This is a genomic window from Candidatus Manganitrophaceae bacterium, from assembly GCA_016200325.1.
Taxonomy (GTDB): Bacteria; Nitrospirota; Nitrospiria; order SBBL01; family Manganitrophaceae; genus Manganitrophus.
The window spans coordinates 631,261-682,868 of the sequence record JACQEZ010000011.1 but is presented as its reverse complement, the minus strand read 5'-3'; the positions used below and the strand labels follow the sequence as shown (position 1 = coordinate 682,868).

Below are 51,608 nucleotides of genomic sequence, written 5' to 3'. Positions count from 1 at the left end.
GAGCAAGATCGGCGGGAAGACTCATATCCCCATCGAATCGATCCGCCTGAAGCTGCTCAGAGAAGGGATGGAAGATTACGAATATATGAACCTGCTCAAAAACCTCGGCGATGCCTCCTTCGCACAGGCACAGGTGGCGCGCCTGGTAACGAATACCTACACCTGGAACCGTGAACCGCTCGACCTTTATGATGCCCGGGAGAAGATGGCCGGCCAGATCCTCTCCCATGGACCCGGTATCGTCGGATCCCCTTCTCCCACACCCGGAGGCACGCCGGGGCCCGTTCCCGGTCCGACGCCGGGAAACACACCGCCGAAGGCGGCACTCACCGCCTCCCCTTCAACCGCCGACCCGCTGCTCTTTGGCTTTGACGGAAGCAAGAGCAGCGATGCGGAGGGGGCGATCGCTACCTATGCCTGGGATTTCGGCGATAACGCAACCGACAGCGGTTCGGCAGCCTCCCACCGATACAGCGCGCCGGGGAGCTACACCGTGTCGCTGACCGTCAGCGATGCCGCCGGTCTCTCACAAACAGCCTCGGTGACGATCTCGGTGACCGGAGAGGTCGGTGCGCCGGTGGCACAGTTGTCTTCTACCGCCGCAGACCCTTCCGCTTCCGCCCTCCAATTTGCGTTTGATGGAAGTGCGAGCGTCGGGGGAGACGGCTCTCTGACCCATTATGAGTGGGACCTCGGAGACCAGACGGTGAAAGAAGGAGCCCAAATCGAACATCAATACACTAAATCTGGAGATTACCAGGTCAAGCTAAAGGTGACCAACGATAAGAACAAAACCGCCACGGCGACCTATACGCTGAAAGTGGGCGAGCCGGTCCCACCCCCCTTGGGTGGAGGCGGAGGGGGTGGGGGAGGCTGTAGCCTGGCATCCGGAAGCGGGCCAACCGACTTCCGACAGGCAATTCCGTTCCTTTTCTTTCTCTTCCTTCCCGTGTGGAGATCGATCTGGAAAAGGGTCCGGGTCAAATAACGACCGGGAGCACTCCTCCCTGAATAAAGAGCCGATGTTCACCATGGAATTGATCGTCGTGCCCTTCCACCTCATCTTCGGTGGAAGGGCACGACGAGAGAAGCCTTCTCATTTAGGATTTAAAATGCCATTTTGCTTAAATATTAAATTAATACAACATCAGACCGTTAAACTTTGCTCAATCATTCTCTTTATGGTCCTGCTCCTCACGGCCGGATGCGGCGGGAGCGGGGGCGGCGCAACAGGAGAGGGGACGAGCCCATCGGCCCTCCCATCGACGCTGCCGGCCGAACAACTGCCGACCGGGGCCCCGCCCGCTGAGAATCCGGCCGTATCGGTTCAATTATTTTCGATTGACCCAACCGGCGTTCGTGTTCCGGTCGGCGGAGAGCAGCAATTTTCGGTCGCCACGGAGGTTCCTCCCGATTCGGAGGTCAGCTGGAACGTTCAAGAAGGAGAGACCGGCGGCTCGATCACCAGTGAAGGGAGTTACACCGCCCCCGCCCGGCCCGGCGTCTATCATGTTGTCGCCACCTTACATACAGACAAAGAGGTGCAGGTGACGACGGAGGTCACGGTCATTTCACAAGGATTGATCCGGGTTCAGCCGGCCACCCGCTTTCTCGGCCCCGGCGGGACAGAGCACTTCTCCTCCGAGGTGACAGCGTCGCCTGACAAGGCGGTGATTTGGCAGCTCGCAGAACCGGGGGGAGGGGTCCTTTCGGAGGAGGGAAACTACACCGCCTCCCTGGCGGCGGGAAGCTATCACATCTTGGCGACCGGCCGATCCGATTCCTCTCTGACCGGCCAGGCGACGGTGACGGTGACACCGCTTCTGCCAAAAGAGATCGTATGCAGTTCTTCTCCCCGGCTCCCCTATCTCGGGTGGGTCTCTTCCAATACGGCGGTGATCGCGTGGCGATGCAACCCGAACGGGTCGGTCCATTGGGGAGCAGGGCAGGGGCGCAGCCAAACGCTCGTCAACAATACCGGAAAAGATCAGCACTTCGCACTGCTCAACAACCTCAAGCCGGGAACGACTTACTCCTATGAGGTTGAGATCAACGGCAAGCGGCTCGGCGCCGCCTCGACCTTTACGACGGCACCCGACCAGGGCAGTGAGGCCTCTTTTATCGCCTTTGCAGACAGCGGATCAGGAACGATCCATCAGACGCGCCTGGCAGAGGTCATGAAGCAGGTTCCATTCGATTTCGCGGTGGTTGCAGGGGACCTTATTTATGAAAAGGGGGCCGATTCCGAATACGACCCGCACTACTTCAGTCCCTATGGTGAGCTGATTAACCACCTCCCGTTCTTTCCGGCCGCCGGCAACCACGACATCGTAACCGAGGCAGGAGGTCCCTTCCGAAGGAACTTCTACCTCCCCAAAGGAACTTTTTACTATGACTTCTACTGGGGCGATATCCACCTGATCAGTCTCGACAGCAATAAGGTGTTCGATCAGAAGCAGCGGGCGTGGCTGGAGACGGCTCTGCAGGCGCCGGCGCAGTGGAAGATCGTCTACTTTCATCACCCTGCATACAGCAGCGCGGAGTATGGAGACACCCCTTCGGTCCAATCACAGTGGGTGCCGCTCTTTGAGAAATATGGCGTCCACTTGGTGATAAACGGCCATGCCCATGGCTATGAACGGACGGTGCCGATCAATGGGATCACCTACATTGTGACCGGCGGCGGCGGGGCTTCCCTCTACCCGGTCGGAAAGAATGAGCGGACCGCTTTTTCGCTCTCGACGTATGAGTTCGTCTCGGTCAATATCACCGCCGACGCGATGATATTGAAAGCGATCGACGAGAACGGCGCGGTCGTGGATACTGTCCAGATTGACAAATTCGTTCCACCGACCGACCCGCCGCCTGCTCCCTCACCCACGCCCCCGCCGAGCGGGGCCTCTCCTCCTCCACCACCGCCGCCCTCGCCGGGTGAGACCCCTCCCACGCCGTCACCGCTACCTCCGCCAGGTGAGACCCCTCTTCCAGGCGCACCTCCCCCTCAGACGGGAGGGGAAGCGCCCCTCCCGGGTCTGAGTAACATTAAGATGTAGGCGCCGGTGATCTGAAGCCCTCCCAGGAGGGCAAGGTAAATTCCAGGTCCGATCGGATAGCGATTTTGGTAGAAGGTATACAAATCGAGGATGGTGACCAGGAGAATCAAAAAGCCGACCACGCCATATAGCCAATAGAATCGTCCCCGTTTTTGAATCAGCTGATAGGAGGCCACGAGGAATCCGATCAAGGCGAAAAGGAGGATCACTTTCCCATCGATCATATCAATGCCCCGAAGCCCCACCACAAATAAGCCGGGGTGCAACCAGGGCAGAAACGCGCCGAGCGCAACCAAAAATGTATTGAATAAGATATAATAAACCACTTCTACCCCTCCAATAAACCCGCAACATTATAATGAAATTGCAATAAAATGCAAAATAAATGCAATTGGGGGTCGTTCTCTGTCGATAAATCATTCCTTCATTGTTAAAAAATCGTTGAAAACCTGTAAAGGGCTAAGGTACACTCCTTGCACATTACCAGGGCCATTCAGAAACAGAAGTAAAAGCCCGCCGGTGAACGCGTACCGGATTCCCTGTTGATCCGTGAGGTAGAGTGATGATTCAGAGTGCGTTAAAGCAAGACCCCCCCCCGCAGCAGGCTCTCAGGCGAAGTGGACAATATTCCACAGTGGCATGCCCTCAATGCGAGGAGCCGCTTTCACAAGAAGGAGCGCTTTCCTGCGCCGTCTGTAGAAATACATGGAAAACGGTCGACGGCATTCCCTGCTTCGCCGCCAGCGACTATTATTGGGGGGAGATTCCCGAAACAGAGATGATTCAGGTGAATGATCTCGCGAAAGAGATCGGGTGGAGAAATGCGATTGATCAAAAGGTCGCCCCAGCCTATCCCGCAATTCACGACTATATGATCAATGAGGCCCGTGCCGATTTTCGTTTCGTCCTCCCGCTGAATTCTCACTCGAAAGTGCTCGATGTCGGCGCCGGTTTCGGCACCATCTCTTTTGGTCTTCAGCCCCACTGCGGCTGGATCACGGCGGTCGAATTGATTGCGGAGCGGGCGAAGTTTATCGAAACCCGCCGCGCTCAGGAGAAGCTCGACAATATGGAGGTCGTCATCGCCAGCGCCCTGAAACTCCCCTTTGCGCCGGAGACGTTCGATTTCATCGTTGTAAACGGTTATTTAGAGTGGGTCGGGTTGGCCGATCCCACCGTCAATCCCCGCACCCTTCAGATTCAATTCTTGTCCCAGCTGCATCGACTCCTCAAGCCTGGCGGCACCATCTATATCGGAATTGAAAATCGATTCGGTTATGACAACTTCCTCGGGGCCAAGGATCACAGCGGGTTGAGGTATACCAGCCTGATGCCGCGATGGATGGCCGACCTCGCCTGCCGTTTCTACCTCAAGCAGCCATACCGCGTGAGTCGCGTTTATCACAACTACCGAACATATACCTATGGAAAAGGAGGATATCGACATCTCCTTCAAGAATCGGGGTTCGGCGACTGCCAATTTTTTATGCCGGTGCCGGGCTACAATCGCCCTGTGGAATTGATCTCGCTCGACCATCCCGCCCCGCTTCGTTTCTACCTCAACCATGCAATCTCCCCGATATCGCGATTGGGAAAGATTAAAAAGAAGCTGGCCCTTTGGGGAGCCTCCCTCGGTCTGACCGCTTGCCTCTCACCTCATTTCAGTATCGTTGCCCGGAAGGAAGGCCCTTATGCTTAGAGAGATCGAGAAGGTCATTATTGAAAACGGCCCCCGATGGGAAGTCCCCTTTTTCCCCCCGCGGAACCTTTTTTTCACCAAGACGGGCGGCTCGAAGCGGAATCCGACCGCGCAGCCGGTCGTTTTTCTGCTCTTCGACGAAGCCGGATCGGCCCCACGGTGGGTGGCCAAGGTCTCCCGCGACCGATCGACGGTCGATCTTCTCCAGAGAGAATATGAGAACCTTCTCTATTTCTACCATCGTCTCTCCCCAACGCTCCGTGCGACGATCCCCAAGCCGCTCGTCAGCCAGGAAGATCCGGGCCGCTTCCTCTTCATTGAGGGGGGACTCAAGGGGAACGGTCTCCCGGCGTTCGTTCATCCGGAGGGAGGGAGCGCACATCGCAAAGAGATCAATGCGATGTTGGAGCAGGCGATTGCCTGGCTGATTCAGTTCCAAAAAGAGACGCGGGAAGAGTCTCTTCAACTCTCCGAAAAGTGGATCAAAGAGGAGGCCCAAAAATCGGTCGACCTCTACCGCTCAACCTATCAACCGGATCCATTGGAAGAAACCTTCCTCCAAGAACATCTCAAAAGGTGGGAGGAGTGGATCGGGACAGAGATCCCCCTGACCGGACAACATGGCGACTTTTGGCTTGGGAACATGCTCTCCGACGGAAATTCCATTTCACTCTGCGACTGGAGCTTTTCCAAGAAGAAAGAAATTCCATCGGATGACCTCTTCTTTTTCCTCTGTGCCCTTCCGGTCGGCGCCGAGGCGGCCGACCCGCTTCGGTCGTTCGAAAATCTCTTTTTTAAGGATCACTGGTTCCGTCAGCGCGCCGAGGAAACAGTTACACGGTTCTTTGCCGAATGGAAACTCCCCCTGCGTCTCTTCAATCAGCTGTTTCCGTACTTTTTGATTAAGATGTCGATCCGCGAGGCGGGACAGTATCAGCTTCATGCCCTTCGTAATCACATTTGGCGCGATCGGGTCGTCTCCCTGATCCAAAACCGATCCCGTCTAATTAACGTGGGGGCCGGGCCTGCCTAAACGATCCGCGGGGTGGCGGCAGGGGGCGAAGGTCGATCAGTCGGTCGAGACGAAGCGTTCGGTCCGATCCTTCCCAAGTCTTTTGGCTTGGTAGAGGGCCCGGTCTGCCGCCCGGATCAGGTGGTCGGCGGTCTCGATCGTTTTCTCCGGGAAGGTTGCCACGCCAAGGCTTAAGGTTACCCGTTTGGCGCGGGTCAGATCGCCATAAGAGTGCTCCCGGACCGCGCGCCGGATCCGCTCCCCCTCTTGATACCCTCCTCCCAAATCGGTTTGGGGAAGCAATATCACAAACTCCTCCCCCCCATAGCGGGCAAGGAAATCGGTCTTTCTGATCGTCCCTTTGATCATCGAGGCGACCTCGCGCAAAATCATGTCTCCGTTTCGATGGCCGTATGTGTCATTGATCCACTTGAAATCATCGACATCGAGGAGGATGCAGGCCAGCGAGAGGTTATAGCGAATGGCGCGGTTGAACTCTTCTTCTAAGCGGGTGCTGAAGTAGCGATGGTTGAAGGTGTCGGTGAGAAAGTCGATCGTGGCGAGCCGCTCGAGATGATTTCTCTCCTCGATGAGCATCTCATAATAATGGGCGTTCCGAATCGCGCTGCCGGCCAATCGGCCAATCCAGGCGGAAAACTGAATCTCTTGAGGAGTTATGAACCGTGCGCTCGAAATTCTCAGAATGAGATTCCCGAGCACCTTTTCGTCCTGAATAAGAGGATGAACGACGATCGACCGAAGCGAGATCGCCTGCAGCTCCTCTCGGAAAGGAGCCAAAGGAGGGTATTGCAACGCATTCGGGATGAAAACGGTCTCTTTGGTCTCGATGGCCTGCACGAACTCCGGATATTTTTTCAGGTCCAGCGGGATCCGGTTTGCTTCCGATGCCTCGTGCGTCGCCACCACATACGCGGTCTCCCGCCGCTCATCGACAAAAACGATCGAGCAGCGGAGAATCTCCATCCGGGCGGCAATCTCCCGGACCACCTGGTAGAGAACATCGTTGAAACGTCGTGCCGAGAAGAGATGATTGGCAATGTCCAACAAAGGCTGCCAATCATCGGAGGGTGGCACATTGATGAGGTCGCTCATGGGATCAATTTGGCGAGAGAATCTTTGATAAGACGAGCATAACCCACCCGTGAAACGGCAGGCTGTTCATCCTTGATTAAGATTACGGAAGAGGCTGCGCCGCTTACCGTGGCGAGATCGATCCATCTTCCCTTAAATCGGTCGCTGCAGGAAGGCCCGGCGGCAAGGTTCGCTCCTTCAGCGCGAAGATGGCGGCCTGAACCCTATTGTTCAAATGGAGTTTTTTGAGTATGTGACGGAGATGGATCTTCACCGTGTGCTCCGAGATGCCCAAAATCGATCCAATCTCCTTGTTGCTGGCCCCTTCGCCAAGACAATTGAGAATCTCCCGCTCCCTGGGGGTCAACGGCCCATGATTGGCCGCCGGAGGGTTGGAGGTAATGTAGGGCGAGGTAAAGAGTTTCGATGCCATCTGTCGGGGCAGGACGATTTCTCCCCGGTGAACCAGCGAAATACACTTGTACAGCTTCTCAGGCTCAATGTTTTTGTAAACAAAACCCTTGGCTCCCGATCGCAATGCGGCAAAAATATTCGACTCCTCATCGGAGAGGGCGAGGAGAATGATGTTGGCCGCCGGATAGGCCTCTTTAATGAAGCCGATCCCCTTTAAACCATCACAGACCGGCATTTGCGAATCCATGAGGATGACATCCGGCTTCAGGGCTTTGGCCTTCTCAGCCGCCTCAATGCCGTTCTGAGCCTCACCGATGACCTTCATTCCTTTTTGGAGATGGAAAAGAGAGATGAGACCCTTCCGGGTCAGCGCCTCATCATCAACGATAAGAAGACGGATTTCATGTCGCACGAGGGGAAGGTGGGACTTCTTAATTGCTGCGGACTCTCTCATATCGACCTTCTTCCATATTATAGAGTTCGTTTACTCCTTACGATATATGAAATCACTTTATAGAGTCAAGCAATCGGTCCGAAACGCGTTTGACCCCATCTCCTCGGTCATGTTATTATTTTTCCTGTTTTACGCCCCTTCCCCATGACGATGAAAGGATCACCGATGCCAACGCTCCCTTTACAGGCCCTGCACCAACAGCGAGGTGCCCGCCTTTTAATTCATGAAGAATGGGAACTCCCCGCAGATTATGGAGATTCCCTTGCAGAATACCGCTCCATCCGCGAAGGGGTCGGTATCGCCGATTTATCCTTTCAGGGTCTCTTTCTGATCAGCGGGCGCGATCAGATTTCCTTCCTTCAAAACCTGGTCAGCAATGATCTAACGAATCTTCCCCCGCAGCGGGGGCTGTATGCCACCCTGCTCACCGCCAAAGGAAGGGTTCTCTCCGATTTTTATCTCTATCCCCTTTCAGACGCAATCGTGATGGAGGTGGAGGGTACCAATGCAAAGAAAACCTTCGAGCAACTGATGCGGTTTAAGCTCCGCTCTCAAGTGAAGATAGAGACCCCCGCCTGGGGACATCTGCTGGTTTCAGGTCCCCAGGCGCGCCCGCTCCTCGCGCTGCTGCTCGGCTCGCTTCCGGAGATGGAGGAGAAGTCTTTTTTCCAAACGGAAGCCGGGGGATCGCCGCTGCTCTGCATCAAACGCTCCATCACCGGCGGAGAGGACTATCACCTCTACCTTCCGATTGAGGGGCTCGAGACATTTTGGGGGCGCCTTTTTACAGAGGGTGCGGCCTTTCACCCGGTGCCAGTCGGCCAAGCGGCTCTGGAGATCGCGCGCGTCGAAGCGGGGAAACCCCGTTACGGGATAGATATGGATGAGCATATCATCCCGATCGAAGCGGGAATCGGCCCCGAGGCGATCAGCTATACCAAAGGGTGTTATCCCGGTCAGGAGGTCATGGCGCGCATTCAGACCTACGGCCATGTCAACAAACAGTTGACCGGTTTGGTTCTCGAGGGAGCGTCGCTTCCCAAAAAAAACGACAAGGTCTTTCAAGGGGAGAAGGAGCTCGGGTGGATCACAAGCAGCACCTGGTCTCCCTTTTTGAAGAAGGTGATCGCCATGGGCTACCTGCGCCCTCAAATCGCGGCTCCGGAAACCGCCGTCGAGGTGGAGAGCGATCAGATCAGGAGGCCGGCGAAAATCACCCCCCTTCCGTTTTATCATCGGGACTGAACGCGTCTATAATAAACTAAAGATAACGCCGGAGAAACCATGCTATTCGTGATGATCGGTCTTGACGGGCCGGAGGGAATGGCGCTGAGGAAACGTCTGCGTCCCGCCCATTTGGAGCGGCTGGAAGAATTAAGCGGATTAAAGAAGTTAATTCTGGCCGGTCCCTTCGCCGACAAAACAGGCACTCTGATTGTTTTTGAGGCCGATTCGTTGGATGCGGCGGTCTCGTGGGTGGAATCGGACCCTTACGTGGCGGAGGGGGTCTTCTCGCGCTATGAAGTCAAACCGTTTACCCAGGTGTTCCCGAAGACATAGCAGGCGCGTCTGAGCTTTAGTTTTAGCAAAGGAGGTAACGTGGCAAGCGAGAAAGAAAAGGACGAGGTCATCTTACTGGAATTCTCCATGTCTCCACTGACCCAAGGGGAGAGTGTGAGCGAGTACGTCTCCAGATCCCTTGAGATCGTCGATAAGAGCGGCCTGGAATACCGACTGAATCCGATGGGAACCGTGATTGAAGGGCCCTGGGATGAGGTCTTGGGGGTCGTGAAGGCGTGCTGGGAGCGGATGAAGGAAGATTGTGACCGGGTTTCGACGGTCATCAAGATTGACTATCGAAAGGGGAAAACAGGCCGCCTCACCGGCAAGATCGCCAGCGTCGAGAAGACCCTCGGCCGAAAGTTGCAGACCTAAGCTCAGGGATCGGAACAGTCGCGCTTGAAGCCGCACTGTCGGCAGATCAGTTTACAGTGCAGATCGAGCATCGACGTCCCGCAAATATCGCACCGCTCGCTTTTTGATCGACCTTCAGAGCCTTCATTGAGAGACCGCATTGACTTTGCTTCGAGATCGATCGGCTCGCTGCTCATTGCTTCCCCTCGCCCTCCCCTTTGGATTGAACGGCTTCCGGGGGAAGGTCTCCTCCCCGTTCGGTATGGAGGATAATCCCTTTGACCCCCACCACCCATCCTACCTGGGGATTGACAAAGAAGACGTTGATTAAAAAATCAATCGTTTTCGAAGTCTGCTGCTGCCAGGTGGCGCCCCCATCTTTGGTATGGATGATCGTTCCTGCAGCGCCGACGGCCCAGCCGACCTGATCATTCGCGAAGAAGAGGCCCAAGAGAAAGGTGGGAACCGCGCTCTCTTGCGCCGCCCAGTGCTTTCCACCGTCGGTGGTGTGGATGATCATTCCGGCGGAACCGACCGCCCAACCGATCTCGGGCTTGGTGAAGAAGACCCGATGGAGATCTTTATCGGTCCCCGTCTCTTGCCGAACCCAATGGGCGCCGGCATCCTCCGTATAAAACATATTTCCTGCGTCTCCGGAGATCCATCCCTGTTTCTGGTTGACAAAATAGATCGAGTTGAACGCCACCGCCGGCCGGACCTCGGTGGAGATCCAATGTTGGCCGCCATCAGTCGTTGAGAGAAGCAATCCCTTCTCACCGGCAACCCACCCATGCTCCGGGTCGGTGAAAAAGACATGCATCAAGCTCTTCTTTACCTGTCCGCTCTCCTGAGCGGTCCACTTCTGTCCCCCGTCGGTCGTATAGAGGATCGCTCCCTTCTCTCCGACCACCCAACCTCTTTCAGGAGTAATGAAGAAAATGGAGGCGAGCAAGATCTCCGTACCTGTCTCCTGGAGCGCCCAATGTTGTCCCCCATCCGTGGTATGAAGGACCGTTCCTTTGTTTCCGCTGAGCCATCCTTGTTGAGCATTGAGAAAGAAAATCCCCCCTAACGCGGTTTGGACCCCACTCTTTTGAATCTCCCATCCGCTCGGCACATTAGGCACAGCCGCAGGCGGGACGGAAGGAGAAGGGGTGCATCCGACTAGATATAAGGCAATCAAAATCCACTTCCAGGATCGATTATTTAAAAATGTCGTCAATCGGACTCCTTCATCGGTTAAGCTGAAAGTCTCTTCCGGCTTAAGCTTCATGCGCTTAAGGTTCACAATTGATATCAACGGAGCTTTACAATGCTCCAACGCGCTCCTTCATCGGCACTTCGGTACAGGCCGGCTGTCGTCCCGGCAAAGAGGATCTGATGCGAACGGGAATGAACCGCCAAAACGGTCACGCCGTGCGGGGCCGACGGAAGCGGCTCCCATGATTCTGCGCCGTCGATGCTTTTATAAACGCCGTTGTTATTGCCGATATAGAGGGTATGGGGTTTTGCCGGATGGATTGCAATTGTGGAGACAAACCGGGTTGAGTGATCTTTATCTTGCAGCTGCCAGGTTGCCCCTTCGTCGGTGGACTTAAAAAAGCCTCGATTGGTTCCGGCGTAGAGGGTCCCGGAAGTGGTTTTATCAAAAGCAACCGTATTCACCGCCCATTTTTTTGTTTCCGGATGGACCAACCGCCAGGTCTTGGCCGCATCGTCCGTCTTAAAAATCCCCTCATTTGTGCCGGCCAAGAGCACGCTGTGATTGGAAGGGTCCATCGCCAGGGTGATGACAAACCGATTTGCCATCCCCATATTTGCCGATTGCCACTCTCCCCCGCCATCGCCGCTTTTGTAAACACCATGGTTCGTGCCAACATAGAGAATCTCCGCAATGAAGGGATCGGAGACCACCGCATTGACCGCCTGGGTACCGACATTGTCGTCCAAACCTTTATTAATGATGATCCAGCTCCGGCCGCCGTCCACGCTTCGGTAAATGCTGTCGCCGAACGAGCCGGCATAAAGGACGGCTGAGAGGGAAGGGTTCACCGCAATGGAGGTGATGTTGTACCGGGTCAGCCCGCCGGTCAACCGCTGGAAGGTGACGCCGCTGTCGATACTTTTATAGAATCCTCCCCCGGCTGTTCCAACATATACCGCATCCGGGTTGAGGGTGCTGAAGGTAATCGAGAGGATCGTCTCCCCTTGGCTGCATCCCAAGAGAAAAAAGAGCCAACCCCAACGGATCAAACCGGTCAAAAGGAACAGGAGCTTCATATTCAGACTCAGGTCAAACGCCCAACATGTTAGCATATCTCTTTCTTGAAAAACAATGTCGAACCGGTGGGGGAACGGCCTCTCTCAAAACCGGTTTCCTTGACAATCGCCGATTATTTGTTATCTTTCTCCCAAACGAATAATGGGAGATGCGATGATCCTCAAACAGATGGCTTTCAAAACAGCGCTGATGTCAATGACATTGCTTTACTTGGGCACCACCCAGGCAACGGCGGAGGAGTTCCCTTCAAACACCTCCTCCCCGGCGATGGCTGAGGAGCCGGCCTCCCTCCTTCCCCCTCCTTCCGAGGAGAGCGCCTCTGATTCTGTTTCGAAGAGAAGTGACTTTTGGTCGTCCCTCTCCTATGGAATGGTCGCTCGAGAGCTGAAAGCGGATGGAAAAATCGTGGGGTCCAAGGATCGGAAGTTGATGCTCTCGGAGGGGGATACCGTTTATCTCGTTCTCTCTCAAGAACTCCCCCCCTCTCAAAAGGAGTGGGTTGTCTTTAAAAAGACGAAATCGGTCTATCACCCCAAGACGGGAAAGTTTGTGGGGGACCTTATCGAGATCAACGGGATTGTCCGGATCACCGGAAAGCAAGACCAAACCGTCATCGCCCGGGTGACCCATTCCAAGGGGCCGATTGAAATTAACGACGAGATCGTCTCCTTCGAGACCCTTCGTTCGCCTTCGCCCTCACCCGAGGGAACCTCCTCCGGCAAGAACGAGGCGCTCATTGTCGAGGTCACTGAAGATCAGCTCAATAATGCCGAGCACAGTATCGTCTATATCGATCGGGGCCGAAGAGATGGACTTCTCCCCGGCGATCAATTTCAGGTGATCCACGGAGGCCAGGAAAGCGGCTTTCCGCTCCCGGGTGAGCGGGCCCGCCTTCCAAAACGAACTGCGGGACGGCTGCTGATCCTCTCCACCCAGGAGCAGACGGCCACCGCGCGCATTATCGAAAGTTCCGAGACCCTCTCCAAAGGAGACCCCCTTTTATACCTCCCCACGGAATGAATCAACTTCCAATCCGCATTGATTTCCCACAATATTTCCGGTTGACTCCCCCTCCGGCCTATGGTAATAATATACAACTTATGCTAGGATCGACTTCTTTTTCCGTTTATCTATCGAACTGAGTTCGGCCACCGACCTCAGTCGAGAGAGCGACGCCAAGGATAAATGCGCTTTCGGACAGTCCATCCCAGGGCCGGAAACAGGCTTAAGGGGAACGCCGAATTGATACCGTTTTGTTATTTAGATGAGGGTCAGGCTCGCGGCCACACCGGCAGGGTCCCCAAGGAGAAATCACAATGAAGTTATCGGGTTCGCAAATTCTGATTGAGTGCCTCAAGAGAGAAGGGGTCAAGGTTGTCTTTGGATATCCGGGAGGGGTCAATCTTTCTATTTTTGACGTCCTTTATGATGAAAAGGACATCCAGTTCATTCTCTGCCGGCATGAACAGGGTGGAACCCATATGGCCGAAGGATATGCCCGGGCCACCGGAAAGCCGGGCGTTGTGCTCGTGACTTCCGGTCCCGGCGCCACGAATACCGTCACCGGCATTGTCGATGCTTATATGGACTCCACCCCCTTGGTGGTCCTCACCGGCCAGGTTCCAACCCATCTGATCGGAAATGACGCTTTCCAAGAGGCCGACGTCGTCGGCATTACCCGGCCCTGTACGAAGTACAATATCCTGGTGAAAGATGTCAACGATCTGGGACAGGCGATCAAGGAAGCCTTCTATATCGCGACCTCGGGCAGGCCCGGACCGGTCCTGGTTGACCTTCCGAAGGACGTCGTCAACGCCAAAACCGAATTAAAATACCCTGATAAGGTTTCCCTGCGCAGCTACTCTCCTGTTTACAAGGGCAATAAATGGCAGATCAAACAGGCGGCTCAGGAAATCCTGAAGGCAAAGCGGCCGATCATCTATGCCGGGGGAGGCGTCCTCGCTTCCGACGCCCACCAAGAGCTCCGGGAACTGGCGGAGATCACGCAGATCCCGGTGACGCTGACGTTGATGGGACTGGGCGCTTTTCCGGGAACCCATCCGCTCTTTTTGGGGATGCTCGGAATGCACGGGACCTACTGGGCCAACATGTCGATCCACAATTCCGATCTCATCCTGGCCATCGGCTCCCGTTTCGATGACCGTGTAACCGGCAAGGTGGAACGGTTCGCCCCCAATGCCCGAATCGTACACATCGATATCGATCCGACCTCGATACACAAGAACATTCCGGTCCATGTTCCGATCGTCGGTGATGCAAAGACGGTCCTTCGGGAGCTGAATCAAATTCTGAGAACCTGCGGCAACGGGAGCTTGGGACAGCACAAACCGTGGATGACGCAGATCGAGGATTGGAAGAAAGAGCATCCGTTGGCTTATGAACAAGGGGAGCAGATCATTAAACCGCAGTATGTGATCGATAAAATCTTTGAGACCACCCAGGGCAAAGCGATCATCAGTACCGACGTCGGACAGCATCAGATGTGGGCGGCTCAATTTTATAAGTTCGACCGACCTCGAACTTTCCTCAACTCGGGGGGCCTCGGCACCATGGGCTATGGCCTCCCCGCCGCCATCGGCGCGCAAGCGGCCTATCCGAACGATCTGGTTGTCTGTATTGCGGGAGACGGCGGCATTGTGATGAACATTCAGGAGCTGGCAACCGCCGTCCAGTATAAACTCCCCGTGAAGATCGCCATTATCAATAATAAATACCTTGGGATGGTCCGCCAATGGCAACAGCTTTTCTATAATGGCCGCTACTCTCACAGTTTTATGGGTGACTCTCCCGATTTCGTCAAGCTCGCCGAGGCGTTTGGAGCGGTCGGCCTTCGTGCCACGGAAGTCGGTGAGGTCGAAAATATTTTGAAAGAGGGGCTGGCCACCGACGGGCCGGTCCTGATGGATTTCCACGTCGATCAGGAAGAGAACTGCTATCCGATGATCCCGGCCGGAGCGGCCATCAATGAGATGGTCTTCTCAGATCCCGATCAATCGAAGAAAGCAAAGGGACAGAGGCAAGAGGAAAAAACGGACGGCGTTCTCACCGCTTAGTCTTTACTTTGTTCGGTTTGATCTACCACTGAGGGTTCATGCAACATATTATTTCTGTTTTGGTCGAAAATAAATTCGGCGTCCTCTCACGCGTGGCCGGTCTTTTCTCCGGCCGGGGCTTTAATATCGAGAGTCTCTCGGTAGGACCGACGCTCGATCCGACGGTATCGATGATGACGATCGTCACGGAAGGAGATGACCGGATTATCGAGCAGATTACCAAACAACTCAATAAGCTGGTCGATATCATCAAGGTCGTCGATCTGACCGAAAAAGAATACCTCGAGCGGGAAACGGCATTGATCAAAATTCATACCCGTCCCGAAGACCGGGCGGAAGCGCTCCGTATCGCCGATATTTTCCGGGCGAAGATCGTCGACTCCACAGCCAACACCTACACCATCGAAATCACCGGGGATGTCAAAAAAATGGATGCGATTATCAACCTCCTCCGGCCGCTTGGGATCAAGGAGCTCGTCCGGACCGGCCGCATCGCCATCGCCCGTGAAGAGATTAAAGTGGTTTCCGTCAAAGAAGACCGCGACCGAAAGGTCCTATCAAAATAATTTGCTTTCCGTTTATTCCATGCCTATCAATAAAGGGGATTCTATGAAAATCTATTATGACCAAGACGCCGACACTTCTCTCTTAAGGGAGAAACAACTCGCGATCATCGGTTATGGCAGCCAAGGCCATGCCCATGCCTTGAACCTCCTCGACAGCGGGCTCAAGGTCGTCATCGGCCTGCGCGAGGGACAGTCGTGGGACAAGGCCACCCGGTCCGGCTTGAAGGTCATGCCGGTCGCCGATGCGGTGAAGGCTTCCGACATCATCATGATTCTCACCCCGGATGAGCTGACCGGCGACCTCTATGCCGCCGACATCGCTTCCAACCTCAAGACCGGCGCCTTTTTGGCGTTTGCCCACGGATTTAATATTCACTTCGGGCAGGTCGTTCCGCGTAAAGATATCAATGTATTCATGGTGGCTCCGAAGGGCCCGGGCCATCTGGTTCGGTCCGAGTTCACCAAGGGAAGTGGTGTTCCGGCGTTGATTGCCATCCATCAAGACCCCTCCGGCCAGACCAAAGCGATCGCCCTCGCTTATGCCAAAGGAATCGGGGGAACTCGCGCCGGTGTGTTGGAGACCAACTTCCGGGAAGAGACGGAGACCGATCTTTTTGGAGAGCAGACGGTGCTCTGCGGCGGCCTGACCTCGCTAATTGCAGCCGGGTATGAGACGCTGGTCGAGGCGGGTTACTCTCCGGAGATGGCTTACTTTGAATGTCTCCATGAGGTCAAGCTCATCGTTGATCTGATTTACGAAGGGGGCATTTCCAACATGCGGTATTCGATCTCGAATACGGCACGTTACGGCGATCTGACGCGCGGACCCCGAATTGTCACCGAGGAAACAAAAAAAGAGATGAAAAAGATCTTAAACGAGATCCAAAGCGGTCAGTTCGCCAAAGAGTGGATCTTGGAGAATCGCGCCAGGCGGCCGGTTTTCAACGCACTCGCCCGCCGAGGTGAAGCTCATCCGATCGAGCAGGTCGGTGAACGTCTTCGCGCCATGATGCCGTGGCTGAAGAAGGACCGCCTCGTCGATCGGAATAAGAACTAACGGTTCAGTCGTCGGTGTACGGCGGCCTGCGCGACGGCTATATTTTTCTTTTCTGAAATGGTAGAATCAAGCTGAGTAAAGCCCATACAAGCATAAAATAAGGGCGAGAGAAACCCAGGGAAACATCGTAAGGTTAAACTGAATACGGGTTAGATACTGAAGAATGAAAGAAACACAATTTATTATTGTAAAAGAAGGGTTTATTTTTATCCTCATCGGCGCGGCTCTGACGCTGCTCGGCGCTCTTTTTCTCGGAACGGCCGGCGGTGTGCTCTTCGGTGCGGTAACCCTCTTTTGCATCTGGTTTTTTAGAGACCCTCATCGGGATATCCCTCAGGATGAGGGGCTTTTGGTATCGCCGGCCGATGGGGAGATCGTCGATATTTCCAAGACCGACGAAGGCCGCTTTCTACAAAAACCGGCGATCAAGATCAGTATTTTTTTGAATATTTTTAATGTTCATGTAAACCGGGCCCCGATCGCCGGCAAGGTGATTGGAGTCTTCTACAACGCCGGCCGCTTCTTCGCCGCCAACGCTCCCAAGGCCTCCTTGGAGAACGAGCAAAATGCGGTCGTGTTGGAAACCGCTTCTGGAAAGCGGATCGTCTGCATCCAGATTGCCGGGCTGATTGCCCGACGGATCGTTTGCTGGATTAAAGAAGGGAGCGCGCTCAATCGCGGTGAGCGATTCGGACTGATCCGGTTCGGCTCCCGTGTCGATCTCTTCCTTCCGATTGAGACGGAAGTTCAGGTCTCCTTGGGACAACAGGTCCGGGGGGGAGAGACCATCATAGGAGTCTTAAGATGAATCCGAGAAAAAAGCCGGAGATAAAAGAGTTGAAACGAAAGGGAATTTACATCGTTCCCAACCTTTTCACCAGCGGAAATCTCTTCTGCGGCGTCTTCGCGATCATCTCCGTTTTCAACGCGGAATATGGCATGGCCGCCATTGCGATTCTGGCCGCCTCGATCTTTGACTCGCTCGACGGTAAAATGGCCCGCTGGACCAAAACGACCAGCCGATTTGGGGTCGAATACGATTCGCTCGCCGATCTGGTCTCTTTTGGCGTCGCGCCCGGCCTGCTCATCTACTCTTGGGCGCTCAGCGGATACGGTCGCCTCGGCTGGGTGGCGGTCTTTCTCTACATCGTTTGCGGCGCCTTGCGCTTGGCCCGCTTCAACGTCCAGGTCTCCGGACCGGAGGCAAAGGACTTCGTCGGCCTCCCCATTCCAGCGGCGGCGAGCCTCATCGCCACCTCGGTCATGCTCGACAGCTATATCCTTCATTTCGGGAAAGAGATCCGCCCTGCACTCATCCTGAGCCTCACCTATATTTTGGCTTTTTTGATGGTCAGCAGCATCCGTTATCGGAGCTTTAAGAAGCTGAATCTCCGCGATCGAAAACCGTTCAGCCTTTTGGTGAGCCTCGTCCTTGTCAGCCTGGTGCTCGTCACCGCCCCGCAGGTGATGCTCTTCTCCATCATTGCCCTCTACGTTCTCTCCGGAATCGCCGAGCGGCCGGTCGTCGCCCTCTACCGCCGCTTTTCAAAAAAATCGGCCGAGACAGGCGCGCCACCGGAAGAGATCGAGGATATCGAGGACAAGGAGATCATCCTTAAACATTAATAATGATCCCTGTCTACATAGGGATCTGATGCAAAGAGGCGGGCCTTCGTCTGAGGATGAAGGCCGTTTGCTTATTGACCATTCGTCGAGGGGAAACCAATGGCCAGGATGATTCAGATTTTCGACACAACCCTTCGCGACGGGGAACAATCCCCCGGCGCCAGCATGAACGTGGAAGAGAAGGTCTTGATCGCAAAACAGCTGGCGCGCCTCGGGGTCGACATCATCGAAGCCGGCTTCGCCTACAGCTCTCCGGGTGATTTTGAGGCAATCCGGAAGATCGCCGGCGAGATTGAAGGGCCGACCATCTGCAGCCTCGCCCGCGCCAAAGCGGCCGACATTGACAGCGCGTGGGAGGCGTTGAAGGGGGGGGCCAAGGTTCGGATACACACCTTCATCTCCACCTCCGACATTCACCTTCAGCATCAATTCCGCCTCACCCGGGACGAAGCGCTCAAGCGGGCGGTCGAGATGGTGTCACGGGCACGCGGCTATGTGGAAGATGTCGAATTCTCCCCGATGGATGCCACCCGGTCGGATGAGACCTACCTCTGCGAGGTCTTGGAAGCAGTCATTGCAGCGGGGGCCAAGACGGTGAACATCCCCGACACCGTCGGCTATACGGTCCCGCAAGAATTCGGACGGCTGATTGAGACGATTCGGAAACGGGTGCCTAATATTGATCAAGCGGTTATCTCGGTCCACTGTCACAACGATCTCGGGCTGGCCGTCTCGAACTCCTTGAGTGCGGTCTTGGCCGGGGCTGGTCAGGTGGAGTGTACCATCAACGGCATCGGTGAGCGTGCTGGAAACGCCTCGTTGGAAGAGATCGTGATGGGGCTGCGGACCCGAAAAGACCTCTTCAGCGCTGACACGAAGATCACCACCGAGGAGATCACCAAAACGAGCCGCTTGATCAGCAAAATCACCGGGATGCTCGTCCAGCCGAACAAAGCGATCGTCGGCGCCAACGCCTTCGCCCACGAGTCGGGAATCCATCAAGATGGGCTTCTCAAAGAGAAGATGACCTACGAGATCATGCGTCCCGAATCGGTCGGCGCGGGGAAGACCCACATGGTCCTCGGAAAACACTCCGGCCGCCATGCATTCAAGAAGAAGCTCGAGGAGATGGGTTATCAGCCGAGCGAAACGGAGCTCAACCAAGCCTTCGAGCGGCTCAAGCGCCTCTCCGATCAAAAGAAAGAAATCTTTGAGGAAGATCTCGAAACCATCATCTCAGAGGAGATGGATCGGCCCTCCGAAAGTTATCGCCTCCTCTCGATCCATGTGGAGAGCGGAAGCGATGTGACACCGACCGCCACGGTCGAAATGACCCTCGGCGAGACGGCTCAGAAGCAGGTCGGCAAAGGGGATGGCCCGGTCGACGCCGCCTATCGCACCATTGCGGCGATCACGCAGACGAAGAGCCGGCTCCTGGCCTACAACGTCAAGGGGATCACCGGCGGGACCGATGCGCTCGGCGAGGTCACCGTTTCGGTCGAGGAGAATGGCAAAACGGTCACCGGCCACGGCGCCGACACCGACATCATCGTTGCTTCGGCCAAAGCCTATCTGAATGCATTGAATAAACTCGCCGCGCGGGCCGCGCGCGATGGGAAGGAGCCGAAGGTCGGTTTGATCTAGGTTCCGGCGGCCGATTTCCCAGATTTCATAGAATTCAATGAACAAACCCTATCCACCCCACAGACAGGTTGAGAGATGACAAAAACGTATCAGATTGCCGTCCTTCCGGGCGACGGAATCGGCCAGGAGATCGTTCCCCAAGCGGTCGCCGTCTTGGAGGCGGTCGGGAAAAATTTTGGGCATCAATTCAAATTTCAAAATGCGATCGTCGGCGGATCGGCGATTGACCGGTTCGGCCAGCCCCTTCCCGAGGAGACGTTGCGCCTCGCGTTGGAGGCCGATGCGGTCTTGCTCGGCGCCGTCGGCGGGCCGAAGTGGGAGGGACTCGATTATGCGATCCGCCCCGAGCGGGCGCTCTTGGGGCTGCGCGAAAAGCTGGGGCTCTATGCCAACCTCCGGCCGGCGAAGCTCTTTCCGATGCTCGCCGATGCCTCCACCCTCAAGCGGGAGGTCATCGAGGGGATCGATCTGATGGTCGTCCGCGAGTTGACCGGCGGCATCTACTTCGGCAAGCCGCGCGGGGTCGAGAAATACGAAGGGGGCGAGCGGGGGATCAATACCGAGGTCTACACCACGCCGGAGATCGTTCGGATCGCAAAGGTCGCTTTTGAGGTCGCACGCAAGCGCCGAAAGAAGGTCGCCTCGATCGACAAGGCAAACGTCCTAGAGGCGACGGAGCTCTGGCGGAAAGTGGTGATTGAAACGCACAAAAGCTATTCCGACGTCGCGCTCAGCCACATGTATGTCGACAACTGCGCGATGCAGCTGATCCGCAACCCGAAGCAATTTGATGTCATTGTGACGACGAACCTCTTCGGCGATATCCTCTCCGACGAGGCGGCCATGCTCACCGGATCGATCGGGATGCTCCCTTCGGCGAGCATGGGAGAGCGAACCGACGGCAAGGGGGGATTGCGGGGAATGTATGAGCCGATCCATGGAAGCGCCCCCGACATCGCCGGGAAAGACATCGCGAACCCGATTGCGACCATTCTTTCCGCCGCCATGATGCTGCAGTACTCTTTTGGTCTTTTAAAGGAGGCGGCCGCCATTGAAGCGGCGGTGCTGCGCGTCCTGGAGCAGGGATATCGGACGGCCGACATTTATGCCGAGGGGACGCCGGGGACCCAAAAGATCGGGACCCGGGAGATGGGTCGGCAGGTTCTGGAAGCATTGAAATAGAGGGGGAAACGACAATGGCGCTTCAGAGGAAAGAGGCCTATCGCGTCGCCGTCATGGGGGCGACCGGCGTGGTCGGACAGGAGATGGTGGAAATTCTGGAGGAGCGGAAGTTCCCGATTGAGCAGCTGCAGCTCTTTGCGTCGGAGCGGTCGGCCGGAACGACGATCTCTTTTCGCGGGAAAGAGATCGTCGTTCAGAAATTGACCGAAGCGGTCTTCGACGGCATCGATATCGTCCTCGGCGCCACCAGCAGCGAATTGGCAAAAAAATTCAGCCCCTATGCGGTCAAAGCCGGCGCGGTCGTCATCGACAATTCCAGCGCCTTCAGGATGGAGCCGGCGGTTCCGCTCGTCGTCCCCGAGGTGAACGGACAGGCCCTCGCCCACCACAAAGGGATCATCGCCAACCCGAACTGCTCGACCGCCCAGCTCGTCATGGCATTGAAGCCGCTGCACGACGCCGCCCGGATCAAGCGGGTCGTCGTCACCACCTATCAATCGGTCTCCGGCACCGGCAAAGAAGCAATGGACGAGTTGATGGAACAGACCCGGGCGCTCCTCACCTTCCAAGAGGCCGAATGCAAGGTCTATCCCCAGCAGATCGCCTTTAATTGCATCGTTAATTGGGACGCCGATCCGGCCACCGGGTACACCGAAGAAGAGACCAAGATCATCAACGAGACGAGAAAGATCCTCGGCGATACCTCCATCCAGGTGACCGCCACCACCACGCGCGTGCCGGTCTTCCGGTCGCATTGCGAGGCGGTGAACATCGAGACCGAGAAGAAGCTGTTGCCGAATGAGGCGCGGGCGCTCCTTGCGGAGTTTCCCGGCGTCGTCGTGATGGATGACCCGGGCCGCAAGCTCTATCCGACGCCGCTCGACGTCGCCGGCCAAGACGGCGTCTACGTCGGCCGAATCCGGGAAGACCGCTCCATCCCGAATGGGCTGAATCTCTGGGTCGTGGGAGACAACCTGCGGAAAGGGGCGGCGCTCAATGCAGTGCAGATTGCCGAGGCGCTGATCAAATAAAGGCTTTCCGCCCTCCCTTTTGCAATCACATTCATATCCAGAAAACTCATTTCGATAAGGGCCTTCCTTCGGAATAGCCCTCTGGACAATCCCAGTTGTCGGCCCAGTTTGTCGGCCCGCTTTGTGGCTTGATCACCCCCGGGGCCTATGTTAAACTGAAGTTTCCCTGGAAAAACGCGATGTCGATGATCACTACCGAGAAACGGCTCATTTCCAAGATCGAGCGCCTCAAAAGGGAGCGCCAGGCGATCGTCCTTGCCCACAATTATCAGGTGGGGGAGATTCAGGATGTCGCCGATTTTCTGGGTGATTCGCTCGAGCTGTCGCAGAAAGCGGCGCAGACCGATGCGAAGGTCATCGTCTTTTGCGGCGTCCACTTCATGGCCGAGACGGCAGCCGTCCTTTGTCCGAACCAGACGGTCCTCCTCCCCGACCTAAATGCCGGCTGCGGGATGTCGGAGATGATTACGGCCGAAGAGGTCCGGGCGCTGAAGGCGAAACATCCCGGCGCGGTGGTCGTCTGCTATGTCAACTCCTCCGCCGAGGTGAAGGCCGAATCGGACATCTGCTGCACCTCGTCTAATGCGGTCAAAGTGGTTCAGTCGATCCCGGAAGAGCAGGAGGTGATCTTTATACCCGATCAATATCTGGGGGCGCACGTCGAGCGGCAGACCGGACGCAAGCTGATTTTGTATAACGGCTACTGCCCGACCCATTTTCGGATTATGACCTCGGAGATTGAGGAGGCCAAGGCGGCCCATCCCGATGCCTTGGTCCTCGCCCACCCCGAGTGCACGCCGCAGGTCAGCGCGCTGGCCGACCAGGTTCTCTCTACCAGCGGCATCTGCACCGAGTCGAGGAAGCTCGACCGGCAGGAGGTGATCGTCGCCACCGAAATCGGCATTCTCCACCGCCTCCAGAAGGAGAATCCCGACAAGGAATTTATTCCGGCCTGCCGGTGGTGCGACTGCGCCCACATGAAGGTCAATAACCTCGAGAAGCTCCTCTGGTCGCTGGAGGAGATGCAGTTTCCGGTCACCGTTCCCCCGGCCGTCGCGGCGCGCGCAAAGCAGGCGATCGATCGGATGCTGGAGATCAGCAAGGTCCGATAAAAGGAGGGAGCCATGGCAGACCTCGGTCGCATTCTCATCTTTTTCGGCATCTTCCTTGCCCTCGTCGGCGGGGGGGTGCTCCTCGCCGGCAAGATCCCCGGACTCGGCCGGCTCCCCGGCGACATTCTGATCCAACGCAAAAACTTCACCTTCTATTTTCCGATCGCCACCAGCATCCTTCTCAGCGTCGTCCTCTCACTCATCTTCTGGCTATTGAGCAAACGGTAATGCCGCTGCTTCTTGGTTTCCTTTTTGCGCTCTTTATTTCAACCGCCGCGTCGGCGGGTGAGATCATCCGCGTCGCCCTCCTGGAAGGAACCTCCCAAGTCCTCTTGACCTCCAGCGAAGGCTTTTTCATCAAGACCCCTTCCGGCGCGCTTCTCAGCTCCCATCCGGTCACCTCCGCCGAGATCCGGATTCAGAAGGGCCTGGTGGTCAACCGAAAAGAGAGCCTGGAGAGCGAGCTGCTCGTCTTTCCAAGACGCGGGGGTAAAATCTCCGTCAACCGGCAGCTTTATGATGGACTGATCCGGCTGAAGAAAAAACCGGAAGGGCTCCTCGTGGTCAACGAGGTCGATCTGGAGCGATACTTACAGGGGGTCGTTCCGGCGGAGATGCCCCCCGACTGGGCATTCGAAGCGCTCAAGGTCCAGGCGGTGATCTCGCGGACGTATGCTCTCTACCAGAGAGAAGATCGCAAAGGAAAAGATTACGATCTCGTCAATTCCGTTTTGGGGCAGGTCTACCAAGGGGAGTCGGCGGCCGATCGCCGCGCGGCGCATGCCATTGCGGAGACCAAGGGAAAGGTGCTCACTTATGAAGGAGCGTTGGCACTCACCTTCTTTCACTCCACTTCGGCCGGCCCGACCGAAGATGCCGCCGAGCGCTGGAACATCGCGCTCCCCTACCTCAAAGGGGTCAGCTGCCCGCTCGACCGTGATTCCCCTTACCATCAGTGGCGACGGACCGTCTCGCTTCGGGATCTCGAAGTGGCGCTCGAAAAAATCGGCTATCCGGTCGGCGCCATCGCCACCGTCTCGCCGCTTCAGTGGAGCCACGCCGGACGCCTCCTGACCGTCCGGATCCTCTCTTCCGGCGGAGAGCTGGTTATCAAAGCCGATGACCTCCGAAAAGCCCTCGGGTATAAGATCCTTCCGAGCACCCATTTCACCCTCGATTCGTTCGGCAAGGTGATTCAAATCAGCGGAATGGGTTACGGACACGGGGTCGGCCTTTGTCAGTGGGGGGCCAAAGTGATGGCTGAAAGCGGGTTGAATTTTGAAGAGATTCTGATATATTACTACCCAGGCGTTCAGCTCCAATCTTACGAGGAAATAAAATAATTTCTTTAGAAAGCGAACAGCGTCTCGCGACGTACGACTATTCCCTCGATCCATCTTTGATCGCCGCGGCGCCGGTCGCCAGCCGCGATCAATCGCGTCTGCTCGTCTACCATCGGAAAAAAGAGACGACCGAGCACCGGCTTTTTTCGGCACTTCCGGAATATCTCCGCCCCTCGGATTTGTTGATCCTCAACGACACCCGCGTGATCCCGGCGCGCCTGCAGGTAAGGAAGCCCTCGGGTGGCCTGATCGAGCTGCTGCTGCTGCGTCCGGTGTCGGCCGGCGGCGTTGTGTGGGAAGCAATGGTCCGGGGGAAGGTCGCGGTGTCGACGACGCTGACGCTCGCGGGAGGGGGAAGCGCCCGGGTCGCGCGGGATCTCGGAGAGGGGCGCAAAGAGATCTGCTTTGATCTCCCGGAGGGGTATTCTGATCTGAATGCCTATCTGGAGCGATGGGGAGAGATGCCCCTTCCCCCCTATATCGTAAAGAAACGGGGAGGGAAAGGCGATCCCGGCGATCTAACCGACGACCGGGCGCGTTATCAAACCGTCTACGCGCGGGTTCCCGGATCGGCCGCCGCCCCGACCGCCGGACTTCATTTCACCGAAGCGCTCCTGGAAGAGGTTCGACAAAAAGGAATCCGCATTGCGAGGGTGACCTTACACATCGGCACCGGCACCTTTCAGCCGATGCGGGGAGAGCAGCTCTCCGATCATGAGATGCATCGCGAATGGTTTCAGATTCCTGCAGAGACAGCCGAGGCGATCGCCGCCACGCGTCGAGCCGGCGGCAAAGTCGTCGCCGTCGGCACCACGGCCACCCGTGCCCTGGAGAGCGCCGCCCGCCCCGACGGCATTGTCGAACCGGGAGAGGGAGAGACCGTGCTGTTCATCACGCCGGGATATCGTTTTAAGGTGATCGACGGCTTGATCACCAACTTTCACCTCCCGAAGTCGACCCTGCTCGTGCTGGTGTCGGCCTTTGCAGGATGCGAGCCGATCCGCTCGGTTTATGAAGAGGCCGTCCGAGAGCGTTACCGCTTCTACAGCTATGGCGATGCAATGTTGATTATGTAACACCCGAAACGAAAGCGGCTTCATCGGGAGGAGTGGGTTCAGAAGGAGGACGAGATGCGTGACTTGAAAGATTTAAAGAGAGAGGGCGAAGGGGCCAGCCCTAAGAAGAAGCCACCCTATCTGGCGATCGGCGTGTTGGCGCTGCTCGTCTTCCTGATGCTCGTCTTCGTCTTTAAAAGAAAGGGAGAGGCGCCCGCGCCGCCGGTGACCCCGCCGATCACCCAAGCCGTCCCGGCGCCGAAGGCGCCGGAGGAAAAGGTCGCTTCAACGGCAGAAGAGGCTCCGGCACCTGACCCAGGGGTGAAACCGGGCGAAATGCATTTTGATTCGAAAACCGAGCCGTTCCCCGCCGGCGCTCCGCCGGCCGCGCCGAAGCAGAACGAATCGGCGGGCGCCACCCCGCCGGCTCCGACTCCGAAAGAAGATTTAACTTTCTTCAAGACGCTGAAGGATAAAAAAGAAAAGAGCGTCGCCCTTCAACCGAAGAAGGAGAGCCTGCCGAAGAAGCAGAGTGAGCCGATGAAAACATCATTGGCGTCGCACCCGACGGCATCGCCGGGCGGCGCCTATACCGTCCAGGTTGCTTCGTTCGCCGAGAAAAAAGGGGCGCAGACGCTGGCAGAGAAGTTAAAGAGAAAAGGATATGACGCCTATGTAAAGGCGACCCCCCTTCCCCAGAAGGGGACCTGGTATCGGGTCCGGATTGGACACTATCCCAGCCGGGTCTCCGCTCAGAAGGTGGCCGACAGAATTCACGGTTCTGAAAAATTGAATTTCTTTATTACTTCGGATTAGGAAAACCAGGAAGCGGCGGAACGAGCAGACGGAAAGAACCGGGGGTTACAACAGGGGGATCCTCTTTTCCTTCGCAGCATGTTCCAAGATGGTCAGCGCGGTGTGGAGGCGCTGGAGGCGGGTGTTCCGTTTTCGGATACCGGTCATATCATGCGTCGGGAAGCTCTCCGATCGAACTTCGGTCTGCACCTTCCGGAGCTGCTGGTGCAACGCCTTGTACATTTCCTTCTCGAACCGCTTCAGGACCAGGGGGTTGAGCGCCATGTATCCTCCCGCGATGTCCTTCGCGACGGCGGCGACACTCCTCCCACGAATTTGACTTTCCGACATGTTTGGCCTTTAATAAGGATTCGATCGTTGGCTAAGAACAGGGTAAAGGATACCGGATCGGTGTCAGCTTGTCAAAAGCTCTTCCGCCCCGGCGGACTCCTCGCCACCCTTTTGAAAAATTACGAATACCGCGAGGGGCAAATGGAAATGGCCGGCGCGGTGACCGACGCGCTGGAACGGCAGACCACCCTTCTGGTGGAGGCCCCGACCGGGACTGGCAAGACCTGGGCTTATCTGATCCCGGCGGCACTGAGCGGAAAGCGGGTCGTCATCTCCACCGGCACCAAGACCCTTCAAGACCAGCTTTTTAAGAAAGACCTTCCCCTTTTGGCCCAGTCGCTCCCGCACCGATTCACCTACAGTCTGATGAAAGGGAAAGCGAATTATCTCTGTCTTCACCGCTTCGGCCAATTTATCGAGCAGCCGACCCTCCCCCACGTGGAGATCGGATCGGACTTTGAGCGGCTTCGCGACTGGTCGACGCAGACAGCGACCGGCGATCGGGCCGAACTGACCGAAATCGCGGAGGGGGCACCGATCTGGCAGGAGGTCTCGGTGCAGGGGGAGGCCTGCCTCGGCAGCGGCTGCCCCACCTATGACCGCTGCTATATCACCCGGATGAAGCAAGAGGCGGCCGGCTCTGACCTGATCATCGTCAATCATCATCTCTTCTTCGCCGATCTCGCCCTCAGAGAGCATTCCTATGGAGAGGTTCTCCCCCGCTACGATGCGGTGATCTTCGACGAGGCCCACCTTTTAGAAGAGATCGCGACGAACTATTTCGGCGTCTCGATCAGTAGCTACCGCCTCGAAGATTTCATCCGCGATCTGGAGCGGGAGGTCCGCTTTTCCCAGCAGTCAAAGACCGAATGCCTCGATCAGGCGCGGCGGGTGTTGATCGCATCGAACCGTTTCTTTCATCTGTTTCGGCGGGGGGAGGAACGCTACCGCCTCACGCGTGCCTTCTTCTCTCGTGAGGCGATCGCCGCGGGACAGGGGCTCCTCTCCTCGCTCGATCTGCTTCGGCAGCAGATCAACGCCCTTCCGGTGAAGAGCAGCGGGAGCACCCATCTGGCCGAGCGGATTGAGACGCTCTCCGGCGACCTCCACCTCTTTCTCTCGGAAGAGGCCAATGAATTCACCCTCTGGGGAGAGAGCCGGCGACTGGGGGTCTCCTTGTATGCCTCTCCCCTGAATATCTCCGACCTGTTACGGGAGAAGCTCTTTGAGAAGGAGATCCCGATCATTCTCACTTCGGCCACCCTCTCTTCAGGCCATTCCGGAAGGGAAGTCGATTCCGAGCCGGACGGTTTTACTTTTGTCAAAGAACGGCTGGGAATCGATGCGGCCGACGGCGCGATCCTCCCCTCCCCTTTTAACTTCGAGAAACAGGCGCTTCTCTATCTTCCGACGCAGCTGCCGAATCCGTCGAGTCCCCAATTCCTCCCGGCGATTTCAAAAGAGATCCTTCGGATCCTTGAAGCCAGCGAGGGACGCGCGTTTCTCCTCTTTACCAGCTGGCGGAACCTCGAAGAGGTCTATCGTCAGATTGCAGGACGCGTTCCCTATCTCTTGCTGAAGCAAGGAGATCAGCCGAAACATGCGCTGATCGAGACCTTTCGACGGGAAGTGTCGTCGGTCCTTCTCGGCACCACCAGCTTTTGGCAAGGGGTTGATGTGCAGGGGGAGGCGCTCTCCTGCGTCGTCATCGACAAGCTTCCCTTCGCCTCTCCCTCCGATCCGCTCATTGCGGCGCGGATCGAGGCGCTGACCGATCAAGGGAAAGATCCGTTTATGGCCTTTCAGCTCCCCGCCGCCATCCTCTCGCTTCGGCAGGGGATCGGAAGATTGATCCGAAACCGCGACGACCGCGGCCTGATCGCCATTCTCGATACCCGTCTGACCCGAAAAGAGTACGGCCGGCACTTCTTAAAGACCCTTCCCCCCTGCCCGCGAACCGACCGCTTCGAGACGGTACAGGCCTTCTTCTCAGACGCGTCAAACGGGTCGACCGAGCGGCGCTGAATAATGCTACGCCGACTGAGAGACCATCCATCGGCCTCTCCATCCCCTGTTCCATCCAAAGATTTATTTCCAACCTGATGCCTTGACAGCCCTTTCCTCTCTGTTACGATGGAAGGAGGATGATTTTTCGATCCGTTCAATGCATGCTTCTTTCTATCCTTCTCCTGACGACGGTGACACTTAAAAACGCCTCCGGAAAGGAGCTCGCCTATGAGGCCTCTCCCCCCTCTCCCTCACCGGCCGGGCCGCTCCTCGTCTCCCGCCCTCCCCGATTGGCCCGTGTCCCGAACTCCGGTATCTTCTATGCTCCCGATGTTCGATATCACCTTTTCCTGGCCGACCAAAAATGGTACCTCTATTATGAAGAGAAATGGTACCAAAGCCGGAGCCATGAGGGCCCCTGGCGATATGTCAGCTTCTCCAAGGTCCCGGAGGTCCTTAAAAAGCTTCCACCCGAATTTACCAAAAGAGGAGAGCCCCCCCCTGCCGCGAAGAAAAAACCGGTTCGTAAAAAAGTCCACGCTAAAAAGTCAACGGGCCACCGCTGAGTTTTCGCTTGTCGTGGTCGAGGGTGCTGAGGTAAAGTAACAGCACCGATGAAGCAGCGCAGACATGCCCCTATTTTATTGATCCACGGTGGGTGCGGATCGACCCCGCCGACCGGGCTTCAACTGAAAACCGTTCACGCGGCGCTCGATCGGGGATACCGTTTGCTTCAGAAAGGAGCCGCGGCACTCGATGCAGTCGAGGCGGCGATCGTTCTATTGGAAAAGAGCGGCCGGTTCAACGCAGGAAAGGGCTCGAAGCGCCAGATGGACGGGGTCGCCCGGATGGATGCGTCTATCATGGATGGAAAGAACCTTGCGGCCGGCGCCGTGGCGGCGATGGAGAAGATCCTCACCCCGATCCGGGCCGCCCGGAAGGTGATGGAAGAAACGCCGCATGTTCTCCTCATCGGAGAATCGGCCGAGCGGCTCGCCCGTCTCTTCAAACTCCCCCTCCTTCCTCCCTCACACACGGCGACCAAACCCCCTTCAACCGAAACCGGACCGGGTCGGTGGGAGACCCTTTTTCACCGGCTCCAAGAAAAAAGGAAGGTTGAAGAGGGAGGGACGGTCGGAGCAGCGGCACGGGATCAATCGGGGGATCTTGCGGCGGGAACGTCGACCGGCGGGATTCGTTTCATGCTTCCGGGCCGGGTCGGCGACAGCCCCTTGATCGGGGCCGGGACCTATGCCGACAACGGCGCCGGGGCTGTCTCAATGACCGGGATCGGCGAGGCGATCATCCGAGCCGGCCTGGCGAGAGAGATCTCGCTGCGAATGGAGGCGGGCGCTTCTCCCGAAGCGGCGGGGGCGACCGCACTGCGGCGGATGCAGAGCCGGACCGACGGGGAAGCGGGGGCAATCATTCTCTCGGCCGAAGGGAGCTTTGCCCTCCTTCACACGACCGGCTACATGCCGGGAGGGTATCGATCGGGGCGGCGTCGGAAGGTGGCGGGACGATTTCAACAGGTCTCAGGAGGGTAAATGGAAATTCGGGTTTATTATGAAGACACCGACGCGGGCGGCGTGGTTTACTATGCCAATTATTTAAAATATTTCGAGCGGGGACGGACCGAATATTTCCGAGAGCGGGGAATCGAGGTCGCCTCATACGCCACAACCGGCGTTCTCTTCGTCGTCGCCCATGCCGAGGTCGATTATCGCGCCGCCGCGCGTTACAACGACCTGCTCGATCTGGAAACCGAGATCGTCGACTTCAGCCGAGCAAGCCTCACCTTCTCTCACCTCATCCGTGCCGGCGGAACCGAGCGGGTCATCGCCGAAGGGTGGGTCCGGCTGGTCTGTGTCGATGACCGGTTTAAGCCGAGACGCCTTCCCGAAGAGGTGGTTCAGATCGTGACGAAGATTGTTTAGGATTGTTAGGCCGGTTCGATCACACAGCGGAAGGGAAATTTTTCGGCGCGGGCGGCGGCATGAACCTGCTCCTGCTTAAGCTCCGCCTGCTCTTTGGAGAGGGTGGCGACATGCGCCGCCCCCTCGGTGTGGACCTGCCACATCAGCTCTTGCGCCGCGTCGATCGTTTTGCCAAAAATCAAAATTAAAATGCGGACGACGAATTCCATCGTGGTGACGTTATCGTCCAGCAAGATCACCTTATACGGAGGGATTTCCTCGATCTTGGATCCGGTCTCCTCCGAGACCTCCGGCAGCGCTGCCACACCGGCGCCGCGCATCTCCTTTTCCCAATCGACCACCATTAGCTTTCTTCTTCGATGACCTCTTTCTTCGCCATCGCCAGATAAACCCGCGCCTCTTTTCCCTCCGGATTGATCCGCTGCGCCTCTTCCCATTCGCGCAGCGCCAAATCGACAAACCCCTTCATATAATAGGTCACCCCCAAATGGATCAGGGCGGGGCCGTATTTCGGATGGAACTCTTTCGCCTGCTGAAAGGTCTCAATCGCTTCGTCGAAGAGCCCCTTCTCGCGCAGCGTAATGCCGACCTTGGTCACCACATCGACAAACTTCGGACGGAGGGCGAGCGCCTTTCGATACTCCTCCAGGGCGCCGTCATAGAGGCCGAGCTCAAAATATTGATCGCCAAGCTTGGCATGCTCATTGGCCAGCTTTCCTTGGATAAACGGATCGACCGACTTGGCCTCCGACCGGACGACCTGCGCCGCCTTGGAGAAGGCCTCGCCCGCCTCATCGTATCGGCCGAGGTCGTTCAGCGCGATCGTCAGGTTGAGGGACGCTTCGGTGTAACGGGAATTGATCTGGAGCGCCTTTTTAAAATAGGCGACCGCCATCTCCGCATTCCCTTTCTGAAAGGTGATGATCCCGAGCTTGTTGTAAATATCGGCATATCCCTGCGGGTGGTTTTCAAGAAGCTTCAGGAAAAGCCGCTCCGCATCGAGGACCTTCCCCGCCTCGAAGGCAACGCGGCCCTGCTCATACACCTTCTCAAAGTCTTCCATTCGAAGAAAACCTCAATGTAGACCAAACTTACCTCAAAAGAGGGAAGGAGTCAAAAAGATTTTTCTTCTACGGCTTCCGGATGCCCGACGCTCTTTCGATTCTCTTGAGGTTTTCAATGTTTTCAACTATAGTGGCCTTGTATTTTCGAGTCGGGATGCAATTGGAAGAGAAATGACTTTGAACCCGTTACAATCCGGCATTCGAGAACCACCGCCGTGGCGCGGTCGGAGATTTTCTAAAAGAGAAAATCAAAACCGGCTCCGAGCTTTCCATTGTCTCCGCATATTTTACCATCCAAGCGTTTGAAGCTCTTAAAAACCAACTGTGGAATATTCGCGAACTCCGCTTCCTTTTCGGAGAGCCGACTTTCATCAAATCGCTTGACCCTGAAAAGACGGATAAGAAAATTTTCAGAATCGAAGTGGATGGGATCAGATTGGCGAACCGCTCAAAGATAAAGCTGAGCTTCCGACACCATTGTGGAGCTTCTCCACTTTCTTTCCGAACGTTGATAAATGCAAGATGTTCGCATATAATTATTTGCGAAGTGATCGTCTGCTCTATTATTTCAGTTCTTATTTGAGGAACATGGTCGCTCCCAGGCATTTAGAAAAAGCTCCCATTACCGAGGCACTGGTGGATATAAGGGTAAAACTGCGCCCTGATGCCGACCTCTCGACTTTGGAATCAATCTATGCTTTGTTTGAAAAAGAGTATCCTGAAAAACGTGAACGGATTCGCGCCGAAAGTAAGTTTGACCTAAAAACGAGAACGTTCGAAACAGCCTCTTATGTGGATGGCTACCTATGCACCTCTTCTGATAAAAAACGAGTTGTTCAAGTGCGCCTTGACGGGTTCACATTCAGTAGGTTAAAACCATACGTGACCTGGGAGGATTTGCATAAGGAGGCCCATCGGCTCTGGCAATTGTACGTGAGGCAGGCTCCTCCAGAATTGGTGACGAGAATTGCGCTCCGTTATATTAATCGCCTCGAAATTCCGCTTCCCATGGGGGATTTTGGCGATTATTTGACCGCGTCTCCGAGCGTTCCTCAAAACCTTCCGCAAGGGCTGGTCAGCTTTTTAACGCGCAACGTGATCCACGAACCCTCTTGGAATTTCACGGCAATCATCAGTCAATCCCTTGAGCCTGTGGGGACTTCGAATATTGCGCCGGTATTATTGGATATCGATATTTCCAAAGAGGTCCAATACAACGTGAACGCAAAAGAAATTTGGGAAACCATCGATCAGATGCGCAAGTTTAAGAATAAAATATTTTTTGAAAGTATCACTGAAAAAACGGTGGAGCTTTGTAAATGAGCATCGCGCACATTCATCTAAATTATCCTCTCACTACCGCAACCTCCAGCAGCTACGGCGTCAGCGACGAATCTCATTCGCTTCGAGACGCTATCAAAGACATCCAGCGGCGCCATTCGGAGACCGCTTCAGGTCAGCGGATCTCTCAAATTCGTTGCGCCCTGTTGGAGGTTTTTTTAGATTGCAGAAAGCCGAATTGGGATGGTTATGACGCAAAGCCGATATCAGAGAAGACATACTTTGAAGCGGCGAAGTTGCTCGAGCGATTACCATCGGACCTTCCTCCTCCGGAAATTGCTCCCGAACCGACGGGTGATATTGCCTTCGAATGGTATAAGGAGAATCAATATACTTTTGTGATCAGTGTGAGCGGAGTCAACGCAATCGCCTATGCGGGAATTTTTGGCCCCGGCAATGAGATACATGGGACCGAGAATTTTACCGAATCGATTCCCCGTATTATTATTGAAAATATCCAGCGTCTATTTCCCTCAGAGATTTGAAATTGGCTGCGATTTTACAAACCGAGGTATTGACCCGATATGTGTTGAGCGAGAAGTACTATAGATCATCCAATGGAACGGTCAAGCACAACGTTTTCATGCCTCCGTCTAATTTAAGGCTTTCGGTTTATCGTTCGTCCGGTCTTAGCGAGGAGGCAATACGGGAAATAGGGAACCAACGAGTGGCAATTCCTCAGGAAAAGCCGCTGATCGGCCGCGCAGATATTCTCGTCTCGGATGTTTTAGACTCAGATAGGGATCTTAAATTGGAGCCAGACTCAGCCCCTCACCCTCTCCACGCAAATATCACCGGTTGGCCTGAACAAAGAGACAAACAAAGGTTGATTGCTATCAAATTAGCCAGCAAAGCCCGTTTTTCCCTTTTCTAAAAGAACCCGGGCGAAATGCGTTAAAGCATCGCTACAGTTGGCATCTCAGTACCAAATTTACTAAATCACTCGTTAAAGCCCCATCAACTTCCCCCTGCTATCGTCAATAGGTCACAATCGCATCAAAGACTCCTTTCGCCGGAGAAGTAGGCTCCCCGGCCCCCAGATTAAGTCAAACTCCGCACTGAATCATTCTCGCGATCTACACAACGCGCCGAAAGACACTCGAATACAAGAAAAACGCTCCCGCTCAGATCGATCCCTGAACTGGGATCAAAGCGGGAATCTATAAGAACCGATTTTCACGCATTCTGGATTCTCGATAAATATTTGGGAAGAACGAATTGAACTCTTATAGGAACTTCTGACAATTCAAAAGAATTTAATTACAGAATGACAGGACCTTGAAGAGGGGGTAAACGATTGTTTTATCAAACCGGAAAGGTTATAATCCCCCCACGATTTGAGCACAGGAGGTCTCATGCAGCACCCGTCGATGATGGAACCGTTTTACCTGAACAAAGAGCCGTATTACCAGCCGGTCGGCGAAGAAGTGGCGCTCTTTAAAGCCGCCCATGCGTCGAAACGGCCGGTCTTAATCAAAGGTCCCACCGGCTGCGGTAAAAGCCGATTTGTCGCCTACATGGCCTACCATCTCAAGCGGCCGCTGATTACCGTCGCCTGTCACGAAGACCTGACCGCCTCGGATCTGGTCGGACGCTTCCTGCTGCAAGGGGACGAGACCGTCTGGGCGGACGGACCGCTCGCACTCGCGGTCAAGCATGGGGCGATCTGCTACCTCGACGAGGTCGTCGAAGCGCGCAAAGACACGACCGTGGTGATCCACCCGCTTACCGACGACCGCCGGATCTTGCCGATCGAAAAGAAGGGGGAGATCGTCGCCGCCTCGGATGACTTCATGCTGGTGATCTCCTACAACCCCGGCTATCAGAGCGTTTTGAAGGACCTCAAACAGAGCACCCGTCAGCGCTTCATCGCGCTCGACTTTCACTATCCTCCCCGCGTTGCCGAGATGCAGATCGTCGCCCGGGAAGCCGGCGTCTCCGAGGAGACCGCCCGGCAGCTGGTCGGCGTCGGCGAGAAGGTCCGCAACCTGAAGAACCACGGGCTCGAAGAAGGGGTCAGCACCCGGCTGTTGATCTATGCCGGCCAATTGATCGGAAAAGGAATCCCGCCGCGCCGCGCCTGCGAGGCGGCGATCGCCGACGCAATGACCGACGACCGCGAGATGCACCGAACGCTCATGGAAGTCATCTTCACCTTTTTTGAATGAAGATCCCTCCCCTGTTGGAATCGATTCGAACCCTTTTCGAGACCGCCCTCGACGCCGATGAGATCGCCCGGATGATCGAGGGGCTCTCAGCGATCCCTCCGGCCGCGCAGAAGCAGGCGGTCGACATCGGATTGATCCTTTCCGACTTCTCCAAGAAAGCCGCTGCGGAATATTTCCGGGCCGCACCGGCCGTCTTGCAGTCGATCGATCCGGAAGAGCTCGCCGGCTGGGTGGGAATGGGAATTCAGATCGCGCAGCAGTCGTCCGCCGCCGGGATTCGATTCTTCAAATTGGCCCCCGCGGTTTTCCCTAAGCTGACATCGAAGACCCTTCGGACACATTTTATCCAGTTGGGTCTCTCGCTGGCGGAGCGGGATTACAACCTGGCGCTCGAATATTATCAGCAGGCCCCTGCGCTCCTCGCCCAGGTGGCCTTGAGCGAGGCCGACCTCACCTTCTGGGCCGAGCAGGGGGTGGCGTTGGGGAAAGAGGATTACACCCTGGCGGTCGAATATTTCCGGATCAGCCCGTCGCTCCTCCTTCTATTGCCGATCGGGTTACTCTCGAAGTGGATCACGATCGGCCGAAAACTCTCCTCCGGAAAAATCCTCTCCACGCTGCAATTCATCCGGACCAGCCCGGAGACCTTCTCACAGATTCCTTCCAATGCAGACCGGGAGCGCCTTCTCGATTTGACCTCGGAAGTCGCCGAGCGGCATCCCGAGCTCGCCGCAAAGCTTTTCTCCGAAGCGGCCGCCATTCTTCCGGCCTTCCAGGCGCTTCGACTGGAAGGGGTTTTGTTGGATCGGACGCTCCTGTTGGCCCGGTTCGACGGCGAGCTCGCCGCCGCGCTCTTTTTAAATGGCCCCAAGATTTTGAAAGAAATGGGGTCCGCCGCCGCCCATTTCCCCGAGTGGGTGGAAGAGGGTTTGTCACTCGTGAAACGGGGGTCGAGCCAGGCGCATGGCTTTTTCTCCTTCGAGTCCAAAACTGCCCGGGAGGTGATCGACCGGTTTGGAAGCGGCCTGTCGCTCTCGTCGGTTTCAGGCCTTTTGAAACGCTTTGCCGAAGCGCTCTCCGGCCGGCCGGTCACCATCCAGCCGACCACCCTCCTGGACCAGATCGACCGGGAAAAAGGGAGAAAGGGGGGAGCGGCCTCGCCGACGACCGATGGCTCGACGATTTATCTCCCTGCCCATGTCGATCGGTTTGCCGCCAAGGAGCTCAACTTCGAATGGTACCGGGTCGCCACCGCCTTTCAAGCCGGCCACCTTGAATTTGGAACGTTCACAACGCCGAAGCCCTATGAGATCGCTGATTTAATTGAATCGCTTCAAACCAAATATAAACGGCGCGGCGGATTCTCCGGCCTCGCCTCCTTCTTCTCCCTCTTCCCGGAGCCGGCCTTGATCGAACGGCTCTTCGAGATCACCGAGGGAGCACGGATTGAATACCTTCTCCGCCTCGAGTACCCGGGGCTGCGAGCGGCCCTGATCCGGATGCGGGAGAGCGAGCTCGACCGGCGGCCTCCGCTCACCGGTCTGACCCCGCGCGGGGCGGTCGTCGAGCTCCTCCAGCAGATCTCGATCGCGGGAAAGACCAAGGAGCCGGTCCCGGCGCCGCTTCAGGCGGTTCTGTTCGATGCCTGCCGGACCCTCGGCGCGGTTCAAAACCCCGATGCGACGGCAGCCGTCGCCCTCTCGATGCGCGCGGCGGCAGGGGTTTATCTGCTCCTCGACGTCGAGGAGGCGATTCCAGAAGCGCCCGAAAAGGAGATGGAGAAATTTGAAGAGCGAGGAACAGAGGTCCGGGGCGAGGGCGAAGGGGGTGGAACGCTGGCCCCGTCGGTGCGGGGCACGCTTGATCCCAGACGGGTTGAAGCAGCGAAGCGAGCGACCGAGGCACAAGCCGAAGCGCTGATTGAAAAGCTAAAAGCGGCCGGGATCGATCTTGCCACCGAAGCTGCGGCGGCCGCCCTCTCGGCCTCGATTCAAAAAGGGGAAGTGACCCGTGCCTCGCTCCAAGAGCCGGGGGGGCTCGATCCGTTGGCGGAGCGGATGATCGCTGACGCAATGCCGAGGGAGGAGACGCCGGGGGGGAAGCGGTTTCGGTACGATGAATGGGATGCTGCACAAGACGATTACCGATCCGGCTGGTGTCAGGTCATCGAGCGGCCGGTGCCGCCGGGACCGACCGGCGCCGTCGAGGAGATCCTCGCCGAATACGGCGGGATGATCGGATCGATTCAGACCGCCTTTCAACACCTTCGTCCGGAAGGGCTCAAGCGGATCAAAGGGGAACGGGAGGGGGACGAGCTCGATCTCGACGCGCTGCTGAACAGCCGGGTCGAAGCGCGGGCCGGATATCCCCCTTCGGATCGGATCTATCAGGCGCGGCAGAAGAAAGAGCGAAGTGTCGCGGTGGCGTTTTTGGTCGACATCAGCGGCTCAACCTCACAGCAGCTCCCGGCCTCCCCCTCAAGCCGGCCTTTGGGGAATCCTCGGAAAACAGGAAAGCGGGTCTTGGATGTAGAGAAAGAGGCGCTGGTCCTTCTCTCGAGGGCAATGGAGGCGGTCGGCGACCGCTTTGCCCTCTATGCTTTTTCGGGCCGCGGGAAAGAGGCGGTCGATTTCTACTTGCTGAAAGAGTTCGAGGAGCGCACCGGGACGGAGATCGACCGGCGGATCGGAGAGATGAATGGAACCGCCCAAAATCGCGACGGCGCGGCGATCCGGCACGCCACACGAAAGCTGCTGGCCCAGCCGGCGAAGGTGAAGCTGCTGGTTTTGATCAGCGACGGCAAGCCGCTCGATGACGGCTACAGCGGCGCCTATGCCACCGCCGACACGAAGATGGCGCTGCGCGAAGCGAAACGCCGGGGGATCCATTCCTACTGCATCACGATCGATCGGGAAGGGTCTGAATACCTACAGGGGATGTATGGCGAGGTCGCCTACCTGATCATCGACGCGGTCGAGACCCTCCCGGTGAAGCTGCCGCAGATCTACAAACGGCTGACGACATAATTATATTGCGGAATGCGGATTTCGCGGAGTGAAAGAAAAGGGAAAAGCTGACGGCTGATCGCTTTCTTCTCTTATTCCGCAATGAAACGCTTCGGGGAGAAATGATGGAAGCACAAGACGATTTATTTAAGGGCTGGCTGTGGGAGATGTTCAAGGAGTATGTCCGGAAGATCCGGCGGACCGCCTCTCATGGGGCGCCGGAGCTGGGAGAGATGAAGGGGCAATATCAGAAAATCTTCGATGAGGCCTCCATTAAAATCTTGGTCGAAGAGAAAGTCGGCATGATCGTCGTTTTCAACGATCTCGAAAGCCGGACGACGGCGGAGCTCAAAGAATTGATGGAGAAAGAGCAGCTGATGGCCTATCTGGCAAAAACCTATGGCCGGGGAAAGTACAAGATCAATCTCTATCATGGACTGACTTTTGTTGCGACACACAACTTCAAGGTCGAGGACGAATCTCTCGCGGAGAAATGGCGTGAGATCGTCGCCCGGAACAAAGCGGCGGAGGGGGAGATTAAAAGACCATGGGAGCGCTAAAAGGTCCGATCGTCGCCATCGTCGGCCGACCGAACGTCGGAAAATCGACCCTCTTCAACAAGCTCGTCGGAAAGCGCAAGGCGATCGTTCAAAACCTGCCGGGGATCACGCGCGATCGCAACGAGGCGCTCTGCCATTACCGCGATCGTCAGTTCACCCTGATCGACACCGGAGGGCTGATCCCCGAATCGAAAGAAGAGATGGCGAGCGAGGTCCGCCGCCAGTCGGAGATCGCCATCGAACAGGCCGACCTCCTTCTCTTTTTGATGGATGCGCGCGAAGGGGTCACCCCGCTTGATCAGTCGGTCCATGACCTGCTTCGCAGAAGCGGAAAGCCGGTCTACTACGTCATCAACAAAACGGAAGGACACGGCCTCGATCGCCTCACCGAATTTTACGAACTCGGAATCGCGCCGCTCCATCCGGTCTCGGCCGAGCACAACGAGGGCCTCAGCGATCTGCTTGATGCGGTCTACCCTCACATGACGCCGGCGGAAGAGGAGGAGGAAGTCGTCGACCTTCCCAAGGTCGTCGTGCTGGGGCGGCCGAATGTCGGAAAATCGACCCTGATCAATACTCTGCTGAGAGAAGAACGGCTGGTCACCAGCGACGTCCCCGGGACGACCCGCGACACGATCGACTCTTGGGTCGTCCACCGAGACAAACGCTATCTTTTTATCGATACCGCCGGGATTCGAAAACGGGGAAAGATCGAGCATGGGGTCGAGCAGTACAGCATCGCCCGAACCAAAGAGGCGCTGGAGCGCGCCGACATCGCCCTGCTGCTGATCGACGGGGTCGAGGGGATCACAGAGCAAGATTCCAAGATCGCCGGCTTGATCATCGAAAAGGGAAAGGGGTCGGCCGTCTTAATCAACAAATGGGACCTGGCCAAAAAAGGAGAAGCGGCCGAAGCGCGGATTGTCAATCAGATCGACCTCCGGTTTCGCTTCATCAATGATCTGCAATATGCCTATATCTCCGCCCAAAAAGGAGAGGGGCTCGGCCATATTTTCCGCCTCATCGATAAAGCCTATGAGGGATATACCAAGCGGATTTCCACCGGCGACTTAAACCGCTTCTTCGAGAAGATCACCGAGAGCCATCCTCCCCCTATCTATAAAGGGAGACGGCTCCGGCTCTACTACATTACCCAGGCCGGCGTCCGGCCGCCGACCTTCGTTCTCTTTGCGAACGCGCCGACCGGCGTCCCCGACCACTACCTCCGCTACATCGAAAATCAGCTTCGCGAGGCCTTTGGCTTCACCGGAACGCCGATCCGTATCCGGCTCCGGCAACGAAAATAGCGATGGCTCCTTTGGGTCGGACCGTTCACCGATTGACTCATTAAGATGAACTCTATATAGTTAATTTACGCCCATCTTTGCCGCCGATGGCCGATGTCCATGAACGACAGCCGTCTAACAGTAGACGCGATCGATCGCATGGATGAGCGGTCACTCCTTATCCGCAGAACCGGACGCCTTCTTTTGAAGAGGGGGCTGAGACCCGCAGGCTCCTTACACCGTTCAGAGGAAGCGATTTAGATCTGGAGGCCGACCGATGCGCTTCTCCTTTCTTTCAAACCTTCCGTTTTTGATTTCGATCCCCTCTTACACTGCAAGGACTTGCCGGCCTCTTGGGGCCCGGCTCGGCCCTCACCCCCCGATCTCTTTGCAGCGTCTCCCGTCCTGTCGGTTTTCTCGTTTCACCGCGCCGTCGCAATCGACCTCCTCTTCTGCAGGAAGCAACCGGGGACAAGGAGTCCCGTTCCGGATGGAGCCATGCCATGATCAGCCCGCCGCGCCCGCCCGATGAAACCAAAAGAGTTGAAGTGCTCCAACAGTATCAGATTCTCGATACCCCCCCCGAGGACCTCTTTGATAACCTCACGCGGTTAGCCTCCAATATTTGCGAAACGCCGATCGCCCTGATTACCTTCGTCGACCGAGAGCGTCAATGGTTCAAGTCGCGGCTTGGAATTGAATTCTCTGAGAGTCCACGGGACCTCTCTCTCTGCGCTCATTCCCTCCTGCAGTCCGATCTTTTCATCATTTCGGACGTCACCTCCGACTCCCGGTTCGCCGATCACCCTTGGGTAACCTCCAATCCTCGCATCCGCTTTTATGCCGGCGCGCCGCTTCGAACTCCAGAGGGCCATGCACTGGGAGCGGTCTGCGTCATGGACCGCAGACCCCGTCACCTGAGCTCCAATCAACTCGATGGGTTGGAGACGATTGCCCAGGAGACGATGACCCTCCTCGACCGGCAGCGGGAGCTCGCAGAACGGAGGAAAACGGAGGAGAGGCTGCGGGCCTCGGAAGAAAAGTACCGCCTCTTGTTCGAGAACAACCCCCATCCGATGTGGGTCTTTGATCCGGAGACGCTCGTCTTTTTAGCGGTCAACGAAGCGGCCGTCCGCCACTACGGCTATGAACGGGAGGAGTTCCTCTCGATGACCATCAAACAGCTCTGCCCCAACGAAGATCTCCCCGCGCTGATCAAAGATCTTCCGCAGATCAGCACCCGGGTCGGCCGCGCCGGCCTCTGGCGAAACCGGAAAAAGGATGGGACGGTCATCGACGTGGAGATCACCTCTGACCTCATCCCCTTTGCTGGAAAACGGGCCAAGCTGGTCCTGGCGAACGATGTCACCGAACGGAGGCGGGCGGAGGAGGCGCTCCGGAAAAGCGAGGAGCGGTTTCAATGGGTCACCCGCGCCACCAATGATGCGATCTGGGATTGGGATCTTCTTACAAACCGTCTTTGGTGGAACGAGCGATTCAAGACGATGTTCGGCTACAACGCGGATGAAATCGAGGAGCGGATCGATTGGTGGCGAAGCCGGATCCATCCGGAAGACCGGGAGCGGATCATTGCCAGCGTCCAGGGAGCAATCGATCGCGGCGATCAGGCCTGGTCGGGGGAGTATCGCTTTCGCAGAGGGGATGGGTCGTATGCATCCCTTCTGGATCGCGGTTACATCGTTCGCGATGGGCGCGGGCAGCCGGCCCGAATGATCGGCGCCATGATGGATATAACGGAGCGCAAACGGGACGAAGCGGCCCTTGCGGCGGAGAAGGAGCGTCTCCTCGTGACGCTTCGATCGATCGGCGACGGCGTGATCACGACCGATGTGCAGGAGCGGATCCGACTGATGAACAAGGTTGCCGAAACCCTGACCGGGTGGACACAAAAAGAGGCGGTCGGCCGGCCGCTTCAAGAGATCTTTCATATCAAAGACGAGAAGAGCGGAAGGAAGCTCGAAAACCCGGCGGCCGAGGCGCTCCGGACCGGCGCCGCCGTCGGACTCTCCGAGGATACCCTCCTGATCGCCCGGGATGGAACCGAGCGGATGGTCGCCGACAGCAGCGCACCGATTCAGGACCGGGAGGGGCATACCGTCGGCGTGGTGCTCGTCTTCCGCGATGTCACGCAGAAAAAACGGATGGAAGAAGATCTTCTCCGAACGAGCAAAATGGAGGCGGTCGGTCTTCTGGCCGGCGGCATTGCCCACGACTTCAACAACATCCTCACCGCCATTCTGGGGAATCTCTCCCTGGTCAAAATGTCGGTCGAGCCGACCCACCCCCTTTATAAGCGGCTGGGCGACGCCGAGGCGGCCTCGCTTCGCGCGCGGGATCTCGCTCAACAGCTCCTCACCTTTGCCAAAGGAGGCGCTCCGATCAAAAAAGCAACCTCGCTCAGAGCACTGCTGCACGAATCGATCCGGTTCGCGCTGCGTGGATCGAATGTCGGGACGGAATTCTTCATCCCGGACGACCTCCGGCCTGTGGAGATCGACCCGGGGCAGATCAGCCAAGTCCTTCACAACCTGGTCATCAACGCACAGCAAGCGATGCCGCGGGGAGGGGTGATCCGGGTGCACGCGGAGAATTTCACCCTCGCAGAGATGGGCAAACCGCTTCCCCTTCCCCCGGGAAGATATGTTCGCATCTCCATCCAAGATGCCGGGATCGGTATTCCGAAGGAGTCTCTTCCGAAGATCTTCGATCCCTACTTCACCACCAAGCAGAAAGGGAGCGGTTTGGGATTGTCGACCTCCTATTCGATTATCAAAAAACATAACGGCTATATGGCGGTTAACTCCGAGCTGGGGAAAGGCTCGACCTTTTCGGTCTACCTTCCGGCCTCCTCCCGCAACATCGAGCCGGAGGATCGACCCGAAGCGCCCCTCCCCGGTCGAGGGAAAATCTTGATCATGGACGATGAAGAGGCTGTTCGGGACGTCGCGGGGGAGCTCTTACGGCTCCTCGGATATGACGTCGATTATGCCGCGGATGGGATAGAAGCGATCCGAGGCTATCAGACCGCGCTTGAGGCCGGAGCGCCGTTTGATCTGGTCATTATGGATCTGACCGTTCCCGGGAAAATGGGTGGACAAGAGGCGATCGAGCGGTTGCGGGAGATCGATCCCGGGGTAAAGGCGATTGTCTCCAGCGGCTACTCCAACGACCCGATTATGAGCGATTTTTCAAAATATGGCTTCAAAGGGGTGATCGCCAAACCGTACCAACTCGAGCAGTTGAGCAAGATCGTCCATGACGTCATCACCGGCCTGCAAAAATAAAGGTCGATGCCTGAAACTCCAAACGGGAAGAAGGGATGAGAGCAGATTCATTCTCTGAATTTGTTCTCGACCCGTTGAGTGGCCTCGACCGGATCAGGTGCGGCCGATGTTCGGCGACCGTTCCGCGCCCGCGTTCAGTCGTTCGGTGCCGAGAAGCCGCCGTACTGGGACCCTCCCGCTCAACATAGACATTTGCTACAAAACCAGATACAATCTTTGAACCCCGCCAGGAACCTTCTTCGTCAACCGCAATGATCTTCGTCTCCCGACCGGAATCCGAGCATCCTGTCCTGGTGTCATTTCTCACAATCTAAGTTGAACGTTCAGAAAGAGGACCCAGTATGAACCGACGATTTTTTAAAGCGCTCACCCTGATCGCCGCCGTTTTGTTTTTATCCGTCAGCTTCATTGAACAAACAGCCTTTGCAAGGGCGGGCGGTGGAAGATCTTCCGGAAGCAGAGGCTCCCGAAGCATTCCCCAACCAAGCCGCCCCTCTTCTCCCAGCCCTTCGAGACAACCCTCCGCACCCTCTCCCGTTCAGCCATCCCCGGGGGGCGGTTTTATGAGGAGCTTTGGCGCGGGATTGCTCGGCGGACTGGTCGGCGGGCTCTTATTTAGGAGCCTCGGCTTCGGAGGCGATGGCTTTGGCGGAAGTGGAATCGGGCTCTTTGAAATCATCCTTATTCTCGGCATCGGCTATTTCATTTTCAGAGCCGTCTCCATGAGAAGGGCCGCCGTTTCTTCCTATCCAAATGGGGGTGGCCTCGGAAATGATGCGAGGGATTCGATGACCTCCTTTCCGGGCAGCGGCAGAACCGAGCCGGAGGAGGCCGATGAGATCGCACGGGGTCTCTCCCATATTCGACAGATGGATCCCGGCTTCGAGGAAGGCCGTTTTAAAGAAACCATCCTCGATTGCTTTTTCAAAATACAAAGCGCCTGGATGAATCGGGATTTATCTTTAATTGACAATTTATTAACCGATGAAATGCGGAAAACCTTTCAAGTCGAGATCGATCAGATGTTTAGAGAAGGACAGGTCAACCGACTGGAAAACATCGCGATCAGAAAGGTAGAGATCTCCGAGGCATGGCAGGAGTCGGGGCAGGACTTTATCACGGTTTTAATCGACGCAAATGTCTTAGATTATACGACGGATGATCGAAGCGGGGCGGTTGTATTGGGGAGCAAGACCGCCCCGGTGAAGTTTCAAGAATACTGGACCTTTAGCCGACCGGTCGGAGAAAACCGATGGAAATTATCAGCGATTAATCAACTGTAACAATTCAATCGGCTTAGAACCTCCTTGGACCCATCGGTTGATGGCTGAGGCCAAAGGCCCCTCTCTGTTTCTGGCGCTCTTTCTCCTTGATCTTTCTGGCGGCTTTTGATTACCATAAGAAATGTCAGCCAAAGTCTGGTGGCCTCTCTTTCCGCTCCTCTTCGTGATTGTGTTGGTTTCCCTGATCACCGCATTGGTCCGTCTGAAGCGGACCGGCGGGGCGTCGCGGCTGGAGTGGACCACCGTCTCGCTGGCCCTTCTCTTCTACTTTCTCACCTTTGCGCTGGGGCGATGGCGATGGCTTCATATGCCGATGTCGAACATTGCCGAGCTCTTTATCCTTTTTAATGCGGTTCATTTTTTTCGGAAAGGACAGCCGAAGATCGCCTGGCTCAATATCATTGCGCTCGCGGCGATTGCCACTGACTTTGCACTGCACTTCATTTTAAAGTAGATCCTCTTAAATGAGATCGTCCTGCCGCTTCATCAGTAAAAATTCTTGATCCAGCTGGCGAGCCAGCCGACAAACCGCTCCCGATAAGGCCGTTTTTCCCACTCTTCATAGGAAACGCGGCGGGAGTGATCGAGATCCTCCTGGAAGACCTCCTCCAACCGCCCCGCCACCTCCCGGTCGTGGAAATTCAGGTTAAACTCGTCGTTGAGCGAAAAAGAGCGGTTGTCGAAGTTGGTGCTCCCGATCGACCCCCAGATCCCGTCGGCGACCATCGCCTTGGCATGGATGAAAGTCGGCTGATATTCATAAATCTTGACCCCCGCCTTCAGCAGCTTTCCATAGCCGTTTCGGCTCAACTGATAGAGAAAATAGTTGTCGTTGTATTTACCGGGGAGGACGACCCGGACATCGACCCCCCGCTGAACCGCTTGGATTAACCGCTCCTGAAGCAGATCATCCGGAAGAAAGTAGGCGGTGGTGATGTAGAGGGTCCGCTCCGCCGCGGAGAGGGTAAGGAGGTAGAGCATGTAGACCTCGGAGCTCGACTCCATTGGGGAGCTTCGAATCCCCTGTGCTTGGACCGGGCCGACCGCTTCCAGCGGATGGAAGTAGATGTTCCCCACCAACATCGTCCCGGTCGCCTCCATCCAATTTTCAGCAAACGCCGCTTGCAGATAATGGACGACCGGGCCCTCGACGACGACGCAGGTCTCCCGCCAATGGTCGGGATCTTGCGCATGGCCGGCCCACTCCTGGCCGATCCCGATTCCTCCGGTGAAGCCGATTTTCCCATCGACGACCAGGATTTTACGATGGGTTCGATAATTATACTGAGGAAACTTATACCATCTCAGCGGACGAAACCACGACAAATGGACCCCGGCCTCTCTCATTTTGACGACGTTCTTCTCATCCATCGCCTTCGCCCCTTGAGAGTCGAGAAGGAGGTAAACCGGTATCCCTTCCCGCGCGCGCTGGGCAAGGATCTCTGCAAATTCATCGGCAATCTGGCCTCGCCAATAAACATAGCTCACGAAGGTAATGCTCTGCTTGGCCCCTCGGATCGCCTTCAACATGGCGGGAAAGAACTCATCCCCGTTGAGCAGAACACGGACGCGATTCCCTTTGAGGATCGGAGCCCCGGTATAGGCTTCTAAAGTATTAAAAAAAACGGGATGAGAGAGGGGGAAGGGATCTTGATCGAGACGCTTCGGAACGGCACCGCAGGAAATTAAAATCAGGCCGAGGAGACAGATCAAGATCAGTCGGGTCTTCTGGTAGAGCAAAGGGGAGAGCAAGGTGCGTTTGTTCAGCGGGTCGGCCATTTGTATTTCTATTTTAACGATTTTCTGTTTTTCGATGCAAGAGAATGTCGATCGACCCCGGCCGGTCGCGCACTTCATCGATGCCGAGGAGAATCATTCCCAAGACAAGCGGAACGAAAAAATAGACCAATCGATAGAGAAGAAGGGCGGGGAAGAGCGCCGATGCGGCGATCTCTTGACCGAGCACCGCCAAGAGGGTCGATTCAAAAACGCCGATGCCGCCGGGAGCATGCGTCAGAATCGCCACGACCTCTCCGATAAAATAGGCGGTCAACAGCGTTAGAAATGAGACCGTCCGAGACGGGAGAAGGAGGTACAAGACCCCCAACGTGGCAAGAACGTCCACCGCGCCGAGCACTACTTGAGAGAGGGCGATCGACAGGGGGGGAAGGTGCCAGACATGGTTTCGGAACCGGATCGTTTTGTGGGGCTGGCTGCAAATGAGAAGATAGAGAAGCAAGACCGCCCAGAGCGCTATGCCGAAGGCAGGGAGGAGCGGTCCCCGCAGAAAGGAGATAATTTCGGTTCTCGGCGGGAAGAAAAGAAGGGCGAGCCCGCCCCAAAAGAAAAAACCACAAAGAAAGGTGGTGGTATTGAATAAAACCAGCTTTGAGATCTCGACCAGCGTCATCCCCCACCGGGAGTAAAAACGATATCGCAACGAACCGCCGGTCAGCCAGCTGATCCCGAGATTTTTGCTGATGGCATAGGAGACAAACGCAGCGAATGCGACTTTCGGATAAGGCAAGCTCTTTTCGAGAAAGCGAAGCGACAACCGGTCATAGCCGGTGAGGATCAGGTAGCTGAGCGCGGTCGCCAGGAGCGCCAGAACAATTTGGACCGGACTCAGCGCGTGGAGGTAAGCGAGACCGTCGGAGATCGAAAGGGTCCGAAGCTGTCGATAGAGGAAAAAGAGCGCAAAGAGGAGGGCGACCAGACCGATGATCGTATTGATCCAATTTTGTGTTGCCGACTTCAATCCTCTCCCTCTCTACGGGTGAAAAAGACGCGCCGCGCTCGTCCAATCTATCCATTCTGACATGAATCAGCAGAGAAAAACGAGGGGGGGCGACCTCGGCGTGACGACCACACCGGTTGTATTCGGCATTAAAATGGTTAAAATTATGGAAGGAAAATGACGACGCTCAACGAACCGCGATTTATCATCGATACCAATGTCGGCCATCTGGTCCGGAAGTTGCGGATGCTCGGATATGACACCCTTTTCATCAACCCGGTCGAGGATGCGGAGTTGGTCCGGATCGCCGAAGCCGAGGGCCGGATCGTGCTCAGCAGCGATCGTCGGCTGTTCGAGCGAAGCGGGTTGAGGTCCGGACGGATCCGAGGACTCCTCCTCGACAACTATCAAGATCATGGCGCCCAGCTTCACCGGATCGTCGACACCTTTGGGCTGAACGGCGCCCTCTCATTTGTCCGCTGCCTCGAATGTAACACCCTTTTCGTTTCGCGGTCGAGAGAGGAGGCCAGAGGACAGGTTCCTTCCTATGTTTACCAAACCCGCTCCACCTTTGTTTATTGCCCCCGCTGCAATCAATTTTTCTGGGAGGGAGAGCATGTGAAGCGGATGCGGCGGCTCATCGGGCAGCTGGAGCGTCGCCTGAATAAGACCAAAGAGGGGTAATCCCGATCAGGACCGATAGAGTCGATTCCGTTGTTCCAGGTCCCGGGGGTCGGGCGGAAGGGCATAATTCTTCTGAATCTCTGCGATATGGGCGAGACAATTCAGACTGAGGGCGCGGTCACCACGCCGCTCGTAAACCTGGGCGAGTCCACGGAGCGCTTCGGCCTCACCGGCCGGGTCTCCGAGCCGATTAAAATGGGTTGCGGCAAAGTTAAAACAATTCTCGGCTGAACGATCTTTCTCGAGCTGAAAATAAATGCGGCCTAGTTGTCCCCAGGTGGCGGCCAGGCCGGCTTCGTGGCCGGTCTTCTTGTGCAGATCGATCGCTTTTTTGAATAGATCAACCGCCGCCTCCAGATGCCCCAGGGTCTGCTCCAGGAGGCCGAAGTTGCTGTATAACGCCGCGGAAGCGACCTCATCGGCCCCCTCGCGCAGACGGTCAGATGCCTCGAGATAATAGGCCCGCGCTCGGTCGACCTCCCCTTCTTCACGGGAGAGGTTGCCGAGGTTGACCAAGGCCTGTCCGACGACCTTCGGATCGGGCGCTTGCCGGTCGAGCGAGAGGACTTCTTGATAGGACGCTCGCGCGGCAACTCGGTCGCCGAGGGCGGCGCAGGCGTTGCCCAGATTCAACAGGATCGCCTGGATCTGATCGGGCGCTCCCTTCGGACGGCCTTCCTCCAATGCCTGCTCAAAGCAGCGACGCGCTCCCTCAAAATGGCCGCGATGAAGAAAGATCATTCCCTGAAGAAAAACACCCGAATGCTCTCTCTCGGATGTCATTTCCGGTTCCATGGCTCCTACAAACCCGAATTGATCTGAACTGGGTATATCACTTCCGATAGAGGGGTGTCAACGCCGCGCCGAATATTCATACCTTATAGGTATTATAACAAATGAGGGGCCGATTAAATTTACACGAAAGAGCTTGACAGCTTGTTTTGAATTCGCTAGGATAATATCCAACACGAAGACGTGTATTGACGAAGACGTCCCACCTCGAGCGCTATCTTGGGGTGGGACGTCTTGTTTTTGTACCCCCGGCGTCCGTTCTATCGACTTCACGGGCCCGCCCTATTTGGGAAAGGACGCCCTATGGGAGGAGGAGTTTAATGGCCATCGAATCACGGCTTTCCAGCGCGCTGATCGGCCGCAGCCCGGTCATGCGGGATATCTATAAAGAGCTGATCAGGGTCAGCCATAGCAAGGCGACCGCCCTCTTGCGCGGCGAAAGCGGAACCGGCAAAGAGCTGATCGCCAAGTTAATCCACGAAAACAGCCCTCGCGCCGACAAGCCGTTTATCAAGGTCAATTGCGCCGCCCTTCCCGAGACATTGTTGGAGAGCGAGCTTTTCGGCCATGAAAAGGGGGCCTTCACCGGCGCCATCCAGACGCGAAAGGGACGATTCGAGCTGGCCGACGGTGGAACGATTTTCTTGGATGAAATCGGCGACCTGCCGATTTCCGTTCAAGTAAAGTTATTGCGGGTGCTGCAGGAGATGGAATTCGAGCGGGTCGGCGGGGTGGAGACGATCTCGGTCGATGTCCGCGTCATTGCCGCCACCCACCGTCTGCTGGAAAATGCAATTCTGGAAGGAACCTTTCGCCAAGATCTCTATTATCGCCTCAATGTGGTTCCGATCCATCTGCCTCCGCTTCGGGAGCGGCGGGAGGATATCCCCCTGCTCATTGAGCATTTTCTCGAAAAGTTCAATAAGGAAAACGACAAAAAAGTTTATCTTTCCGAGGAGGTGAGCCAGCTCCTTGTTCAATATGACTGGCCGGGGAATGTTCGGGAGCTGGAGAATTGTATCGAACGGCTGGTGGTGCTGGCGGAAGAGGAGTCGGTCACGTTTAGGACGATTCCACCGGCCATTCAGAACTATTTTAACGACATCAAGACGGTGACCCCGCCGACCGGATCGATCAAACACTCCTCTTTCAGCGAGCGGATGCAGGGGATGGAGCAGGAAGCCCTACGAAAAGCGCTTGAACGATCGGGCTGGGTGCAGGCCAAGGCGGCGCGTCTCCTCGGGATGACGCCACGGCAGGTTGCCTATAAAATTAGAAAGTACCGTCTCTTTCCGGACAACACGTTTTGAGTGAAACATACAAATTTGTCGCAAATACGACAAAAGCGTCATGATTCGGACCAAACTGAGGAATCGCCCCGATGCCAGGGAGTTATAAATACAGGTTTTTTATGATTTCTCCAGGTAAACCGACTCTGGCACATGGCTTGCTCTTTAGATAAATAAATCAAGACCGACTACATCGATGTAATCGTGCAAAGGCTGGCAAAGGCGCCGCCGGTGGATAGCCAAAATCCTCCTGCGGCGCCTTTTTTTTTAATCAGAGCAATACGGTAGCGAAGTTCAAACTACGATGACGTAAGTAACAAGGCAGGCAAGGGCGCCGCCGGATATTTTATCCAGCGGCGCTTTTTTTTGACCATGACACTCAAACTCAGGAGGAACCCTCGGAATGAAACAGAGAATCGTGTGGAGTTGGGCAATCGCAATACTGATGTTGATCGGCGGGAATGTCTTTGCAGAAGATACCGGGAAGGAAGTGACCGATCGTCTCAAACAGCTCGAGGAGCGGATGGGCGTGGTTGAAAAAGGCGCCTCCTCGATCAGCATCAACGGTTTTGTCGACACCTACTATAGCTATAACTTCAACAAGCCCGACTCCAATATGAACAAGATCGGCGCCGCCATCAGCAACTTCGACATCTATCACAATGACTTCAGCATCAATCTGGCCGAGCTGGTCTTCTCCAAAACGCCGACCGACAGCTCGCCGGTCGGATTCCGGGTCGATCTCGATTATGGGTCGACGACGGAGCTGGTCCACTGTGGCACCCCGTCGTGCCCGGGAGGCGCCGCTGAAGAACCGTTCAAGAACATTCAACAAGCCTATGTCACCTGGGCGACCCCAATTCATCTAACCCTGGATCTGGGAAAATTCGTCACCCACATGGGGGCCGAAGTCATCGAGTCGAAAGACAACTGGAATTACACCCGAGGCCTTCTCTTCTGCTGCGCCATCCCCTACTACCATGCCGGACTGCGAGTCAACTATGCGATCTCCGACATGCTGTTTGTGAATGCCTATCTTCTAAATGGCTGGAATGACGTGGTCGAGACAAACAACATGAAAACCTTCGGCGCGCAGATCGGAATCACTCCGATCAAGCAGGTTCCGATTGTTTTGAATTGGATCGGGCCCGAGCAATCGACCGCGGGCGGCTTCGAGGGTCGACAGGTTTACGATGCGATCGTCTCCTTCCTTCCGACCGATTCGCTCTCCTTCATGGTGAACTACGACTATGGGAAGCAAGATCCGATCGGCGGCGGGAGCAGCATGAAGTGGACCGGTGTCGCCGCTTATGCCCGCTGGGCGGTCGATCCGTGCGCGATCGCGCTTCGGTACGAATGGACCAATGATAAAGACAATGTCATGTACGGAGCGAA

Annotated in this window: 49 protein-coding genes (1 of these 49 running past the window's edge); 38 read left to right on the top strand and 11 right to left on the bottom strand. The window is 56.3% G+C overall.

The features are described from left to right. Together HY282_11150 and HY282_11145 are read left to right on the top strand one after the other, a co-directional pair. On the top strand, positions 1-988 hold a 988-nt coding region (locus HY282_11150; GenBank protein ID MBI3804305.1), incomplete at its 5' end, for a PKD domain-containing protein. A 124-nt stretch (positions 989-1,112) separates the two neighbouring features. Continuing rightward, positions 1,113-3,053, top strand: coding sequence for a metallophosphoesterase family protein (locus HY282_11145; GenBank protein ID MBI3804304.1), 1,941 nt, complete (start codon positions 1,113-1,115; stop codon positions 3,051-3,053). Here the strand turns inward: HY282_11145 and HY282_11140 are convergent. Continuing rightward, positions 3,002-3,379 (bottom strand): hypothetical protein, encoded by a 378-nt coding sequence (locus HY282_11140; protein ID MBI3804303.1) that lies wholly within the window; start codon positions 3,377-3,379, stop codon positions 3,002-3,004. The genes HY282_11145 and HY282_11140 overlap by 52 nt on opposite strands. A gap of 308 nt (positions 3,380-3,687) precedes the next feature. On the opposite strand from HY282_11140, the gene HY282_11135 reads away from it, so the two are divergent. Then, complete coding sequence (locus HY282_11135; GenBank protein ID MBI3804302.1) at positions 3,688-4,752, top strand: class I SAM-dependent methyltransferase; 1,065 nt, start codon at positions 3,688-3,690, stop codon at positions 4,750-4,752. Beyond that, positions 4,745-5,785, top strand: coding sequence for a phosphotransferase (locus tag HY282_11130; GenBank protein MBI3804301.1), 1,041 nt, complete (start codon positions 4,745-4,747; stop codon positions 5,783-5,785). The genes HY282_11135 and HY282_11130 overlap by 8 nt, the downstream gene beginning before the upstream one ends. A 36-nt stretch (positions 5,786-5,821) precedes the next feature. Here the strand turns inward: HY282_11130 and HY282_11125 are convergent, their stop codons facing one another. Together HY282_11125 and HY282_11120 are read right to left on the bottom strand one after the other, a co-directional pair. Next, a complete protein-coding gene (locus HY282_11125) occupies positions 5,822-6,877 on the bottom strand; it encodes a sensor domain-containing diguanylate cyclase (protein MBI3804300.1) in 1,056 nt (351 codons plus the stop codon). Between the two features lie 103 nt (positions 6,878-6,980). After that, on the bottom strand, positions 6,981-7,724 hold the full coding sequence (locus HY282_11120; protein MBI3804299.1) for a response regulator transcription factor: 744 nt from the start codon (positions 7,722-7,724) through the stop codon (positions 6,981-6,983). A gap of 165 nt (positions 7,725-7,889) precedes the next feature. Here HY282_11120 and HY282_11115 point away from each other — a divergent pair, with 165 nt between their 5' ends. From HY282_11115 to HY282_11105, 3 genes are all read left to right on the top strand, one after another. After that, positions 7,890-8,969, top strand: coding sequence for an aminomethyl transferase family protein (locus HY282_11115; GenBank protein ID MBI3804298.1), 1,080 nt, complete (start codon positions 7,890-7,892; stop codon positions 8,967-8,969). A 39-nt stretch (positions 8,970-9,008) separates the two neighbouring features. Beyond that, entirely contained in the window at positions 9,009-9,284 is a 276-nt protein-coding gene (locus tag HY282_11110; protein ID MBI3804297.1) for a hypothetical protein, read from the top strand. Positions 9,285-9,371: 87 nt separating this feature from the next. Then, complete coding sequence (locus HY282_11105) at positions 9,372-9,659, top strand: MTH1187 family thiamine-binding protein (GenBank protein MBI3804296.1); 288 nt, start codon at positions 9,372-9,374, stop codon at positions 9,657-9,659. 172 nt (positions 9,660-9,831) lie between these two features. Here HY282_11105 and HY282_11100 read toward each other — a convergent pair whose 3' ends face one another. Both HY282_11100 and HY282_11095 read right to left on the bottom strand, forming a co-directional pair. Further along, complete coding sequence (locus tag HY282_11100; protein MBI3804295.1) at positions 9,832-10,755, bottom strand: hypothetical protein; 924 nt, start codon at positions 10,753-10,755, stop codon at positions 9,832-9,834. A 179-nt stretch (positions 10,756-10,934) separates the two neighbouring features. Next, on the bottom strand, positions 10,935-11,918 hold the full coding sequence (locus HY282_11095; GenBank protein ID MBI3804294.1) for a hypothetical protein: 984 nt from the start codon (positions 11,916-11,918) through the stop codon (positions 10,935-10,937). Between the two features lie 154 nt (positions 11,919-12,072). On the opposite strand from HY282_11095, the gene HY282_11090 reads away from it, so the two are divergent. The 14 genes from HY282_11090 to HY282_11025 all read left to right on the top strand — a co-directional run bounded on the left by HY282_11090 (position 12,073) and on the right by HY282_11025 (position 26,425). Further along, positions 12,073-12,939 (top strand): hypothetical protein, encoded by an 867-nt coding sequence (locus HY282_11090; protein MBI3804293.1) that lies wholly within the window; start codon positions 12,073-12,075, stop codon positions 12,937-12,939. 296 nt (positions 12,940-13,235) lie between these two features. Further along, the gene (ilvB, locus tag HY282_11085; protein MBI3804292.1) at positions 13,236-14,993 is read left to right on the top strand and encodes a biosynthetic-type acetolactate synthase large subunit; all 1,758 of its coding nucleotides are present in this window, start codon (positions 13,236-13,238) and stop codon (positions 14,991-14,993) included. Positions 14,994-15,031: 38 nt separating this feature from the next. Beyond that, the gene (gene ilvN / locus HY282_11080) at positions 15,032-15,559 is read left to right on the top strand and encodes an acetolactate synthase small subunit (GenBank protein ID MBI3804291.1); all 528 of its coding nucleotides are present in this window, start codon (positions 15,032-15,034) and stop codon (positions 15,557-15,559) included. Positions 15,560-15,602: 43 nt separating this feature from the next. Then, positions 15,603-16,616: a ketol-acid reductoisomerase gene (gene ilvC, locus HY282_11075; protein ID MBI3804290.1), complete on the top strand. Its 1,014-nt coding sequence runs from the start codon at positions 15,603-15,605 to the stop codon at positions 16,614-16,616. Positions 16,617-16,779: 163 nt separating this feature from the next. Continuing rightward, on the top strand, positions 16,780-17,424 hold the full coding sequence (locus tag HY282_11070) for a phosphatidylserine decarboxylase family protein (protein ID MBI3804289.1): 645 nt from the start codon (positions 16,780-16,782) through the stop codon (positions 17,422-17,424). Further along, on the top strand, positions 17,421-18,242 hold the full coding sequence (pssA, locus tag HY282_11065; GenBank protein MBI3804288.1) for a CDP-diacylglycerol--serine O-phosphatidyltransferase: 822 nt from the start codon (positions 17,421-17,423) through the stop codon (positions 18,240-18,242). The genes HY282_11070 and pssA overlap by 4 nt, the downstream gene beginning before the upstream one ends. 99 nt (positions 18,243-18,341) lie before the next feature. Beyond that, complete coding sequence (locus HY282_11060; protein MBI3804287.1) at positions 18,342-19,886, top strand: 2-isopropylmalate synthase; 1,545 nt, start codon at positions 18,342-18,344, stop codon at positions 19,884-19,886. Positions 19,887-19,961: 75 nt separating this feature from the next. Further along, the gene (gene leuB, locus HY282_11055; GenBank protein MBI3804286.1) at positions 19,962-21,068 is read left to right on the top strand and encodes a 3-isopropylmalate dehydrogenase; all 1,107 of its coding nucleotides are present in this window, start codon (positions 19,962-19,964) and stop codon (positions 21,066-21,068) included. A 14-nt stretch (positions 21,069-21,082) separates the two neighbouring features. Then, on the top strand, positions 21,083-22,099 hold the full coding sequence (locus tag HY282_11050) for an aspartate-semialdehyde dehydrogenase (GenBank protein ID MBI3804285.1): 1,017 nt from the start codon (positions 21,083-21,085) through the stop codon (positions 22,097-22,099). Positions 22,100-22,278: 179 nt separating this feature from the next. Continuing rightward, positions 22,279-23,211, top strand: a complete 933-nt coding sequence (nadA, locus tag HY282_11045) for a quinolinate synthase NadA (protein ID MBI3804284.1) — start codon at positions 22,279-22,281, stop codon at positions 23,209-23,211. Between the two features lie 12 nt (positions 23,212-23,223). Next, a complete protein-coding gene (locus HY282_11040; protein ID MBI3804283.1) occupies positions 23,224-23,439 on the top strand; it encodes a DUF2905 domain-containing protein in 216 nt (71 codons plus the stop codon). Further along, a complete protein-coding gene (locus tag HY282_11035) occupies positions 23,439-24,554 on the top strand; it encodes a SpoIID/LytB domain-containing protein (protein MBI3804282.1) in 1,116 nt (371 codons plus the stop codon). Before HY282_11040 ends, HY282_11035 begins: the two co-directional genes overlap by 1 nt. Next, positions 24,554-25,630, top strand: a complete 1,077-nt coding sequence (gene queA / locus HY282_11030; GenBank protein ID MBI3804281.1) for a tRNA preQ1(34) S-adenosylmethionine ribosyltransferase-isomerase QueA — start codon at positions 24,554-24,556, stop codon at positions 25,628-25,630. The genes HY282_11035 and queA overlap by 1 nt, the downstream gene beginning before the upstream one ends. Before the next feature lie 54 nt (positions 25,631-25,684). Continuing rightward, positions 25,685-26,425 carry an SPOR domain-containing protein gene (locus HY282_11025; GenBank protein MBI3804280.1) on the top strand — a complete coding sequence of 247 codons (741 nt, stop codon included), beginning with the start codon at positions 25,685-25,687 and terminating at the stop codon, positions 26,423-26,425. Positions 26,426-26,470: 45 nt separating this feature from the next. Here the strand turns inward: HY282_11025 and HY282_11020 are convergent, their stop codons facing one another. Then, the gene (locus HY282_11020) at positions 26,471-26,755 is read right to left on the bottom strand and encodes a hypothetical protein (GenBank protein MBI3804279.1); all 285 of its coding nucleotides are present in this window, start codon (positions 26,753-26,755) and stop codon (positions 26,471-26,473) included. 60 nt (positions 26,756-26,815) lie between these two features. Between HY282_11020 and HY282_11015 the strand changes: the two genes are divergently transcribed. The 4 genes from HY282_11015 (at position 26,816) to HY282_11000 (ending at position 30,699) form a co-directional block, all read left to right on the top strand. Then, the gene (locus HY282_11015) at positions 26,816-28,780 is read left to right on the top strand and encodes an ATP-dependent DNA helicase (protein ID MBI3804278.1); all 1,965 of its coding nucleotides are present in this window, start codon (positions 26,816-26,818) and stop codon (positions 28,778-28,780) included. 119 nt (positions 28,781-28,899) lie between these two features. Next, the gene (locus tag HY282_11010; protein ID MBI3804277.1) at positions 28,900-29,328 is read left to right on the top strand and encodes a hypothetical protein; all 429 of its coding nucleotides are present in this window, start codon (positions 28,900-28,902) and stop codon (positions 29,326-29,328) included. A 48-nt stretch (positions 29,329-29,376) separates the two neighbouring features. Beyond that, positions 29,377-30,309 (top strand): isoaspartyl peptidase/L-asparaginase, encoded by a 933-nt coding sequence (locus tag HY282_11005; protein MBI3804276.1) that lies wholly within the window; start codon positions 29,377-29,379, stop codon positions 30,307-30,309. Next, complete coding sequence (locus tag HY282_11000) at positions 30,310-30,699, top strand: YbgC/FadM family acyl-CoA thioesterase (protein ID MBI3804275.1); 390 nt, start codon at positions 30,310-30,312, stop codon at positions 30,697-30,699. A 5-nt stretch (positions 30,700-30,704) separates the two neighbouring features. Here the strand turns inward: HY282_11000 and HY282_10995 are convergent, their stop codons facing one another. Together HY282_10995 and HY282_10990 are read right to left on the bottom strand one after the other, a co-directional pair. Next, on the bottom strand, positions 30,705-31,019 hold the full coding sequence (locus HY282_10995) for an ATP-dependent Clp protease adaptor ClpS (protein MBI3804274.1): 315 nt from the start codon (positions 31,017-31,019) through the stop codon (positions 30,705-30,707). A gap of 23 nt (positions 31,020-31,042) precedes the next feature. Beyond that, positions 31,043-31,762, bottom strand: a complete 720-nt coding sequence (locus HY282_10990) for a tetratricopeptide repeat protein (protein ID MBI3804273.1) — start codon at positions 31,760-31,762, stop codon at positions 31,043-31,045. Between the two features lie 523 nt (positions 31,763-32,285). Between HY282_10990 and HY282_10985 the strand changes: the two genes are divergently transcribed. The 10 genes from HY282_10985 to HY282_10940 all read left to right on the top strand — a co-directional run bounded on the left by HY282_10985 (position 32,286) and on the right by HY282_10940 (position 45,165). Continuing rightward, positions 32,286-33,086 (top strand): TIGR04255 family protein, encoded by an 801-nt coding sequence (locus tag HY282_10985; protein MBI3804272.1) that lies wholly within the window; start codon positions 32,286-32,288, stop codon positions 33,084-33,086. Continuing rightward, the gene (locus tag HY282_10980) at positions 33,083-33,589 is read left to right on the top strand and encodes a hypothetical protein (GenBank protein MBI3804271.1); all 507 of its coding nucleotides are present in this window, start codon (positions 33,083-33,085) and stop codon (positions 33,587-33,589) included. Before HY282_10985 ends, HY282_10980 begins: the two co-directional genes overlap by 4 nt. Before the next feature lie 2 nt (positions 33,590-33,591). After that, entirely contained in the window at positions 33,592-33,978 is a 387-nt protein-coding gene (locus HY282_10975) for a hypothetical protein (GenBank protein ID MBI3804270.1), read from the top strand. Between the two features lie 481 nt (positions 33,979-34,459). Next, positions 34,460-35,272: a CbbQ/NirQ/NorQ/GpvN family protein gene (locus tag HY282_10970; GenBank protein MBI3804269.1), complete on the top strand. Its 813-nt coding sequence runs from the start codon at positions 34,460-34,462 to the stop codon at positions 35,270-35,272. 14 nt (positions 35,273-35,286) lie between these two features. After that, a complete protein-coding gene (locus HY282_10965) occupies positions 35,287-38,298 on the top strand; it encodes a VWA domain-containing protein (GenBank protein ID MBI3804268.1) in 3,012 nt (1,003 codons plus the stop codon). A gap of 101 nt (positions 38,299-38,399) precedes the next feature. Further along, positions 38,400-38,837, top strand: coding sequence for a hypothetical protein (locus HY282_10960; GenBank protein ID MBI3804267.1), 438 nt, complete (start codon positions 38,400-38,402; stop codon positions 38,835-38,837). Next, positions 38,825-40,144, top strand: coding sequence for a ribosome biogenesis GTPase Der (gene der, locus HY282_10955; protein MBI3804266.1), 1,320 nt, complete (start codon positions 38,825-38,827; stop codon positions 40,142-40,144). Before HY282_10960 ends, der begins: the two co-directional genes overlap by 13 nt. A gap of 482 nt (positions 40,145-40,626) precedes the next feature. After that, the gene (locus HY282_10950; GenBank protein MBI3804265.1) at positions 40,627-43,428 is read left to right on the top strand and encodes a PAS domain S-box protein; all 2,802 of its coding nucleotides are present in this window, start codon (positions 40,627-40,629) and stop codon (positions 43,426-43,428) included. Between the two features lie 341 nt (positions 43,429-43,769). Then, the gene (locus HY282_10945; protein MBI3804264.1) at positions 43,770-44,711 is read left to right on the top strand and encodes a Tim44 domain-containing protein; all 942 of its coding nucleotides are present in this window, start codon (positions 43,770-43,772) and stop codon (positions 44,709-44,711) included. A gap of 121 nt (positions 44,712-44,832) precedes the next feature. Further along, a complete protein-coding gene (locus HY282_10940) occupies positions 44,833-45,165 on the top strand; it encodes a hypothetical protein (protein MBI3804263.1) in 333 nt (110 codons plus the stop codon). A gap of 32 nt (positions 45,166-45,197) precedes the next feature. Here the strand turns inward: HY282_10940 and HY282_10935 are convergent, their stop codons facing one another. Continuing rightward, entirely contained in the window at positions 45,198-46,490 is a 1,293-nt protein-coding gene (locus HY282_10935) for a cardiolipin synthase B (protein ID MBI3804262.1), read from the bottom strand. A 13-nt stretch (positions 46,491-46,503) separates the two neighbouring features. Next, complete coding sequence (locus HY282_10930; GenBank protein MBI3804261.1) at positions 46,504-47,469, bottom strand: UPF0104 family protein; 966 nt, start codon at positions 47,467-47,469, stop codon at positions 46,504-46,506. Between the two features lie 156 nt (positions 47,470-47,625). Here HY282_10930 and HY282_10925 point away from each other — a divergent pair, with 156 nt between their 5' ends. Then, on the top strand, positions 47,626-48,132 hold the full coding sequence (locus HY282_10925; GenBank protein MBI3804260.1) for a Mut7-C RNAse domain-containing protein: 507 nt from the start codon (positions 47,626-47,628) through the stop codon (positions 48,130-48,132). A 6-nt stretch (positions 48,133-48,138) separates the two neighbouring features. On the opposite strand, the gene HY282_10920 is transcribed toward HY282_10925, so the two are convergent. After that, positions 48,139-48,915 (bottom strand): tetratricopeptide repeat protein, encoded by a 777-nt coding sequence (locus HY282_10920; GenBank protein ID MBI3804259.1) that lies wholly within the window; start codon positions 48,913-48,915, stop codon positions 48,139-48,141. Positions 48,916-49,244: 329 nt separating this feature from the next. On the opposite strand from HY282_10920, the gene HY282_10915 reads away from it, so the two are divergent. Together HY282_10915 and HY282_10910 are read left to right on the top strand one after the other, a co-directional pair. Beyond that, positions 49,245-50,234: a sigma 54-interacting transcriptional regulator gene (locus HY282_10915; GenBank protein ID MBI3804258.1), complete on the top strand. Its 990-nt coding sequence runs from the start codon at positions 49,245-49,247 to the stop codon at positions 50,232-50,234. Between the two features lie 382 nt (positions 50,235-50,616). Then, a protein-coding gene (locus HY282_10910) for a porin (GenBank protein MBI3804257.1) crosses the window boundary here: on the top strand, positions 50,617-51,608 show its 5' portion. 199 nt of this gene lie beyond the right edge of the window; 992 of the gene's 1,191 nt are visible here — the first part of the coding sequence; its start codon is at positions 50,617-50,619; the stop codon falls past the right edge of the window.

Excerpts from the sequence above, each read along its gene's own strand:
- HY282_11060 (MBI3804287.1), top strand. The coding sequence starts at position 18,342 with ATGGCCAGGATGATTCAGATTTTCGACACAACCCTTCGCGACGGGGAA.
- HY282_11020 (MBI3804279.1), bottom strand. The coding sequence starts at position 26,755 with ATGTCGGAAAGTCAAATTCGTGGGAGGAGTGTCGCCGCCGTCGCGAAG.
- HY282_10985 (MBI3804272.1), top strand. The coding sequence starts at position 32,286 with ATGTTCGCATATAATTATTTGCGAAGTGATCGTCTGCTCTATTATTTC.
- ilvN (MBI3804291.1), top strand. The coding sequence starts at position 15,032 with ATGCAACATATTATTTCTGTTTTGGTCGAAAATAAATTCGGCGTCCTC.
- HY282_10940 (MBI3804263.1), top strand. The coding sequence starts at position 44,833 with ATGTCAGCCAAAGTCTGGTGGCCTCTCTTTCCGCTCCTCTTCGTGATT.
- HY282_11110 (MBI3804297.1), top strand. The coding sequence starts at position 9,009 with ATGCTATTCGTGATGATCGGTCTTGACGGGCCGGAGGGAATGGCGCTG.
- HY282_11040 (MBI3804283.1), top strand. The coding sequence starts at position 23,224 with ATGGCAGACCTCGGTCGCATTCTCATCTTTTTCGGCATCTTCCTTGCC.
- der (MBI3804266.1), top strand. The coding sequence starts at position 38,825 with ATGGGAGCGCTAAAAGGTCCGATCGTCGCCATCGTCGGCCGACCGAAC.
- HY282_10945 (MBI3804264.1), top strand. The coding sequence starts at position 43,770 with ATGAACCGACGATTTTTTAAAGCGCTCACCCTGATCGCCGCCGTTTTG.
- HY282_10920 (MBI3804259.1), bottom strand. The coding sequence starts at position 48,915 with ATGACATCCGAGAGAGAGCATTCGGGTGTTTTTCTTCAGGGAATGATC.
- HY282_10915 (MBI3804258.1), top strand. The coding sequence starts at position 49,245 with ATGGCCATCGAATCACGGCTTTCCAGCGCGCTGATCGGCCGCAGCCCG.
- HY282_11145 (MBI3804304.1), top strand. The coding sequence starts at position 1,113 with ATGCCATTTTGCTTAAATATTAAATTAATACAACATCAGACCGTTAAA.
- pssA (MBI3804288.1), top strand. The coding sequence starts at position 17,421 with ATGAATCCGAGAAAAAAGCCGGAGATAAAAGAGTTGAAACGAAAGGGA.
- HY282_11070 (MBI3804289.1), top strand. The coding sequence starts at position 16,780 with ATGAAAGAAACACAATTTATTATTGTAAAAGAAGGGTTTATTTTTATC.
- HY282_11120 (MBI3804299.1), bottom strand. The coding sequence starts at position 7,724 with ATGAGAGAGTCCGCAGCAATTAAGAAGTCCCACCTTCCCCTCGTGCGA.
- HY282_11125 (MBI3804300.1), bottom strand. The coding sequence starts at position 6,877 with ATGAGCGACCTCATCAATGTGCCACCCTCCGATGATTGGCAGCCTTTG.
- HY282_10935 (MBI3804262.1), bottom strand. The coding sequence starts at position 46,490 with ATGGCCGACCCGCTGAACAAACGCACCTTGCTCTCCCCTTTGCTCTAC.
- HY282_11050 (MBI3804285.1), top strand. The coding sequence starts at position 21,083 with ATGGCGCTTCAGAGGAAAGAGGCCTATCGCGTCGCCGTCATGGGGGCG.
- HY282_11115 (MBI3804298.1), top strand. The coding sequence starts at position 7,890 with ATGCCAACGCTCCCTTTACAGGCCCTGCACCAACAGCGAGGTGCCCGC.
- nadA (MBI3804284.1), top strand. The coding sequence starts at position 22,279 with ATGTCGATGATCACTACCGAGAAACGGCTCATTTCCAAGATCGAGCGC.
- HY282_10925 (MBI3804260.1), top strand. The coding sequence starts at position 47,626 with ATGACGACGCTCAACGAACCGCGATTTATCATCGATACCAATGTCGGC.
- HY282_10990 (MBI3804273.1), bottom strand. The coding sequence starts at position 31,762 with ATGGAAGACTTTGAGAAGGTGTATGAGCAGGGCCGCGTTGCCTTCGAG.
- HY282_11000 (MBI3804275.1), top strand. The coding sequence starts at position 30,310 with ATGGAAATTCGGGTTTATTATGAAGACACCGACGCGGGCGGCGTGGTT.
- HY282_11035 (MBI3804282.1), top strand. The coding sequence starts at position 23,439 with ATGCCGCTGCTTCTTGGTTTCCTTTTTGCGCTCTTTATTTCAACCGCC.
- ilvC (MBI3804290.1), top strand. The coding sequence starts at position 15,603 with ATGAAAATCTATTATGACCAAGACGCCGACACTTCTCTCTTAAGGGAG.
- HY282_10970 (MBI3804269.1), top strand. The coding sequence starts at position 34,460 with ATGCAGCACCCGTCGATGATGGAACCGTTTTACCTGAACAAAGAGCCG.
- HY282_11025 (MBI3804280.1), top strand. The coding sequence starts at position 25,685 with ATGCGTGACTTGAAAGATTTAAAGAGAGAGGGCGAAGGGGCCAGCCCT.
- HY282_11090 (MBI3804293.1), top strand. The coding sequence starts at position 12,073 with ATGATCCTCAAACAGATGGCTTTCAAAACAGCGCTGATGTCAATGACA.
- ilvB (MBI3804292.1), top strand. The coding sequence starts at position 13,236 with ATGAAGTTATCGGGTTCGCAAATTCTGATTGAGTGCCTCAAGAGAGAA.
- HY282_11095 (MBI3804294.1), bottom strand. The coding sequence starts at position 11,918 with ATGAAGCTCCTGTTCCTTTTGACCGGTTTGATCCGTTGGGGTTGGCTC.
- HY282_10950 (MBI3804265.1), top strand. The coding sequence starts at position 40,627 with ATGATCAGCCCGCCGCGCCCGCCCGATGAAACCAAAAGAGTTGAAGTG.
- HY282_11130 (MBI3804301.1), top strand. The coding sequence starts at position 4,745 with ATGCTTAGAGAGATCGAGAAGGTCATTATTGAAAACGGCCCCCGATGG.
- HY282_11005 (MBI3804276.1), top strand. The coding sequence starts at position 29,377 with ATGAAGCAGCGCAGACATGCCCCTATTTTATTGATCCACGGTGGGTGC.
- leuB (MBI3804286.1), top strand. The coding sequence starts at position 19,962 with ATGACAAAAACGTATCAGATTGCCGTCCTTCCGGGCGACGGAATCGGC.
- HY282_10995 (MBI3804274.1), bottom strand. The coding sequence starts at position 31,019 with ATGCGCGGCGCCGGTGTGGCAGCGCTGCCGGAGGTCTCGGAGGAGACC.
- HY282_11105 (MBI3804296.1), top strand. The coding sequence starts at position 9,372 with ATGTCTCCACTGACCCAAGGGGAGAGTGTGAGCGAGTACGTCTCCAGA.
- HY282_11010 (MBI3804277.1), top strand. The coding sequence starts at position 28,900 with ATGATTTTTCGATCCGTTCAATGCATGCTTCTTTCTATCCTTCTCCTG.
- HY282_10980 (MBI3804271.1), top strand. The coding sequence starts at position 33,083 with ATGAGCATCGCGCACATTCATCTAAATTATCCTCTCACTACCGCAACC.
- HY282_10960 (MBI3804267.1), top strand. The coding sequence starts at position 38,400 with ATGATGGAAGCACAAGACGATTTATTTAAGGGCTGGCTGTGGGAGATG.